The sequence below is a fragment of the Streptomyces sp. NPDC034099 genome, assembly GCF_055575415.1.
This window is the reverse complement of record NZ_JBVISR010000005.1, coordinates 223,403-279,579: the sequence shown is the minus strand read 5'-3', so window position 1 is coordinate 279,579 and position 56,177 is coordinate 223,403. Positions and strand designations below refer to the sequence as shown.

The following is a 56,177-nucleotide window of genomic DNA, read 5'->3' as shown; positions in this document are numbered from 1 at the left end:
GCAGCCGGTTGATCGCGGCCTCCGCCTCGTCGTGGGCCGCGGCGCCGTGCGCGACGTCGAAGGCGACGACGCCCAGCACCGCCACGTCGAGGGTCACCTGCCCCAGTACGCCGTCCGCGAGCGGCCCGATCAGCTCGTACGACTGCGCCCGGGCCACGCCGCCGGTCACCACGATCTTGAACTGCGGCCGGACGGCCAGCTCGTTGGCGATGTTGAGCGCGTTGGTGACCACGGTCAGCGCGGGCGTACCGGAGGCCAGGTCGGCGCGCACGGCCAGCGCCCGCGCCACTTCCGTGGTGGTCGTGCCCCCGGTCAGCCCCACCGCCTCGCCCGGCGCCACCAGGGCGGCGACCGCCTGTGCCACGCGCTGCTTCTCCGAGGCGCGGCGGGCGGTCTTGTAGCGCAGCGGCAGTTCGTACGACACTCCGTGCACGACGGCGCCACCGCGGGTGCGCACCAGCATCTGCTGCTCGGCGAGCCGGTCGAAGTCGCGGCGGATCGTCGCGGCCGAGACCTCCAGCTCGGTCGCCGCCTCCTCGACGTCCAGCCGGCCGCGCTCGACGAGCAGTTCCAGCAGCGCCTTCCAGCGGGCGTCGCGCGACATCCACGCCTCCGTTCCTCGATCCCCGCCGACCCTAGCGCACCGCACTCTTCCGCAGATTGCTTGATTGTGCTCGAAAGCTCGCTATATCTTGCAGGAACAATCAACGTGTTATCGGGGAGTGTTGCGACATGACGTATGTCGAGGACGAGCTCAGCAGCCAGCCCGAGTGCTGGACGCGCGCCGCCGAGGAGGCGGCACGCCACACGGCGGCGCTGCCGGCGGCGGGGGAGCGGGTGGCGATCGTCGGATGCGGCACCTCGTACTTCATGGCGCAGTCGGCGGCGGCGCTGCGCGAGGGCGCGGGCCTGGGTGAGACGGATGCCTTCGCCGCCTCCGAGTTCCCGCGGGGGCGGGCATACGACCGGGTCGTGGCCCTCACCCGCTCCGGTACCACCACCGAAGTGCTGGCCCTGCTCACCGGGTTGAAGGGCCGTACGCGCACCGTCGCCCTCACCGCCGACCCCGCGACGCCCGTCATGACCGCCGCCGACGACGTGGTCGTCCTCGACTTCGCCGACGAACGCTCCGTCGTCCAGACCCGGTTCGCGACCACCGCGCTCACCCTGCTCCGCGCCCACCTGGGCCTGCACACCGACGCCGTCGTCGCCGACGCCCGCGCCGCGCTCGGGGCCGAGCTGCCCGAAGGGCTCGTCGAGTGCGGCCAGTTCACCTTCCTCGGCCGGGGCTGGACCGTCGGACTGGCCAACGAGGCGGGCCTGAAGATGCGCGAGGCCTCCCTGTCCTGGACGGAGGCCTACCCGGCGATGGAGTACCGGCACGGCCCCATCAGCGTCAGCACCGCGGGCACGGCGACCTGGATGTTCGGCGAGGCGCCCGAGGGACTGGCCGACCAGGTCCGCGACACCGGCGCGCTGTGGGTGCCCGGTGAGCTGGACCCGCTGGCCGAACTGGTGCGCGCCCAGCGGCTCGCCGTCGCCGTCGCCGCCGCCCGCGGCCTCGACCCGGACCGTCCGCGCCACCTGACCCGCTCGGTCATCCTCGCGCCCTGACGCCCCTCCCGACGCCCGAGAAGGAACAGACCGTGCCCCTCGCCACCACCGGCGACCTGATCGGCCGTGCCGCGGCCGAGCGCTCCGCCGTCGCCGCCTTCAACGTCATCACCCTGGAGCACGTCGAGGCCGTCGTCGCGGGCGCCGAGTCCGTGCGCGGACCCGTCCTCCTCCAGGTCAGCGAGAATGCCGTGAAGTACCGCTACGGCCGCCTGCTGCCCCTGGCCCGCGCGGCCGTCGCCGCCGCCGAGTCCGCCGCCGTCCCCGTCGCCCTGCACCTCGACCACGTGCAGAGCGACGGCCTGCTCCGCCAGGCCGCGGACGCCGGGTTCAGCTCCGTGATGTACGACGCCGCCCGGCTGCCGTACGCCGAGAACCTCGCGGCGACCCGGGCCGCCGCCGACTGGGCGCACTCCCAAGGGCTGTGGATCGAGGCCGAGTTGGGGGAGGTCGGCGGCAAGGACGGGGCGCCGCCGCTCGACGCGCACGCCCCCGGTGCCCGTACCGACCCCGCCGAGGCGCGCGCCTTCGTCGCCGACTCCGGCGTGGACGCCCTGGCCGTAGCCGTCGGCAGCTCCCACGCCATGACCACCCGCACCGCGGCCCTCGACCACGACCTGCTGAAGGAACTGTCCGGTGCTCTGGACGTGCCCCTCGTCCTGCACGGCTCCTCCGGCGTCCCGGACGCCGAACTCGCCGCGGCCGTCGCAGGAGGCATCGCCAAGGTCAACGTCGGCACCGCGCTCAACATCGCCATGACCGGCGCGATCAGGGAGCACCTCGCCGCCCGTCCCGAGGCGGTCGACTCGCGCGGCTACCTCACCGCGGGCCGGGAGGCCATGGTGCGGACGGTGGCGACACTCATCCAGGTGGTCACCCGGACCGCGCCCGCGCCGGTTCCCCCTCCTTCCGCTACTCCTTGACCGCCCTCAGCACCACGAACTTCCGGTCGCCCGCCACCAGCCGGCTGTTGCCGAACAGGCGCCGCAGCTTCACGTGGTAGCCCAGGTGCCGGTTGCCGACCACCCACAGTTCGCCGCCGGGGCGCAGCACCCGCCGCGCCCCGGTGAACATCCGCCACGCCGTGGCGTCGGTCGTCGCCTGGTGGGAGTGGAACGGCGGGTTGTTGAGCACCAGGTCGACACTGCCGTCCGGCACCCCGGCCAGCCCGTCGCCGACCCGGAACTCCGCCTGGCCCGCGGCGGCCTCGTTGGCCCGGTACGTCGCCCGGGCCGAGGCGACGGCCTGGAACGACTCGTCGGTGAACAGCAGCTCCGCGCCGGGATCGGCCAGCGCCACCGCCGTACCGACCACACCGTTGCCGCAGCCCAGGTCCACCACCCGCCGGAAGACCCCGGGCTCCGGCAGGTGCTGGAGGAAGAAGCGGGTGCCGATGTCGAGGCGGTCGGCGCAGAAGACCCCGGCGTGGTTGACGACGGGCCGGCCGGAGAGCGGTCCGACGTCGTCGGGGAGCCGGTAGCCGAGCGGCCAGGGGTTGGCGGGCCGCTTCAGCGCGGGATCGGGCTCCGCGAAGATCAGCCGGGCCTTCTTCACGGCCAGCGAGGTCCGGGTCGGGCCGACGATCCGCTCGAACAGCCGGAGCGTCGAGGTGTGGATCTCCTTCACCATCCCGGTGCCGACCACGACCGTGCCCCCGTGCAGCGACGGAGCCAGCCGCAGCAGCTGGTCCTCCAGCAGCGCCAGGCTCTTCGGCACCCGCACCAGGAGCACGTCGACGCGGTCCGGCGGCGGGTCCTGCGTGGTGAGCAGGCGCACCGAGCCCGGTTCGGCACCGCCGCGCTCCAGGTTGCGCCGCGTCGCCTCCCGCGTGAGGTGGGAGTCGGTGATCTGCACCGGCCGGTGCGCCGCCAGCGCCGTCACCAGCGCTCCCCAGCGGTCGCCGACGACCACGACCGTGCCGTTCAGGACAACCCCCTGCTCCGCGAGGTGCCCCAGCAGGTACTCGTCTGAGGCGTCCCAGGCGCGGAGCCGGTCGCGCGGGTCCTCGGGGAAGCGGGACAGCACGTGCTCGCCCCAGGGCGTCGTCAGGCGGTCGTCGCGGTCGCTGCGGTCGTTCGTGCTGCGGTCGTTCATCGTGGGTCCAGGCTAGCCGAGCCGCAGCTCAGCACCGGTCGCGCCCGGGGCGCGGGGCGCGGGGGCAGGATGGGGGCATGGACGCCGAGCTGTTCCCCAGGACCCGGGCCGAGACCGCGCCCGGCGCCGTGCACGTGCCGGACTGGCTGGCCCCGGGACGGCAGCGCGAGCTGCTGGCCGCCTGCCGCGAGTGGGCCCGCCCCCCGGCCGGGCTCCGGACGGTGCGCACCCCCGGCGGCGGCACCATGACCGCCCGGCAGGTCTGCCTCGGCCGGCACTGGTACCCGTACGGCTACGCCCCCACCGCCATCGACGGCGACGGCGCTCCGGTCAAGCCCTTCCCGGCCTGGCTCGACGACCTCGCCCGCCGCGCGGTGACCGACGCGCTCGGCGCCGCCGCGGTGGTACGCCGGCCGTACGACATCGCGCTGATCAACTTCTACGACGGCGACGCCCGCATGGGCATGCACCGCGACGCGGACGAGCGCTCCGACGCCCCCGTGGTCTCCCTGAGCCTCGGCGACACCTGCGTCTTCCGCTTCGGCAACCCCGAGACCCGCACCCGCCCCTACACGGACACCGAGCTGCGCAGCGGCGACCTGTTCGTCTTCGGCGGCCCCTCCCGGCTCGCGTACCACGGCGTGCCGAAGGTGCACCCGGGCACCGCGCCGCCCGAGTTGGGACTCGCCGGGCGGCTGAACATCACGCTCCGGCTCAGTGGGCTCTAGACACCCCGTGCGGACGGATCATGGGAGACTCCCCCTCATGAGCGGCAAGGCGGACCCCCGGGCTGCGGGGGAAGGGACCACCTCGAGGACGCGGCTGGACCGGGGGCGCGCCGCGCTCGGGCCCGCGTTGGAGCTCGTGCACACCGGACGCGCCCCCACCCGGGCCGTCCTCACCGCGGAACTGGGCGTGACCCGGGCCACGGCCGGGGCGGTCGCCGCCGAGCTGGAGGCGCTCGGCCTGATCCGGGTGGACGCCAGGCCCGGCGCGGCGGCCGGTTCCCAGGGCCGCCCCTCGCACCGCCTCTCGGTCGCCGAGGACGGGCCCGTCGCCCTCGCCGCCCAGATCCACGCCGACGGTTTCCGCGCGGCCCTGGTCGGACTCGGCGGCCGGATCGTCGCCACCGCGCCCGGCTGCGAGGTCGTCGACGCCGACCCGGCGAAGGTGCTGGGCTCCGTCGTCGAGGCGGGCGCGGAACTCCTGCGGGAGACCGGGCGGCGCTGCGTCGGCGCCGGACTCGCCGTGCCGTCCGCCGTCGCGGAACCGGAGGGCCTGGCCCTGAACCCGCTGCACCTGGCCTGGCCCGCCGGCGCGCCCGTGCGGGAGATCTTCGCGCGGCAGGTGCGGGCCGCCGGCATCGAGGGCCCCGCCTTCGCCGCCAACGACGTCAACCTCGCCGCCCTCGCCGAGCACCGCCACGGCGCCGGACGCGGCGCCCGCGACCTGCTGTGCGTGGCCACCGGCCACCGCGGCGTCGGCGGTGCGCTGGTCCTCGACGGCCGTCTGCACACCGGCAGTTCCGGGCTCGCCCTGGAGGTCGGCCACCTCGCCGTCAACCCGGAGGGCCGCCCCTGCCACTGCGGCAGCCGCGGCTGCCTGGACGTGGAGACCGACCCGCTGGCCTTCCTCACGGCGGCCGGCCGCGAGCCGGGACCCGAGGTGTCCCTGCTCCAGCAGTCCTACGACCTGATCCGCGAGCACTACGCCGACCCGGCCGTCCGCACCGCCACCGAGACCCTCATCGACCGCCTGGGCCTGGGCCTCGCCGGTCTGGTGAACATCCTCAACCCGGACCGCATCATCCTCGGCGGACTGCACCGGGCACTCCTCGACGCCGACCCCGAGCGGCTGCGCGCGGTCGTCGCCGGGCGCAGCCTGTGGGGCCAGAGCGGCGGGGTGCCGATCCTGCCCTGCGGCCTCGACCACAACAGCCTGGTCGGCGCCGCCGAGTTGGCCTGGCAGCCGGTCCTGGACGACCCGCTGGGCGTGCCGGCGTAGGCGACCGAGTCCGGCGGCGCCTCAGGGTGCGGGCCGGTCGCCGCCGCTCGGGGCGTGGCTGAGGTCGACGACGCAGAAGATGTTGTCGTCCGGGTCGGCCAGTACGACGAAGTCGGGGTCGGGCGGGTACAGGTCCCACTCGACGGTCCGCGCACCGAGACCGACCAGCCGCCGCACCTCCGCCTGCTGCTCCTCGGCCGAGTCCGTGAACAGGTCGAGGTGGAGCCGGGGCCGAGGCTCGGGCGGCGAGTCGCTGCGCAGCAGACCGAGGGCCCGCCCGGAGCCGTCCGCGTACTCCAGCGTCCGCCAGGTCTCGCTCTTCCACTCCTCCACGGCGACCAGAGGCAGCGCCGCCGTCCAGAACGCCACCGCCCGGGGGACGTCCGTGACACCGATGACGGGAATTCCGAGTCTCAGCATGATCCCGACCCTACGTACTGCGCCAGGCCGTTGCCCAGCGACCAGTCGGCGGAGGTGTTCTCGGCCAGGGTGACGAAGACGTTGCGGGGGTCGGTCCCCGCGTACTCCTCGGCGAGTCCGGCGATCCGGCGGTACAGCGCCTGCTTCCGTCCGGTCGTCCGCCCCGCCCGCAGGGTGATCGCCACGAAGACGATGCCCTCGTCCCGGCGCACCCCGAGGTAGTCGTCGTAGCGCAGGGTGCCGCGGGCGGCGTCGTGGGCCGTCAGGACCTGGAAGCGGTCGTCGGACGGAATGCCGAGCGTCTCGACCAGGGCGTCGTGGACGGCCCGCCCGAGCGCGTCGAGCCGGTCGTCGTCGGTGCCGCCGCCGTAGGCGTCGATGCGCACGAAGGGCATGAGGGATCTCCTGTCGAGTGGGGCCGGGACGGGGCCGCGGAAGGGGGAGCGGTCAGCGCCAGTCGGCGGCGAACGCCCGCGCGGGGTTCTCGGTGAGGACGCGCCGCACCAGGTCGTCCCCCACCGCGAGGGCCAGCCGGGGAGCCACACGGCGCAGCAGGTACGGCATTCCCGGACCGCCGCTGACCGACCGGGCGGACGCGGTCGTCGTGTCGCCGCCGAGCAGCAGCCGGTCGCCGAACCCCGCCTCGGCGAGGTCCCGCACCGCCTCCGGCATCCGCCAGTCGGTGGCGTGGTTGCCCCGCGACGGTCCGTCGAAGGCCAGCCAGCACCCCGACCCGGCGGCCTGCCGGTGGACCACGGGGTCGGGGGAGCGATTGAGGTGACCGAGGATCACCCGCTGCGGCGGGACACCCAACTCACCGCACAGCAGCTCCAGTACGTCCAGGGCGCCGGTGCCCAGCTCCAGGTGCACGGCGATCGGCGCCCCCGTCGCACGGTGCGCCTCGGCCGCCGCCGACATGGTCCACCGCGCGTGCGCGTCGAGCGCGTGGAAACCGCCCGCCACCTTGATCAGCCCGGCGCGGACGCCCGACGTCCCGATGCCCCGCGTCAGTTCGGCGACGAAGACGTCCGCGGCCCGGCCCCGCAGCGCGGTGAGCGTGGCCTCGTCGTAGTGGACGTCCTGGTGCAGCCCCGTCGCCGCCACCACGTGCACACCGGTCTCCCGGGACAGGCCCGGCAGATCGGCGGCCCGCCGGCCCAGTCCGTACGGCGTCCACTGCACCACCGCGCCGCCGCCCCGCTCCCGGAACGCGGCCAGCTCGGCCCGCGCCGCCGCCGCGTCGCGCAGCTCCTCGCCGGGCAGCCGGGGGCTGGCGAAGAACAGGTGGTCGTGGGCGTCGCACACGCCCAGCTCACCGCCCGGCACGTCCCCGAGGACCGTGCGGACGGCTCCGCTCACCACTGGCGCCCCCTCGGCAGCAGGGCCCGCCCCGGCTCGGACAGGTGCAGCACCTGGAAGGCATCGCCCTCCGCCTCGTCGGACGCGTCGCCCGCGTGGAGCGAGAAGTGCACCAGCTCCCAGCGCCCGGTGTCCACGACCGCCGCCGCGAGCAGCACCCCCTCCCCGGCCGCCAGCCGACCGGTCGCCCGCACCGCGTCCGCCGCCGCCTCCGACAGCGGCACCCCCTCCGGCACCGGCCGCCGCCGCAGGACCGCCACCCGTGCGGGGGCGCCGGCGGCGCCGCCCTCCTCGTACGCCAGGCCCGTCCACTGCCGGACCGCGGGCCGGCCGAAATCGTCGGTGGGCCGCTGGAAGGCGCCCTCCCAGAGGAAGGAGTTCATGCCCTCCACGGTGTGCCACAGGTAGAACGGCGCGTACTGGTTGACCGGCGAGCCGTCCTTCCCGCGCTCGCGGATCAGATACGCCTTGAGTCCGAGCCCGGGCCAGTCGTCCAGCAGATGCCCGCTGCGGGCCACACGCTCCCTGATGGCGTCCATCGGATGGTCGGCGGGCAGGGTGAAGGCGTACTGCATCGCATGCACGGGACGTGGCTCCTCCGGTCTTCTCGGGTGGGTGCGAACCCCGCTACCGGGCGCGGGACTTCGGCTGGGCGAGCAGCGAGAGCAGTCCCCGGACGCCGGCGTCGAAGGCGGCCGGCGAGCCGGACGCGCGGGCCAGCACATAGCCGCCCTGGACGGTCGCGACGACCGTGGCCGCGATCTCCTCGCCGTCCAGCCAGGGAGCGAACTCGCCCTGCTCCCGGCCCTCTTCCACCAGCTGGGCGATCTGTTCGCGCAGCCAGTCGAGGGTCTCGTCCACCGGGGCGCGCAGGGTGTCGTCGGCGATCACGTCCGGGTCCATCGTCAGCCGCCCGACCGGGCACCCGCGCAGCACGTCGCGCTCGCGCCGCAGATACGCCTCGATGCGCTCGTACGGCGTGCCCGGACCGGTGAGCACGGCCTCGGCGGTGGCCCGCATCTCCTGGGCCGTGCGCCGGATCGCGGCGAGTGCGAGGTCGGGCTTGCCCTTGAAGTGGTGGTACATGCTGCCCTGCCCGGCGCCGGCCCGTTCGAGGATCGCCTTGGGGCTGGTGCCCACGTACCCGCGCTCCCACAGCAGCTCGCGGGTGGACTCGACCAGTCGTTCCGAGGTGCTCATGCAACCACTGTACATACTAGTAGTTACAGAAGGCGAGCGGTGCCCGGGAGACCGGGGAAGCAGACGCGGACCGCCGGAGTACTCCCGGCGACGTACGCGCACTGCCGCTGGCCGTACGACGACCCGGACCCCCTCCCGGAGCGAGGCTCGGAAGCGACACAAGGGACATCGCTACCGAGGAGTTGGACGACATGGAGACCCTGGCACAGTTCGGCGACGGCGGGCCCGGCCCGTGGATCCTGCTCTTCCCGCTGATCTGGGCACTCGTCATCGGCGGCGGCATCACCCTGCTGCGCCGCACGGTGTGGCGCGGCCGCCGCGGCCCCGCACGGCCGGGCGCCGTCGAGGACAACTCGCCCATCACCGTGCTCGGCCACCGCTTCGCCTCCGGCGAGATCGACGAGGAAGAGTACTGGCGCCGGCTGTCCGTGCTGGACGAGCAGTTCGGCCGGACCGGCAGGGGCGGTGCGGCATGAGCACGACGACCGTCACCCGGGCCGCCGCCCGGGTCGTGGACGCCGTGAAGGTGTACGGCGGTGGCGACACCGCCGTACACGCCCTGGACGGGGTCAGCGTCGACTTCCCGGCCGGCCGCTTCACCGCCATCATGGGGCCCTCGGGCTCCGGCAAGTCCACCCTGATGCACTGCGCCGCGGGCCTCGACACACTCACGTCGGGCACCGCCCGTATCGGCGACACCGACCTGAGCACCCTCGACGACCGCCGGCTCACCCTGCTGCGCCGCGACCGCGTCGGCTTCGTGTTCCAGGCCTTCAACCTGGTGCCCACGCTGACCGTCGCCGAGAACATCACCCTCCCCCTCGACCTGGCCGGCCGCCGGGGCGACACCGCGTGGGTCGACGCGCTGATCGACGTCGTCGGACTGCGTGACCGCCTCCACCACCGGCCCGCCGAACTCTCCGGCGGTCAGCAGCAGCGGGTCGCCGTCGCCCGCGCCTTCGCCGGACAGCCGGACGTGGTGTTCGCCGACGAGCCCACCGGCAACCTCGACTCCCGCTCCGGCGGCGAGGTGCTCGGCCTTCTCGGCCGGACCGTCCGGCAGACCGGCCGCACGGTCGTCATGGTCACCCACGACCCCGTCGCCGCCGCCCACGCGGACGAGGTCGTCTTCCTCGCGGACGGACGCCTCGTCGACCGCATGGACGCGCCGACCGCCGACAAGGTCCTGGACCGGATGAAAGCCTTCGAGGTGCCCTCATGAACGCCTCCGTCCGCCTGAGCGTCTCCTCGCTCCGGGCCCACAAGCGCCGCTTCGCCGGGACGTTCCTCGCCGTGGTCCTCGGCGTCGCCTTCCTGACCGGCACCCTGGTCATGGGCGACACGCTCCGCGCGAGCTTCGACACCATGTTCGGCAACGCCGCCGGCGGCACCGACGCCGTGGTGCGCAGCGCCGACGCCATCACCACACCCGGAGAGAGCCAGGGCGTACGGCAGCCGGTCGCCACCGACCTGGTGCGGGCCGTCGAACGGGTGCCCGGCGTCGCGGCCGCCGCCCCCAGCATCCAGGGCGCGGGCCAGCTCGTCGGCGCGAACGGCGATCCGATCGGCGGTCAGGGGCCACCCACACTGGCGGGCAACTGGATCACCGACCCGCAGCTGAACCCGTACCGCCTCGCCGAGGGTCGCGCCCCGCAGAAGACCGGCGAGGTCGTCGTCAACCGCGGCGCCGCCGAGAAGGGAGGCCTGGCGATCGGCGACACCACCACCCTGCGCACGCCCGACCCCGTCGAGGTCACCGTCGTGGGTCTCGCCACCTTCGGCGGCGAGGACGGCATGGCCCAGGTGACCTTCACCGGCATGACCCGGGCCGACGCCGAGAAGTACCTCACCGCGCGGCCGGGCGAGGCGGCGAGCATCCAGGTGCGCGCCGGGCCGGGCGTCGGCCAGCGGGAACTCGTCGACCGGCTGGCACCCGTACTGCCCGAGGGCGTCGAGGCCATCACCGGCCAGGAGTCGGCCGCGGAGAACACCGACATGATCTCCAGCCAGTTCCTGACCCTGTTCACGACCTTCCTGCTCGTCTTCTCCGGCATCGCCCTGCTGGTCGCGACCTTCTCGATCCACAACACCTTCGCCATCGTGGTCGCCCAGCGCACCCGCGAGAACGCCCTGCTGCGCGCCCTCGGCGCCTCCCGCCGCCAGGTCACCGCGGCCACCCTCGTCGAGGCGGCCGTCGTGGCCGTGACCGCGTCCGCCGCCGGGCTCGCGGGCGGCATCGGCATCGCCGCCGGACTCCAGGCCCTGTTCCCGGCGATCGGCTTCCCGTTCCCCGAGGGCGCCCTGGTGATCAGCGCGCTGTCGCTGCTGCTCCCGCTCGCCGTCGGCGTCGTGGTCTGCCTCGGCTCCGCCCTGCTGCCCGCCGCCCGGGCCGGCCGCACCGCACCCCTGGCCGCGCTGCGCGAGACGGCCGTCGACACCTCAGGCGCCTCCCGCGTGCGGGCGGTCACCGGCACGGTGCTGCTCGCGCTCGCCCTCGCGGTGACGCTCGTCGGGGTCCTGCTCTTCCCGTCGGTGTGGCTGGCCGGCGCGGGCGCGGTGCTGGCCCTGGCCTCCTTCGTCGTACTCGGCCCGGTCGCCTCCGCCACCGCCGTACGCGTCCTCGGGGCCCCGCTGGACCGGCTCCGCGGCGTCACCGGCGTCCTCGCCCGGCGCAACGCCCTGCGCAGCCCCAAGCGGACGGCGGCCACCGCGGGGGCACTGATGATCGGAGTGGCGGTCGTGTCGCTGTTCACGGTGTTCGGCGCCTCGCTCAAGGCGACCATGGACCAGACCGTCTCCCGGTCCTTCGCGGGCGACGTCGCCGTCAGCGCGCCGTCCTTCGGCGCGGGCGGCAGCGGCCTCAGCCCGCGCCTGGCCGGAGCGGTCCAGGAACTGCCCGAGGTGGACACCGCCGTCGGTCTCGGCCGGGGAGTGGCGGACGTGGACGGCCAGGGACGGGCGCTGACCGTCACCGACCCGGTCGCCCTGAACCGCACCTTCGACCTGGGCGCCGTCCACGGCTCACTGGACGACCTCGGCACCGACGGCATCGCGGTCACCGAGAGCGAGGCCGAGAAGCGGGGACTGACCACCGGTGACACCACGCGCCTCACCTTCACCGACGGGCGCAGCGGAACCTTCACCGTCCGCGCGGTCTACGGACAGTCCGAACTCGCCGGTGACTACGTCATCACCCGCGCCGCCTGGGCCCCGCACCGCACCCAGGACTCCGACACCCTGGTCGCCGTCGCCTTCAAGGACGGTGTGGGCGCGGACGCGGGCAAGGCGGCGGTCGAGCAGGTCGCCGACCGGTACGGCAACCCCGAGGTGCAGACCCGGGACGAGTACGCGCAGTCCTCGGCGGGAGGCATCGACATGATGCTCACCCTCGTCTACGCGCTGCTCGCCCTCGCGGTGCTCATCGCGCTGCTCGGCATCGCCAACACCCTCACCCTGGCGGTCCACGAGCGCACCCGCGAACTCGGCCTGCTGCGGGCCGTCGGGCAGACCCGGGCCCAGCTGCGGGCCATGGTCCGCTGGGAGTCCGTCCTGGTCGCCGCCTTCGGCACGGTCGGCGGGCTCGGTCTCGGCGCCTTCCTCGGCTGGGTCCTGGTGGCCGCCTCCGACGGCGCCTCGGACAGCGCCTTCGCCTTCGCCGTGCCGCCCGCGCAGCTCGCGGTGGTGGCCCTGGTCGGCCTCACGGCCGGCGCCCTGGCGGGCCTGCGCCCGGCCCGCCGCGCCTCCCGCCTGGACGTACTGCGCGCCGTGGCCACGGAGTAGCCCGCGCCCGGCACGCCCCGGGGCCGGTACGGCACCCGCACGTCACCGAAGTGCGGGTGCCGTACCGGCCGGGTCGCGGGAGCGGCAGGGAGGGGCGGACGTGACGTCAGATTCCGCACACACAGCGGCGGTTGTCGACCGCCCGAAGGCGCGACGGGGAGGTCCGGACGCCGGCCGGTACCGTGCCGCACGGCCCGCGGCAGCGGGCGGTCACCGCCCGGTCAGCCGACAACGGCCGACCGGGCGGGAGCGGGTTGGTGGCCGCCGAGGTCGACCGCGTGCTCGACCTCGGCGAACGCGGCGGCCGGCACCTCCTCGACCAGACGGCGCGGCGGGCGCGCCGCCACCGGCGGTGCGGTGACCGGCACGGAGGTGACGGCCGTCGGCAGCGTGAACCAGACGACCTTGCCCGACTCGCCGTCCGGCCGGGCGCCCCAGCTCCCGCTCATCGCGGCCACCATGGCGAGCCCGCGCCCGCACGTCGCGAGGGGCTCGGCGTCGTCCACGACGGGCAGTCGCGGATCGTGGTCGCGCACCGAGACCGTGAGCCGGTCCAGGAGCAGTTCCATCTCCACGGTGCACGTCTTGTCGGGCCTGGCATGCAGGTGGACATTGGTCAACAACTCCGTCACGCCGAGCACCGCCCGGTCGATCAGGAGATCCATATGCCAGTAGCGCAATTGCGCAGATACGATTCTGCGGACCTGGCCGATCCGCGACGGCAGGGCTTGGAGCTCCACCGTGCAGTGTCTGCTTGGGTGAGTGATCACGGCTGCGACTCCCCGACATAGAGGTCCGGAAGAACACGGAGTTCGGATCCAGCGAGGCGCACATGGCGCACGCCGCCCGCTGTCATGGCCGGCGGGCTGGTTCGCAGCGTTATCGCCGGTAAACCCAGAGTGACGTGTGACCAGCGTGACGCAAGGGGTGAGGCACCGCAACTTACGGACATCTCTCAGGCGCGTCGTCCGGCCGCCCTGCGCACCGCCTCGATGAAGCGGCGGGCGGCGGGCGGGCCCGGTTCGCCGGGAGCCGGGTCACGCTCGCCGAGGGTCAGCAGGTACCGCTTGCCGTCGAGGTCGGCCAGCGCCCGGTCCTGCGGGGCGAACCACGGGCGGGAGGCGCGTACCGCCTGCACCGGCGCGCTGTCTATCTCACTGCCGTAGCTGGTCAGCAGCTCCACCCGGCCGCCGCTGATCCGGACCGTCCCGGCCCGGGTGAGCGAACGCAGCCGCTTGCCGATCCGCACCCCCGTGGCCCTGAACTCCGGCTCCGCCATGGCCGTTGCCCCCTCGTGCGCGTCGGTTCCCGCCGCTGGCAGTCTGCCCGCACCGCGCTCCGAGCACCAGTGCGCGCCGGCCGTTTCCGGAGGCGACCGGAGCACTCGCGCGAATGCGCCCCCCGCCCCGCCTCCCTCGCGTCGGCCCCGGCACCCCAGGGGTGCCTTTGAGGCGCCCAAAGGGGTGTTTATGCAGGTGAGAAGCGTGTGGAAGGTGTTTATGATCCAGGTGTCGGCCGCGCTGCCCGCCGTCGGCGCACCGCGTAAGGAGCCCCCGAAGTGAGCACTGACCGGCAGACCGCCACCGGCGCCACCCTCGACGCCGACCACAGCGACACCGCCTACCGGGCCTGGCTGAAAGAAGCCGTCCGCAAGGTCCAGGCCGACGCCAATCGCTCGGCCGACACCCACCTGCTCCTGTTCCCGCTCCCGGAGCACTGGGGCATCGACCTGTACCTGAAGGACGAGTCGACCCACCCGACGGGCAGCCTCAAACACCGCCTCGCCCGCTCCCTGTTCCTCTACGGCCTGTGCAACGGCTGGATCCGGCCGGACCGCCCGGTGATCGAGGCGTCCAGCGGCTCGACGGCCGTCTCCGAGGCGTACTTCGCGAGCCTGATCGGTGTGCCCTTCATCGCCGTCATGCCCCGCACGACGAGCACCGAGAAGATCCGCCTGATCGAGTTCCACGGCGGACGGTGCCACTTCGTGGACGACTCCCGGCGGATGTACGAGGAGTCGGCCCGCCTCGCGGCGGAGACCGGCGGCCACTACATGGACCAGTTCACCTACGCCGAGCGCGCCACCGACTGGCGCGGCAACAACAACATCGCCGAGTCGATCTTCCGTCAGCTGCGGCTGGAACGGTACCCCGAGCCGTCCTGGATCGTCGCCACGGCCGGCACCGGCGGCACCTCGGCGACCCTCGCGCGCTACGTGCACTACATGCAGTACGACACCCGCGTCTGCGTCGCCGACCCGGACAACTCCTGCTTCTTCGAGGGCTGGACCACCGGTGATCCGGACGTGGCCTGCGACCGGGGCTCCCGTATCGAGGGCATCGGCCGCCCCCGGATGGAACCGAGCTTCGTGCCCGGCGCCATCGACCGCATGATGAAGGTGCCGGACGCGGCGAGCGTGGCGGCCGTACGGTCCCTGGAGCGGGTGATCGGCCGCAAGGCGGGCGGCTCCACGGGCACCGGGCTGTGGAGCGCGTTGAAGATCGTCGCCGAGATGGTGGCCGCGGGGGAGCGGGGCAGCGTCGTGACGCTGCTGTGCGATCCGGGGGACCGGTACCTCGACAAGTACTACTCGGACGCCTGGCTCGCCGAACAGGGCCTCGACATCGAGCCGTACACGGCGGCGATCGAGTCCCTGCTGCGCACCGGCAGCCTGCTCGACTGAGCCGGTCGCCGGTCGCCGGTCACCGGTCGCCGGTCGCCGGGCTACGTGCGCCGCAGCCGCCGGTCCAGCGACGTCACGGCGCCCCGGAAGGCCCGCCCCAGCCCCGGACGCGCCCGGTCCAGCACGAAGCGGAACGGCGCCGTACCGTCCGCCGCCAACGTCCACCGCACCCGCGTCCCGGTACCGGCAGGCGTCAGCCGCCACTCCTCGAGCACGGCCCGGGCGCCCGGCGCGTTGGTGACGTCGACGCGACAGGCGTACAGCTCGGGCCGCTCGGCCGCCAGCACCGTCTCCACGAAGCGGGTACCGCCCCTGAGCCGGATCTCGCGCCCCGCGCCCTCACCGATGGGCCGCGCGAACCTCACCGCCGAGAACCAGGCGGTCCAGCCGGGCACGTCCTCGGCCAGGGCGCGGAAGACGGCGTCCGGAGCGGCGGCGATCTCCCGCGCGAAGACCAGGCGTACCGGCGCCGTCTCGACGAAGTCGAGACCCACCGGACGCAGACGGCGAACCATGGTCACAACCCCCTTGTGCGAAGCCGCGCCTGGCGGACGATCGGCCGGGTGGCGCCACGATAGACCCGGGCGCGCCGGGTGTCAGCGGGGCGGGCGCCCTGCGGCGGCCCCCGCCCGGCGCCGCGCGCGGCAGGGGCTCCCGCGCACGCCGGCGCCGGCGTCAGTCCGCCGCGGGCTCCGGCTCGCCCGCCACGACCAGCCCGAGGTGCTCGCCGACCTCCGCGCGGGCCTGCGCCGACAGGCCCGAATCGGTCACGAGCGTGTCCACCTGCTCCAGCGCGGCGAACGAACTCAGTCCCACGACACCCCACTTGGTGTGGTCCGCGACCACCACGACACGCCGTGCCGACTGCACCAGACGCCGGTTCGTCTCGGCCTCGGCGAGGTTCGGCGTGGACAGTCCGGCCTCGGCCGATATCCCGTGCACGCCCAGGAACAGCACGTCGAAGTGGAGCGTCGCGATCGCCTGGTCGGCGACCGGGCCCACCAGCGAGTCGGAGGGTGTGCGCACACCGCCGGTGAGCACCACCGTCGCCCCGCCCTGCCGCGCCCCCGAGGTGCGCTGCGCCACGTGGAACACGTCGGCCACCCGCACCGAGTTGGTGACCACCGTCAGATCCGGCACGTCCACCAGCCGGTGCGCCAGCGCGTACGTCGTCGTACCGCCCGACAGGGCGATCGCGGCGCCGGGCGCGACCAGCTCCGCGGCGGCCCGCGCGATGTCCTCCTTGGCCGTCGGCTCCAGACCCGACTTGGCCTCGAATCCCGGTTCGTGGGTGCTCGCCTCCGCCACCGGGACGGCTCCGCCGTGCACCTTCTCCAGCACACCCTGCCGGGACAGCGCGTCGAGGTCGCGGCGGACCGTCATGTCCGACACGCCGAGCTTCCGGGTCAGCTCGTTGACCCGGACACCGCCCCGGCGGCGCACCTCGTCGAGGATCAGGGCGCGCCGCTGCTCCGCGAGGAGGTTCGGATTCTCACTCACGTACGCTTCGGTCCTTTCGCCGCAAAACCGTCCGACACGCAGCCGCACTCGCTCTGATGAGGACTTCTCCCCGCACCCGTGCGCGGACGTCCCATCCTCGCACGCCCCGCCACGGCCCGCGCCACCGCCCGCCCGGCTCACCGGTCGCACGGATCGGGGAGATTCCGTGCCGAGGGGTGTACGACGCCCGCGGACGGGAGATCCTGTGCCCGCACGGACACAGCCGACGGCACGTCACGGGGGAGTGCGGACAGTGAAGAAGGCACAGGAACGGGCCGGGACGGGCGGGACCGACGCGAGAAGCGGCACCGCCCTGGAGCTCCTGGTCCACGGAGTGGGCGGTACGACACCCGCCGAGATGCTGGACGACCCGCGGACCGTGCGGATCACCGGTGACCACGTCGCGGCCGTCTTCCGGCGCACCGGGGACGCCGACGCCGAGTCCCGGCCCGAGGACTACCGGGGCCGGCCGGTGCCCGAGGCCTACGTCTGGTGCAACCTCACCTCCGGCAACGGCACCCGTGCCCTGTGGCTGCTGCTGCTGCCCTTCATGGTGGTCAACATCGCCCACTGGATGCGGCCCGCCGCCCACGGCCGGATCCGCACGGTCCGCCTCTACGGGCTGCTGCTGCGGCTCGCGGCCCTCACCCTGACGGTGCTCCTCGTCGCCGCCGCCTGCGAGGTCGCCCTCGACCTCGTGGCCTGGCAGTGCGCGGGCACGCGCGCGTGTGCCGAGCGGCACAGCTGGCTGGGCTTCCTGTCGCCGGTGATGTCCGAGGGCGGCTGGTGGAGCATGCCCGGCCGCAGGCTCGCCCTCGCGGCAGCGGTGCCGGCCGCACTCACCGGGCTGCTGTGGTACCTGTCGCTGCGCACCTGGCGGGCGTACGAGTCACAGCAGCCGATGGACCGCGAGGCCGACCCCGAGGAGAACCCCCGCCACGCCGCGCTGGGCCGCCCCGGGTTCTGGTACGGGCGCCGCCTGGTGGCCCGGCTGCGCGGCGCGCACACCGCCGCGGGGCTGCTGACCGTCGCCGTGGGAGCAGCCGTTCCGGCGGCCCGGTTCGACCGCCGGCCGGGTGGCCCCGCGCTGCTCGACACGCTCGGATGGGTGCTGCTGGGGGCCCTGGCCGCGGGGGCCGTCGCCGTGGTCGCGGTGGTGTGCCGCCGGGGCCGCAGCGAATGCCGCCTCGACCGGCGGCTCGACGAGCACCTCGTACGCCTTCTGCCACTCGCCGCCCTCCTCCTGTTCGTCCTCGCCCTGCTGTACGGCGGCTGGACCCGCCCGGAATGGACGTCGGAGGGCCGGCTGGCCGGTGACACGGCCTTCGGCGGCATCGCCCTGGTGCAGGGGCTGCTGGTCATCGCGCTGGCCGTGGTCGCCCACCTGCTCCACCGCAGCCGCCCCGACGCCCGCGCCGCGATCCGGGGCCTGGGCGGTCCCGCCGTCGCCATGCTGGCCTGCGCGCTGGGCGGCGTCATGTCCGGCGGCGTCTCCCAGCGTGTCTCCGACTGGCTGGACGGCACCGGCGCCTTCCTCGACGGGCCGCCCGTCCTGCTGACCTGGCAGGCGTCCGTCATCCCGCCGCTGCTCGTCGTCGTGCTGCTGATGTGCGCGGTGCTCGCCCGGCACACCCTGCGCCTGGCCCGCGCAGAACGGGACGCCGTGGAACGCGACCACCCGGGGGAGACCGGAGACCCGGGGCGCACCCGGCGCATCGCCCTCACCCGCGCCACGGCCACGCTCACCGACCGGGCGCCCCTCCTCGTCGCCATCACCTCCGCCGCCACCCTGCTCCTGGGCGCCGGAGCCCTGGTGGGCGCCCTGACGACCGAGAAGGTGCCGGGGGAGGCCGCGCGGGGGACGTACGCCGTCGTCCAGGGGGCCGCGCAGACCGCGCAGGAGCTGGGCTCCTGGCTGATCGGCCTCGGCTTCATACTGTTCGTCACCTGGGGCAGGCGCGCCTACAAGGACGCCTCCGCGCGGCGCACCATCGGCATCCTGTGGGACGTCGGCACCTTCTGGCCGCGCGCCGCGCACCCCTTCGCACCGCCGTGCTACGCCGAGCGCGCGGTGCCCGACCTGACCTGGCGGATGGCGACCTGGACCCGCGCCACCGGCGGCCGGCTGGTCATCTCCGGGCACTCGCAGGGCAGCGTCCTCGCCGCCGCCGCGTCCTGGCAGCTCGAACCGTCCGCCCGCAAGCGGGTCGCCCTGCTCACCTACGGCTCCCCGCTGGAGCGGCTGTACGGCCGCTGGTTCCCGGCCCACTTCGGTCCCGAAGCGCTCGCCTCGCTGCACGAGGAGGTCGACTGCTGGCGCAACCTCTACCGGCGCACCGATCCCATCGGCGGCCCGATGCGACTGCCCGGCGACGCGGGCCCCGCCGTGGACCGCGCGCCCCTCAAGGACCCGCTGACGTACGGCCGGACCGAACTCCACCCGCTGCCGGCGCCGATCCTCGGCCACTCCGACTACCAGGCGGACCCGGCCTTCGCCGAGGAACGCGGTCGGCTGCTGGGCCGGCTGCGACCGGAGGTACCGGCACCGCGCCACACGGGCGGCGCGGCGGCGTCCGTCCCGGCGGCGGACGACGCGACGGAGGAATGCTGAGGCCCGGGCCCGGGCCCGGGCTCCGCTACGGCAGTTCGGGCAGGTCCTCGGGGTACAGCAGGGTCAGGTCGTCCGTGCTGGGGTCGGACAGCTGGGCGACCCGGCTCGCGTGCCGCTCCACCATCGCCTCGAAGGTCTGGCGGGCGGTGCGGCCGTTGCCGAAGGCCGGGCCCTTAGGAATCTCCGTGAAGTACTTCGTCAGCGCCTCGGCCGTGCCCGGCGCCAGCCGGTACTCGTGCTCGTCCGCCTGCTGTTCCACGATCCGCAGCAGTTCCCCCGGGCCGTAGTCGCCGAAGGTGATGGTCCGTGAGAACCGGGAGGCCACCCCGGGGTTGACGGACAGGAAACGCTCCATCTCCGCCGTGTACCCCGCGACGATCACGACGACGGCCTCCCGCTGGTCCTCCATCAGCTTGACCAGCGTGTCGATGGCCTCCTTGCCGAAGTCCCGGCCCGCGTCCTCGGGAGAGAGCGCGTACGCCTCGTCGATGAACAGCACGCCGCCGTGCGCCCGCTGGAACGCCTCCTGGGTGCGGATCGCCGTGGAGCCGATGTGCTCGCCGACCAGGTCCACCCGGGACACCTCGACCAGGTGGCCCTTGTCCAGCACGCCGAGCGAGGCGAGGATCTCGCCGTACAGCCGGGCGACCGTCGTCTTGCCGGTGCCCGGGGAGCCGGTGAAGACCAGGTGCCGCTTGACCGACGCCGCCTTCAGGCCCGCCCGCTGCCGGCGCCGGCCCACCTCGATCATGTCGGTGAGCGCGCGCACCTCGCGCTTGACGCTGTCCAGGCCGACCAGGGCGTCCAGTTCGCCCAGCACGGCCTTCGAGGTCCGCGCCGGCTCCTGGGGGGCGGTGCCCGCGATCAGCGGCTCCTGCTCCGTGGTGCGCTGCCCGGGGATCGAGCCCAGCAGCCCCGGGGACTGGACCGACGTCTGCACCACCGGCTCGGGCGCGGCGGGTGACGTCAGACCGGTGCTCTCGTCACTGGTGCAGTCCTCGACGAGCGGCCCGGAGTCGTACGCCGTGTCGGGGCCGCCGTCCGCGAACTCGTACCCGCCGCGCGCGCACCGCTCCGTGCGGCACTTCTTCAGCGTCGTACGACAGCCGTCGATCACATGGAAGCCGTAACCGGCGCTGCCGGTGACCCGGCAGTTCAGGAAGCTGCCGCGGCCCCCGGCCGACACGTAGACACCCGCCTCGGAGGGGGAGTCGACGGTGCAGCGCTCGATGGTGGGGTCGGCGCCCTTGGTGACGATCACACCGGTGCGATTGCCGTCCAGGGTGCAGTTGTTCAGGGTGCCGCCGCTGCCGTGGTCGCGGAACCACGCGCCGGTGGCGGCGTCCCGGATGCGGCAGTCGTCGAGCTGCGCGGTGGCGCCGTCGCTCACCGACACCGCGGTGTTGCGCACCTGGGAGAGGTCGCTGTCGACGACGTCCGCGCGCGAGCCGCGGTCCAGGACGAACAGCGCGTCCGGCACGTCGTGCACCCGGCAGGAGTCGAGCACCGCGGTGGCGCCGTCGCTGACCCAGACCGCCGGGTAGTCGCCGGTGCTGTCGAAGATCTCGCACTGGTTGGCGTCCACGCGCGTACCCGGGTCCCACACCGACAGGCCGTTGCGTCCGAACTGCCGCACGCTGGTGCGGGTCAGGGTGAGCACCGAGCGGGACCTGAGGTCGACCGCGTTCTCCGGGATGTCGTGGATACGGCAGTCGGCCAGGGTGAGCACGGCGTCCGTGTCCAGCGTGACGCCGTCGCCGGTGGTGCGGTGCACGTCGCAGTCGGTCAGGTGGGCCGTGGCCCGGCCGGTCACCTGCACGCCGCTGCCGCGGACCTCGTAGACCTCGCAGCCCACGGCCTCGAGGGCGGAGCCCTCGCCGGTCGCCGTCAGTCCGGAACCCGCCGCGTGGTGGACCCGGCAGCGCTCCAGCCGGGGGTGGGCGCCGGAGCGCACCGCGACCCCCGCCTGACCGGCCGCGACGACCTCGCACTCCTCGAACACGCCGCCCCCGCCGTCCAGGACGGCGATGCCGACACCGGCCGGGTTGTCGACGGTGCAGCGCCGCACCGTGGGACGCGCGCTGCCGCGCACCTCTATCCCGGAGGCGGAACGCGCGACGACCCGGAGGCCCAGCAGCTCCGGCGTGCCGTCCTCCACCAGCACCGCGGGCGCCGCCGCGTCCTGGCCCTCGACGTGCAGGTCCTGGATCACCGCCGAGGCGCGCACGGTCAGCGGGACGCCGTCGGCGGGCGCGATCCGGACCGAACCCTGGACACCCTCGGGCCCGCGCAGGGTCACCGCCCGCTGGAGGACGAGGTTCTCCCGGTAGGTCCCGGGGGCGACGGTGAGGACGTCACCGTCGGCCGCGGCCTCCAGGGCGGCGGCGAGCGATGCGTACTCACCCGTGCGGCGCCGCCACCGCGAGGTGCCGGTGTGCGTCACCTGGACCGTGCCCTGTGCCATGGCGTTGCTGTGCCCCCACCTCGTCGTACGCGGGTCGTCGCCGATTCGGTTCGGCCGGTCCACCGTAGCGTGCGCGCAGGTGGTGAGTTGACCGGAGGCCGAAGCCCGTCAACTGCCCGCTCCGGTCCTGCCCCAGTCCGGTCCCGCCCGCTCCCACTCCTGCTCCAGGCGCGCGTACCGGCGGCGGACCAGGCGCCAGACCACGATCCGCCGGGCGGCCTCCACCAGGGCCGCCGCCGCCACCGCGGTGCCGATCCCGGCGAGCACGGCGTGTGTGGCCGCGGTCGCGGAGTCCAGCGGGCGGGCCACCTCGCGGCCCCGCGCGTCCGTCCACATCGCGAACCGGTCGCCGCTGTCCGGGCGGTCGATGCCCACCAGGACGGGCCCCTCGTGCCGCGAGCCGTCCGGCCCGGACCAGGCGGCGAGGACACGGCTGCGCAGCTCTTCGCCGGAGGAGGCACCCTCGGGGTCGACGGTCAGGGGCGAACGCTCCAGGGCCCGGACCACGGTGGCCGTCACCCGGTGCCGCGCCTCGTGCTGTTCGCGCACCGACCGTTGCAGGGCGCTCTGCGCCGCACCGCCCACGAGCACGCCGATCAGGGGTGCCACGAAGACGATCAGCACCAGCGCCGTCAGGGCCACCCATGCCTCGGCCAGGTCACTCGTGCGGCACAGCGGATTGCCACGCCAACGCCACAGACCTCTGATCGCCCGCACGCACGCACCCCCTTCCCGCTCCGCTCCACCCCCCGTCGAGCCGTTCACGTGGGTCCCGGGCGGACCGGACGGCGGGGGCGCCGTCCCCGCTCGGCCCGTCACGGCCGGTTCTCATGAACCTCTCACAAAGCCCAACGCGCGGACCCCGCACCGGGTTCCCGTTACCGGGCCGTTTGTCCGGAACCGGCGCGCGGTCCGGGCGGGCGGCCGCACCTCACTCGATGATCCGCACCGGGTCGCCGACCCGGACCGTGCCGCGGCCGAGGGGGACCAGGTTCTGCCCGAAGACCAGTCTGCCGTCGACGCGTCGGTGCCGGCCGAGGCTGTGCAGGGGCTCGACGCCGCGGTCCGCGGTGCCCTGGTCGGTGGTCGTCACGACACACCGCCCGCACGGCTTGGCGACCCGCAGGACGACCTCGCCGACGGCGACGCGCGACCAGCGGTCCTCGGCCCAGGGCTCGGTGCCGGAGACGACCAGGTTCGGCCGGAAGCGGTTCATGGGAAGCGGGCCCTCGTCCGCGTGCTCGCCGCGTGCGATCAGGGAGTTGAGGGCGTCGAGCGAGGCGGTGGTGGTCAGCAGCAGCGGGAAGCCGTCCGCGAAGGAGACGGTCTCGCCCGGCAGCGCGTACTCCGGGTCCACGGGGCGGCGGCCGGCGGGATCGTCCAGGTGCACCAGCCGGACGTCGGCTCCGAGCAGCGCGCTGCACCAGGCGTGCGCGGCCTCGTCCTCGGCGGGCAGTGCCTCGACCTTGTCCCGGAAGATCCGCACCGTCACGGTGCCCGGCGCGCGCGGGACGGGCACCGTGAGCGGTGGCATGCCGGGCGCGGACAGCCGTACGCCGCCGCCGGGCAGAAGCTCGGCGGCGGCCAGGGCGAGGCGCGGCTGCCCGCGTTGCGTGACGACCTTTCCCCCGTCGTCGATCAGCATCCAGCGTCGGTCTCCGGCCGGCCCCCAGGGCTCCACCTCGGCTTCCTGGAGCGACAGGCTCCGGAACGCCTTGACCGGATGGACGTGGATCGACTGCAGTCGCGCGTACCCCATGGGGTCATCGTGCCAGGTGGCACCGACAACCCCGAGGACGGCTCAGTAGCCGCGGTACTGCTGCTGGTTGTACGGATCCTGGTACGGCGCGGGGGCCGGCCGGGGAGCCGCGGGGCGCATCGCCTCGTACCCCGCGGGGCCGGGCGCGGCCGGGCGGGGCTGCTGCGGCTGATGGGGGCCCGGGTATCCGCGGGGCGCGGACGCCTGGTGCGGGATGTACGCGGCGGGGGCCTGCTGCAGCGGGGCGGGCTGCGGGGCCTGCTGCGCATATCCGTAGGAGGGCTGCGAGGGGCCCGCCGGCAGGGCGGGCATGGCGGACGGCAGCGCGGGCAGGTGGTTGCTGCTCGGCATGTCGTACGCGGCGGGGACCCGGATCGGGGCGATCTGCGGTGTGCCCCGTTCGGCCACGAGCGAGTCGTAGATCGGGGTGTCCGGGAAGGAGGCGGAGTAGTAGCCGCCGCCATAAGTGGAGCGGGGGGAGGTCATGGCCATAAGTTAAGCCCACGATGTGCTGGTTGGGGAGACCGATAAGAGGGTTGTTTTCCGTGTCCGCAGTGACCGGGCATCCCCAATGCGAGCGAACTTGGCAAAATAGGGCGTCAGTCCACGCGATTTTGCGGTAAAGGCCGAGTTCCGGGCGGGTTACCGGCGGTTGACCGAACCTTCCGCGCGGCCTCTTCTTCAAGGGCGGGCGGCCCGGAGAATAAGTTGTGCGTCAGGAACTCGACGATGCGCCGGGATATCACCCGGCCCGGTGACACGTGATGGGGGCGGACATGTCAATGTCGAAAGGATCGAACACCCCGGTGCCGACGACGGCGCTGCGGGTCGAACTGGGCTGGCGGTCCGGACCCGGCGTGCCCGACGCGGACGCCTCCGCCCTCCTGCTGGTGGGCGGCAAGGTCCGTTCCGACGCGGACTTCGTCTTCTACAACCAGTCGGCCCACGCCTCCGGATCAGTCCGTCACGAGGGGAAGCGGGACGCCGGCGGCCGGGTGACCGACAGCCTGCTCGTCGACCTCGCGCGCGTGGAGCCCGCGATCGAGACCGTGATCCTCGCCGCCTCCTCGGACGGCGGATCCTTCGGCCAGGTCCCCGACCTGTACATCGAGGTGCGCGACACCGCGCGGAACACCGTCGTGGCCCGCTTCGACAACCCCGGCGCGACCGTCGAGACGGCCTTCGTGCTCGGCGAGTTCTACCGCCGCCAGGGCGCCTGGAAGTTCCGCGCCGTCGGGCAGGGATACGACAGCGGTCTCGAGGGCCTGGCCACGGACTACGGCATCTCGGTGGACGAACCGCAGCAAGCCCGTCCGGCGCCCGCCCCTCCGGCGCCGGTCCCGCCCGCGCCCGCCCCGTCGGCGCCGATGGCCCCGCCGGTCCCGCCCGCGTTCCCTGCCGCGCCGCCCCCGCAGGCGCCCTCCGCGCCCCCCGCCCAACCGGTCCGGCTGACCAAGGTCACGCTCACCAAGGCGGCGCCCTCCGTCTCGCTGACCAAGCAGGGCGGCACCTCCGGTGCCATGCGCGTCAACCTCAACTGGCAGGTGCGCAAGCAGTTCTCGGGCTGGGCCCGCAAGCTCGGCCGCCCGGTCGCCATGCACGACGACCTCGACCTCGACCTGTGCTGCCTGTACGAACTGAGCGACGGCAGCAAGGGCGTCGTCCAGGCACTCGGCAACGCCTTCGGGGCGCTGCACCAGCCGCCGTTCATCCACCTCGACGGCGACGACCGCACCGGCGCCCTGTCGACCGGCGAGAACCTCACCATCAGTCTCGACCACCAGCGGTACTTCCGGCGCATCCTCGTCTTCGTGACCATCTACGAGGGCGCCCGCTCCTTCGCCGACCTGCACGCCACGGTCACCCTCCAGCCGCAGTACGGCGCGCCGGTCGACTTCTCGCTCGACGAGTGCACCGTGCCCTCGACGGTGTGCGCCCTCGCGCTGATCACCAACACCGGAAGCGACCTCGTCGTCCAGCGCGAGGCCCGCTACCTGGTGCCCGAGCGCGGCGTGAGCCCGCAGCGGACGGTCGACCACGCCTACGGCTGGGGCATGAACTGGACCCCCGGCCGGAAGTAGGCCGCCCCGGGGCGCTCAGCCTGCCCGGCCCTCCTCGGGCACGGCGTCCGGACGGGCGTAGGTGCGGCCCTTCCACGCCGCGCCCCGCCCCCGGTAGTGCTGCACCGCCGAGTCGAGCGTCATCAGCAGATAGAGGAACGCGGTGAACGGCAGCAGCGGCGCGAGCCACAGGGGCTGCCGGTAGTAGCGAAGCATCGGCAGATACGTCCCCGCCATCACCACCCAGGCGGCGGCGCCCAGCACGGCCGTGGCGCCCCGCCCCGCCGCCAGGCCGACGAGGAACGACAGCGGCGGCACCAGATAGACCAGCGCCAGGCCGAGCACCGTTCCGGCCAGCACCAGCGGGTTGTGCCGCAACTGGGCGTACGCGCTGCGCGAGACCATCCGCCACAGGTCGTGCAGCCGCGGATAGGGGCGCACGCTGTCCACCCGCTCGGCCAGGCCCAGCCAGACCCGGCCGCCGATGCCCTTCACCGCGCGGGCGAGGGCCACGTCGTCGATGACGGCGTGCCGGATGGCGTCGGGGATCCGCGCCCGCTCGGCGGCGTCGGCACGCAGCAGCACACAACCGCCCGCCGCGGCCGCCGTCCGCGTCGCCCTTCCCCGCCTGCCCCCGGCGCGGCCACCGCCGATCCACCGGAACGGGTACAGCTGGGCGAAGAAGTAGACGAAGGCCGGCACCACGAGCCGCTCCCAGACGCTCTCCACCCGCAGCCGGGCCATCTGGGAGACGACGTCGAAACCGCCGGTGCCGGCCGCCGACACCAACCCGCGCAGACTGTCCGGGGCATGCGCGATGTCGGCGTCCGTCAGCAGCAGGTACTCGGGCTCACGCGCGCGTGCCAGGCCGATGCCGTGCCGCACCGCCCACAGCTTGCCCGTCCAGCCGGCGGGCGGCTCGCCGGGCGAGGCCACGGTCAGCGGCAGCCCCTCGTGCCGCCGGGCCAGCTCGCACGCCAGCTCACCCGTGCCGTCCGTGCTGCCGTCGTCGATCAGGAAGACCTCGGCCCGCCCCGGATAGTCCTGGGCGAGCAGGGACGGCAGGCTCGCGGGCAGCACCGCCGCCTCGTCGCGCGCGGGGACGACGACGCACACCGAGGGCCAGACCTCGGGCTCCTCCCGGGCCGGAAGTCTGACGTCGGTACGCCAGAAGAGGCCCCGGGCGAGCAGCAGCCACAGCCAGGCGGCGAGGGAGAGGGCTGCCACGACGGTCACGACGGAAGTCCACACATCGGCGCTCACGTGCGCAGTCTGCCCCACGGCACCGGCCGCCGGCGGCGCATCGTCTATGGTGGCCGGGTGAAGATCGCGCTCATGGACTCCGGAATCGGTCTGCTGGCGGCGACCGCCGCGGTACGGCGGCTGCGACCGGACGCGGATCTCATCCTCTCCCTGGACCCCGACGGGATGCCCTGGGGCCCGCGTACCCCTGAGGACCTGACCGGGCGCGCCCTCGCCGTGGCCGAGGCCGCCGCCGCGCACCGTCCGGACGCGCTGATCGTCGGCTGCAACACCGCCACGGTGCACGCGCTGCCCGCGCTGCGTGCCCGGCTCGAGCCCGGGGTGCCCGTCATCGGCACCGTGCCGGCGATCAAGCCCGCGGCGGCCGGCGGCGGCCCCGTGGCCATCTGGGCGACGCCGGCCACTACCGGCAGTCCCTACCAGCGCGGCCTGATCGAGGAGTTCGCCGGCGGGGCGACGGTCACCGAGGTGCCGTGCCCGGGACTCGCCGACGCCGTCGAGCACGCGGACGAGACGGCGATCACCGAGACCGTCGGCGCCGCCGCTGCCCTCACCCCCGGCGACGTGACGACCATCGTCCTGGGCTGCACCCATTACGAACTGGTCGCCGAACGCATCCGCGCCGCCGTGCAGCGCCCCGGCGCCCCGCGCCTCGTCCTGCACGGCTCCGCCGGGGCGGTGGCCGCCCAGGCGCTGCGCCGGATCGGAGCCCGCCCCGACCCCGGCGCCCCGGCGGAGGGCACCCTGACCGTGCTGCTGAGCGGACGCGAGGGCACCCTGCCCGCGCCCGCGCTGGCCTACGACGAGGGCAGGCTCCTGCGCGCGGTCACGCCGGCCGGATGACGCTCCGCTCCGCCCGGTCGGCTCAGTCACCCTGGGCGACGAGGTACCCGCGCAGCGAAACATGAGTAACCTCATCTCCATGAGGCATCGCCACGGCGAGACCGTCCCACAGTCGAATGTCTGGACCGGCCGTGCGACCAACCGGGTCCAGTGGTTCCTGGCGCTCATCGGCGCCGCCTGCCTGGCGCTCGGCATCGCCCTGGCCGTCGAATCGGCCTGGGAGTCCGGCGTCGCCCCGCTCGCCATGGCCGTCGTCGGCTGCATCGCGGCGGGGCTGCTGGTCCTGTTCGGCACGCTCGCGTTCGTACACGTCGCGCTGAGAGTCGACGAGGACTGTCTCGAGGTGCGCTGCGGCCACATCGGCGTTCCCCGCCGCCGCATCCCCCTCTCCCATGTCGCCGGTGCCGAGTTCGCGCCGCACGTCACCCCGCGCCACTGGGGCGGCTGGGGCTACCGCTGGCGGCCGGAGATGGGCACCGCCGTCGTCGTGCGGCGCGGCGAGGGCCTGATCCTGCGGCTGTGGGACGGACACACCTTCACGATCACCGTGGACGACGCGGAGGCGGCCGTCCAGGTCATCAAGGACCGACTGCGCCCGAAGACACCGGGCCCGGCCCACTGAACGCTGCGGGCGCGCCGCTCCGCGGGGTCCGGCGGACCGTCCGTTCCGCCTAGCGGGGGAGAGCAGACCGGGAGTCCCCAGCCTCCCGGGAGGCCGCTTGCGAGCAGGTCGGACCGGCCGACCGTCCTGTCCGCGGCCAGGTCACCCGCCGTACACTCCGGGGGGTGACAGCCACCGCAACCTCCGTCGGCGAGTCGGACCGGACAGAGCCGCAGACCACGCCCGCCTCCCGGGCCGTCGCGCGGCTCGTGCGCCTCGTCCCGGCCGCCGCCGCGGCGCTCTCCGGAGTGCTCCTCTACGTCAGCTTCCCGCCGCGCACCCTGTGGTGGCTCGCGCTGCCCGCCTTCGCCGTCTTCGGCTGGGTGCTGCGCGGCCGCGGCTGGAAGGCGGGCCTCGGTCTCGGCTACGTCTTCGGCCTCGGCTTCCTGCTCCCCCTGCTGGTGTGGACCGGCGTGGAGGTCGGCCCCGGCCCGTGGCTTGCCCTGGCCGCGATCGAGGCGCTCTTCGTGGCGGCCGTCGGTGCCGGTGTCGCCGCGGTGTCGAAGCTGCCGGGATGGCCGGTGTGGGCGGCGGCGCTGTGGGTCGCGGGTGAGGCGGCACGCGCGCGCGTGCCCTTCGAGGGCTTCCCCTGGGGGAAGATCGCGTTCGGTCAGGCGGACGGCGTGTTCCTGCCGCTCGCGGCGGTCGGCGGCACACCGGTACTCGGCCTCGCGGTCGTCCTGTGCGGCTTCGGTCTCTGCGAGGCCGTACGCCTGGCCGTCCGGGCCCGCCGCGGCGACAAGGTGCGACGCGGCGCCGCGGCGGTGGCGCTGCTCGGCGTGGCCGTGCCCGTCGTGGGCGCCGTGGCCGCCCGACCGCTGGTCAGCGACACGGCGGAGGACGGCACCGCGACCGTCGCCGTGATCCAGGGCAACGTGCCACGCGCGGGTCTCGGCTTCAACGCGCAGCGCCGCGCGGTACTCGACTACCACGCGCGCGAGACACGGCGTCTGGCCGCGGAGGTGAAGGCAGGCAAGGTGGCACGCCCGGACTTCGTGCTCTGGCCGGAGAACTCCTCGGACATCGACCCCTTCGCCAACGCCGACGCCCGCCGGATCATCGACCGGGCCGCCCGGGCGATCGGCGCGCCCATCTCGGTCGGCGGCGTCGTGGAACGCGACGGGAAACTGCTCAACGAGCAGATCCTGTGGGACCCGGACAAGGGCCCCGTCGACACCTACGACAAGCGGCAGATCCAGCCCTTCGGCGAGTACCTGCCGCTGCGCTCGCTCATCGGGGCGATCAACGACACCTGGACCAGCATGGTCAGCCGGGACTTCAGCCGGGGAACCGAGCCCGGCGTGTTCACCATGGCCGGCACCAAGGTGGGCCTGGTGACCTGCTACGAGGCGGCCTTCGACTGGGCCGTGCGCTCGGAGGTCACCGACGGCGCCCAGCTGATCTCCGTGCCCAGCAACAACGCGACCTTCGACCGCAGCGAGATGACCTACCAGCAGCTCGCCATGTCCCGGATCCGCGCGGTCGAGCACAGCCGGACCGTCACCGTTCCGGTGACCAGCGGCGTCAGCGCGATCATCATGCCGGACGGCAGGATCACCCGGAAGACCGGCATGTTCGTGGCGGACTCCCTGGTCCAGGAGGTCCCCCTGCGCTCCTCCGAGACGCCCGCCACCCGGCTCGGTGTGGCGCCCGAGATCGCCCTGGTGCTCGTCGCCGTCGGCGGGCTCGGCTGGGCCGTCGGCGCGGGTGTGCGCGGTCGGCGCGCCCACGGCGTGTAGCCGTACGCCCGCCGCACGCCCCGCGAGATCGTCGGGAGCGGCCGGGCCGCCCCGTTAGGGTCGGGCGCATGACTACTCCCGATTTCATCCGCGACCTGCGTGCCTCGGCCGGACACCAGCTCCTGTGGCTCCCCGGAGTCACCGCCGTCGTCTTCGACGACGAGGGCAGAGTGCTGCTCGGCCGACGGTCCGACAACGGGCGCTGGTCGTTGATCGGAGGCATCCCGGAGCCGGGGGAGCAGCCCGCCGCCTGCGCCGTGCGCGAGGTCGAGGAGGAGACCGCCGTCCAGTGCGTCGTCGAGCGACTGGTCCTCGTGCAGGCGCTGAAGCCGGTCACCTACGACAACGGTGACGTCTGCCAGTTCATGGACATCACCTTCCGCTGCCGGGCCGTGGGCGGTGAGGCCCGGGTCAACGACGACGAGTCGCTCGAGGTGGGCTGGTTCGCGGTGGACGCGCTGCCCGACATCAAGGAGTTCGGGCAGACCAGGGTCAAGCAGGCCCTGTCCGACGCCCCCACATGGTTCGAACCCACTGGTTCCCTCTGAAGTATGGGGCGTGCCCACATGGGGGACGGGGTGGAGGCTGCCTAGGGTCGGGACATGACCTCGCCCAGCGTCCTCCAGGCCCCCCACGCCTCCTCGCTCGATCTCCACGGCCGCACCGCCCTCGTCACCGGCGCCGCCGGCGGCATCGGCCGTGCCTGCGCACTGCGGCTGGCCGCCGCCGGGGCCGAGGTCAGAGCGGTCGACCGGGACGCCGCCGGTCTCGAGGCGCTCGCCGGGAGCTGCGGGGACCTCCCGGGCCGTGTCGAGCCGCAGGTCCTGGACCTGACCGACCTGGACGCCGCCGAACGCGCCGCGGCCGGCACCGACGTCCTCGTCAACAACGCCGGGCTGCAACTGGTGCGCCCCCTGGAGGACTTCCCGCCGGACGTCTTCCACACCGTGCTCACCGTGATGCTGGAGGCACCCTTCCGGCTGATCCGCGGCGCCCTGCCCCACATGTACGGGCAGGGCTGGGGCCGCATCGTCAACATCTCCTCCGTCCACGGCCTGCGGGCCTCGGCCTACAAGGCGGCCTACGTGTCCGCCAAGCACGGGCTGGAGGGCCTGTCCAAGACCGCCGCCCTCGAAGGCGCCGCCCACGGTGTCACCTCCAACTGCGTGAACCCCGCCTACGTCCGCACCCCGCTGGTGGAGCGGCAGATCGCCGACCAGGCCCGGGCCCACGGGGTCCCCGAGGAGCAGGTGCTCTCCGACGTACTGCTGCGGGACAGCGCCGTGCGGCGGCTGATCGAACCCGACGAGGTCGCCGAAGCGGTGGCGTACCTGTGCGGGCCGTACGCCTCCAGCCTCACGGGCACCTCACTCGTCCTGGACGGCGGCTGGACCGCGCACTGAGCCGGGGTTTTCCACAGGGCTGCCGGGACGGGCGGGTGATGGGGAATCCTGTGAGCATGTCCCGTGATCAAGCGCAGTCCGCCGAGACGCCGTACCTGGAGCTGTTGGCCCGCGGCGCCTCCGCCGACGCCTACGAGCAGCCGGTGCTGCTGGCCCGTGCCGAGGGCGGACCGGCCGAGCGGATCGACGCGCTCGAACGGGCCAAGCACCTCGCGCTGCGGGTGCGCTCGGAGCTGGAGGGCCGGCGCAGGCGCGAGGCCGAGCTGTCCGCGCTGTTCGAGACCGCCCACGACCTCGCCGGACTGCGCGACCTGGACGCGGTACTGCGGGCGATCGTGCAGCGGGCCCGCTCCCTGCTCGGCACGGACGTCACCTACCTCAGCCTCAACGACCCGGAGCGCGGTGACACCTACATGCGGGTCACCGAGGGCTCGGTCGCCGCCCGCTTCCAGGCCCTGCGGCTCGGCATGGGGGAGGGGCTCGGCGGCCTCGTCGCCCAGACCGCCCGGCCCTACGTCACCGACGACTATTTCAAGGACGCCCGCTTCCAGCACACCGGCACCATCGACGCGGGCGTGCGCGACGAGGGCCTGGTCGCCATCCTCGGCGTCCCCCTCATGCTCGGCCACCACGTCATCGGGGTGCTCTTCGCCGCAGACCGGCGGGCCCGGGTCTTCGAACGCGAGCAGATCGCCCTGCTCGGTTCCTTCGCCGCCCTCGCGGCCGCCGCCATCGACACGGCGAACCTGCTCGCCGAGACCCGCTCCGCCCTCGCCGGTCTGGAACGGGCGAACGAGATCATCAGGGACCGCAGCGGCGTCATCGAACGCGCCTCCGACGTGCACGACCGGCTCGCCGAGCTCGTCCTGCGCGGCGGAGGGGTGCACGACGTGGCCGCCGCCGTCTCGCAGGTGCTGGACGGCACCGTGGAGTTCACCGAGGCCGCCGCGGCGCCGGAGTACGCGCTGGAGGCGTCCCGCGCCGACGGGCACGTGGTGCGGCACAAGGACGACTGGATCGCCGCGGTCGCCGCCGGTGACGAGCTGTTCGGCGCCCTCGTCCTGCGCGGCCACCCCGGCCTCGACCCGGTCGACCAGCTCACCCTCGAACGCGCCGCGATGGTCACCTCCCTGCTGCTGCTCGCCCGCCGCTCCGCCGCCGAGGCCGAACAGCGGGTGCGCGGCGAGCTGCTGGACGACCTGCTCGACGCCCGCGACCGCGATCCCCGCCTGCTGAACGACCGGGCCCGACGGCTGCACGCCGACCTCTCCGCCGCCCACGTCGTCCTCGTCGCCCGCCTCGACGCCACCGCGGCCGACGCCGACCAGGAGGCGGACGCGCGCCGACGCCTGTGGGCCGCGGCCTCCCACCTCGCGGCGACCCGGCACGGCCTGGCCGCCGCCCGGGACGGCGGCACCGTCCTGCTGCTGCCCCTGGCGGAGGGGGACGGGGCCACCGACCTGGCCCGCCGCACCGCCCGGCACCTGGGCCGCGCGGTCCACGAGGCCGTCACCGTCGGCGCCTCCGCCCCCGTGGCGGATCTCGCCGCCCGCCCCGACGCCGTGGCCGCCGCCTACACCGAGGCCGGACGCTGCCTGGACGCCCTGCGCCTGCTGGGCCGGGGCGGGGACGGCGCGGCGGCCGAGGACTTCGGGTTCCTGGGCCTGCTGCTGGCCGGGGACCAGAACGTGCCCGGGTTCGTCGACCGCACCATCGGCCAGGTCGTGGCCTACGACGAGCGGCGCGGCACGGAACTCGTGCGCACCCTCGACGCGTACTTCGCCTGCGGGATGAGCCCCGCCCGCACGAAGGAGGCCCTGCACGTCCATGTGAACACCGTCGCCCAGCGCCTGGAGCGGGTCGGCCGCCTCCTGGGCGAGGACTGGCAGAGCCCCGAGCGCGCGCTGGAGATACAACTGGCCCTCAGACTCCACCGGTTGTCGGCTCCGCAACGGCACTGACCCCCGCACGCACGGGCGTACGGGGGCCGGTGACGGGACGGCTCAGACGGTGCGCGCCCGCTGCGTACCGGAGTCGGACACCGGCTCGGTCCCGTCTCCGTCGCCGGGGACGGCGTCGACCTCCGCGAGGTCCCGGTGCCGGGTCTCCCGGGCGACGCCCACGGCGAACAGCGTCAGCACGGCCGCGGCGATGACGTAGAGGGAGATCGGCGTCGAGCTGTCGTACTCGGACAACAGCGCGGTGGCGATCAGCGGCGCCGGCGCACCCGCCGCCACGGAGGCGAACTGGGCGCCGATCGACGCCCCCGAATAGCGCATCCGGGTCGCGAACATCTCGGAGAAGAAGGCCGCCTGGGGCGCGTACATGGCGCCGTGCAGCACCAGCCCCACGGTCACCGCGAGCAGCAGACTGCCGAAGCGGCCGGAGTCGATCAGCATGAAGAACGGGAACATCCACAGGCCGACACCGGCCGCGCCCAGCAGGTACACGGGGCGCCGGCCGATCCGGTCCGACAGCGCGCCCCAGGCCGGGATGACCGCGAAGTGCACAGCCGAGGCGATCAGCACCGCGTTGAGCGCGGTCTGCTTGGAGACGTCGGCCGCGGACGTGGCGTAGACGAGGATGAAGGCCGTGATGACGTAGTAACTGATGTTCTCCGCCATCCGCGCGCCCATGGCGATCAGCACGTCGCGCCAGTGGTACCGCATCACAGCGACCAGCGGAAGCGGCTCGGCCTTCGCCTTCCGCGACTCCGCCTGCGCCAACGCCTGCTTGAAGACCGGCGATTCGTCGACAGAGAGACGAATCCACAGACCGACCATGACCAGGACCCCGGAAAGCAGGAACGGTACCCGCCAGCCCCAGCTGTTGAACGCCGCGTCCGACAGCACGGCCGTCAGCAGGGACAGCACACCGGTGGCCAGCAGTTGCCCCGCCGGCGCTCCGGTCTGCGGCCACGACGCCCAGAACCCGCGCCGCCGCGCGTCCCCGTGCTCGGACACCAGCAGCACGGCTCCGCCCCACTCGCCGCCGAGGGCGAAACCCTGGACGAGCCGCAGCACGGTCAGCAGCACGGGAGCGGCCGTGCCGACGGTCGCGTGGGTGGGCAGCAGCCCGATCGCGAAGGTTGCCCCGCCCATCATCAGCAGGCTCAGCACCAGCAGCTTCTTGCGCCCGAGCCGGTCTCCGTAGTGCCCGAACACCAGGGCCCCGACCGGCCGCGCGGCGAAGCCGACGGCATAGGTCAGGAACGACAGCAGTGTGCCGACCAGCGGGTCGGAGTCGGGGAAGAACAACTCGTTGAACACGAGCGCGGCGGCCGAGCCGTAGAGGAAGAAGTCGTACCACTCGATGGTGGTGCCGATGAGGCTGGCGGCGACGATGCGCTTGAGGTTGTTCGGAGCGGGTGGAGCGGTTGCGGGCGACGACATCGGCACCACTTCCTGGCGTTCGGTGGGGACGGTTGGGTGTCGCCATACCGTAGGAACACGCAGGTCAGCGTCGTATGTGGTGGGACACCATAGTTCGAGGGCGAGCTATGCGCGCAGTCCCCATGCGTCCTCACCAGGCGGCGCTTCGGCGGCCTGGAAGGAGTCAGTCCGAGCGGTGCCTGTGGCGCGTAATTTGATCTGATTTGACGGTGGCGTGCTGATTCCGAGTTCGTAGACCGTCTTCCGCGGCCGGTCCCGCATGTTTCCAGGAGTGCGTGTTCGGGGCCGACCGTCAGAGCGTCCGGTGGTACTCGTGGGGTGACGATGCAGTGGTTGGCCGAAAGCGTTCGTCGCTCTGTTTCCGCGCGGTTGGGTCCGCGGTGACTGTCAAGGGGTCACTGCCGTACAGCACGCAGGCCGTCCAGGAGCAGCCGTAGCCCGAACTCGAAGTGGGCTGTGAAGTCCGTACTGGTGAGCGTCGGCAGTGTGGCGGCGAGGTGCGGGTAGGCCCCTGCCGCCACCGCATCGTGCAGGGTCCCCGCATCGGCGGACCCGTCGTTCTCCGGTTGCAGGGCGGCCTGTTCCTCCAGCGTGTGGCCCACGGTGAAGTTGGTCACCGCGTAGAGCGCCCGCGCCGCTTCGGCGTCGCTGAGGCCCGCCTCACGCAGCACGCCGGTGAGGCTGTTGGCGAAGCCCAGGGTGTTCGGGCCGGTCGAGTGCGTACCGGCGAAGACGCGCGCACCGTCGCGATGGGCGAGGAGGGCCGCGCGCAGCGCGCGGGCCAGGCACGCCGCTGCCTTGCTCCAATCGCCGTCCCCCGCCCGCCCGGCGGCATCGGCGACGCCGCCGACCATGCGCTCGGCCATGGCGGTGAGCAGGTCCTGTTTGGTCGCGAAGTAACGGTACAGCGCGCCGGCCTGGACATCCATCGCGTCGGCGAGCCTGCGCATGGTCAGCGCGTCGAGCCCGGACTCGTCCAGCAGGTCGAGGGCGGTCTGGACGGTGCGGGCCTGGCTGAGCCTGGCGGGCCGGCCTCTGGTGGGACTTGACGGGATGTTCACGAGCCTCACTATACTGAACATCGTTCACGTGAACGCCGTTCACTAAATAGGGGAGAACCTCATCGATGAACACCGACGTCGTCGTCGTAGGCGCGGGCCCGACCGGGCTGTTGCTCGCCTGCGAGCTGGCACTGGCGGGCGTACGTACCCGGGTCCTGGAGCGCCGCACCGAACTGCAGAGCCATTCGCGGGCGCTGAGCCTGCACCCGCGCAGCCTGGAACTGATGGACCAGCGGGGGCTGCTCGACCGGTTCCTCCCGCTCGGCCGGACCGTGCCGAAATGGCATTTCGCGGGGCTGCGCACCCAGCTGGACTTCAGTGCCCTCGACTCCCGGCACGGCTACACCCTCTTCCTGGCCCAGGCCCGCACCGAGGCGATCCTTGAGGAGCGGGCGCACGAGCTGGGGGTGGAGATCAGCCGGGGATACGAGACCATCGGCGTGAGCCAGGACGGTGGCGGAGTCGAGGTGGAGACGCGCGTTCCCGGCGGCGGCACCGAGACCGTACGTGGCCTTTACGCGGTCGGGTGTGACGGCGGGCGCAGCATCGTGCGGCGGGCCGCGGGGATCGGCTTCCCCGGCACCGACGAGACTCTGACCGGGATGCTCGGGGACTTCGCGGTCGTCGCCCCGCAGCCCGGCGCCCTGGATGCGGCACGGGCCCGTGGCGTCATCGTCGCGCCGCTGGAGGAAGGGCTCACCCGGTTCGTCTGCCTGGATCCGGAGCGGATACGGGTCCCGGCCCGGGAGCCCGTGACCCTGGAGGAGTTCCGTACGTCGCTCACCGGGATCACCGGCTCCGACTGCGGAATCGCCGAACCCCGCTGGCTGTCGCGGTTCGGCAATGCCACGCGCCTCGCGGAGAGCTACCGTTCGGGACGGGTCCTGCTGGCCGGCGACGCCGCCCACATCCACTTCCCCGCGGCGGGTCAGGGGCTCAACACCGGGCTCCAGGACGCCATGAACCTGGGGTGGAAACTGGCCGCCGCGGTGCACGGCTGGGCCCCGCCCGGGCTGCTGGACAGTTACGACGGGGAGCGTCGGCCGGTCGGCGAGTCGGTGACTGAGAACACCGAGGTCCAGACTCTGCTGGCAGAGCTGACGCTGGTCGCGCAGTACGAGCGCCCGGCCGCGGCTCTGCGCAAGCTCCTCGACCAGCTGCTGGGCATGCCGGAGGTCAACCGCCGGCTCGCCGACCAGGTCTCCGCGCTCGGCACTCGCTACCCACCGGCGGACTCGGGCGCCGACCCGCTGGTGGGGCGGCGCATACCCGATGTCGGGCTGACCGCCGCCGGTTCGGAGGCGACGCGGATGTACGAACTGCTCGTCGGGGGCCGCTTCGTGCTGCTCGCTCTGTCCAAGGACCCGGACCTTCGGGAGGCCGTCGACACGGGCTGGGGCCCACGGGTCACGGCCGTCACCGCTGACACGTACGACGAGCACCCTGATCTGGACGGGGTGACCGAGGTTCTCGTGCGCCCCGACGGCCACATCGCGTGGGCCACCCGCACCACCGACGGCGGCACGCGCCGCGCCGAACGGGCCCAGGCGCTGGCCGCCTGGGCCGGTACGCCCTCCGGGAGGAGCTGAAGATGACTGTGAACCGCGTCAGTCCACCGTCCGTGCACAACCCGACCGACCAGATCAGCCAGGTCGTCACCCTCGACGGAATGCGGCTCGTGCATCTTTCCGGCCAGGTCGCGTGGGATCCGCGAGGACGGCCCGTGGGACTCGGCGACCACGAGGCACAGGCAGCACAGATCGCCCGTAACCTCGACGCCGCGCTCGCCGCGGTCGGCGCCACCCGCAACGACATCATTGAAGAGACCGTCTACGTCGTCGACTACACCCCGAACCTGCTGCCCGCGATCTTCGGGCCGCTGCGGGCCGGTGTCACGGAAGCCCCGGCGAGCACGCTGGTGGGCGTGCCCGCACTCTTCGCACCGGAATACCTCCTCGAGGTTCAGGTGGTCGCCGCGCTCCCCGCACGAGGGGGCCATGAACGAGCCGTACCGGCCGACGAGGCCGCGGCCGGCGAGGCCGCGGCGGGTGAAACTGCCAGGGCACACGAGCCCCACAAGATGCGCACGCCATCCCCCGCGGGCGAAGACAAGGATCTCGAAACGGCCCTCACCCGCCGTGCCTGGGAGGACCCGTCCTTCGCCGCACGACTGGAACGCGAGCCCTTCAAGGCCCTGGCGTCGGTGGGCGTGCACGTGCCCCCGGGAGTCAAGGTGCAGGTCAGGCTGCAGAAACGCGACACGCTGTACTACGTCCTCCCACCCGTGAAACGGCCGGACGAGCCGGACCGCCGTGAGCCCGTGAACCTCATGGACCTGTGGCGCAGCGGGGACAACTTCGTCTGGATGCTGCCCGAACGGCTCAAGACCGAACTGCTGGCCATGCGCCGAGGCTTCCTCGAGTCCCGGACCGGCACCGATACGACGTACGACGCGGAGCAACTGTGAAACATGACGCCGGTACCCTCCACACACTGCGGCTCGTCAACGACAGCGCCTACCGGGAGAGGATTGTCGCCGACCCCAAAGCAGTGCTGTGCGAGGAGTCAGGCCACCATCCGCGCGAGGACTTCGCCGTCGAGGCGGTGGAACAGCGAGACGACACCATCGTCATCCTGCTTCCCGCGGAACCGCAGAACGACGAGGACTTCGAGGAGCGGCTCGCCGAGGTGTCCCAGCGTGTGTACGACGTGCTGTTCTCCTCCGGAGTCGGCGGGTTCCTGATCCCCGACGACCGCCTGAAGTGGATTCTGCGGGACATCCGCTCCTCCTGGGCGGCCAAAGCCGGGCAGGAGGGATGACGGCCACCTTCGTTCTCGTGCACGGCTCCTGGCTCGGCGGCTGGGCCTGGGAACGGGTCGCCCCCCGGCTACGGGAGTCCGGTCACACCGTCCTGTGCCCTTCACTCGCCCCGGCCGGGCCCCGCGTCGGACTGCGCACCCACATCGCCGAGATCATCGCCCTGATCGACAGACACGCTCTCACCGATGTGATCCTCGTGGGACACAGCTACGGGGGCATGGTCATCACCGGTGCCGGATACGAACGACCGCAGCACATCCGGCAACTCGCATACCTGGACGCGTTCTTCCCCTCGCCCGGCCAGTCGGCGTTCGACCTGCAACCCGTCCTGCGTGACGCGTGCGACGCCGCTGCCGCTCTGCGGCCGGAGCAGGAAGCATGGCTGATTCCTCCCTTCGGCTTCGAGACCATGGGTCTCACGGCGGCCGACCTGGAGTGGGTGACCGCGCGGGCCCGGCCGCTGAGCCGGGCCACCCACGAGGAACCCCTGCCGGAACCCGCGTCCGGCCCCCCCTCACCCACCGGCGACCTACATACGGTTCGGAGGTTCTCCCTTCTTCGCCGACACGGCGAAGACGGCACTGCGGCGCGGGGCCCGGCTCCTGACAGTCGAAGGCGCCGCCCACCTGGCACCCATCTCCGATCACGAAGGCGTATGCGCGGTGCTCGGCCGGGCGATCTGAGGAGAGGTTGCCGTGCCGGCCGTGCTGAGTGCCTGGGCCATCAGCACGGCGTGCATCACCGGCCCAGAAGGAGTTCGCGGATTTGCACCTGCTGCTGGGCGCCGGTGGAGCGGCAGTGCCGCAGGACGAGCTCGCGCGCACCGTCCGGGACGCTGATGGTCGTCGGTATCGTCCTCAACAGCGGCGTCGGCCTCGCCTACGGCGCGATGCCATGAGTGCCGTCCGGGGCATCCGAGACGGCCGCCGCCAAGGGCTTCAACACCTTGATGCGCTCACTCGACACCCCCGTCGGATCAGCGGTGATCGGTGTCGTCCTGGCGCAGATGACCACCATCCTGGGCGGCCACACCCTCGCCTCCGAGGACGGCTTCCGCACGGGCTGCTGATCGGCTGCGGCGTGGCCGGGTCTCCGCCGCCGTCGCCCTGCTGATCCCCGCCGCGCGCACCGGCACGGACGATGCCACGGCGGGCAAGACCCCGGCCGAGCAGGCGCCGGCCCGCGCCTGGCCTGTACCCGAGTCGGAGCTGACCGGCGAGGCCACGCCCTGACACCACCATCGGGTGACGCGGCTCAACCAGGCGAGTGACGGCGGCCGTCACAGGCCGCTGCCGGGCGGACCGGCCCTCCAGGATCGGAGGCGCCGTCGTCACCGGCGGACAGTGCATCGACCACGTCTGTGCCGTGCGATCGGTTCCCGACCACGGCTGTTCGAGGAGTCACCGCCATGCGTTCACGCTTCCTGTCCGTCCTGGCCGCCCTCGTCGCGGCCGCCGCGGCACTCACTCAACCCGCCCACGCCGCCCCGCTCGTCGACGGCGTCTACCGCTTCGCGGCTCTCCAGGACGGCAAGTGCCTGGTGTGGCCCAAGACGCACGCGAACATCGGCGTGGTGTCCCTGGGCGCCTGCACCGACAACGCGTCGACCTCGGCGAGCTGGCAGGTACGGCAACGCCCCAACGGAACCATGGAAGTCTCCACACCGAGCTCGGACCCGCGCACCTGTCTGATGGTGACGTCGCAGCACACCGTGTCGGTGAGCAGCTGCGGCGACAAGTACGCCGAGTGGACCGTCTCCTACGGCTCCGCCGGGCCCGGCAGCGTGGTGTGGGCCGACATCGAGCACACGCCCGCCGACCGGTCCGGCTCGTACGGGAAGCTGGTGGACGATCCCGGTGTGACCGCCCGGCTCGTGGTGCGGCAGGCCCCCATTGAGCCCCACTACTGGGAACTGCAGCCGGCCGGTTAGAGCCCGGCCGGCTCACACCCTGGCCGGTGCTGAACTCAGCCTCCAGGATGTGGTCTTCCAGAACATCGGGGGAGGGATCGTGGCAGGCCGGGTCCACTGGCACATAGGTTGGGGCGGGGGAGTGCGCGCCCACACCATGGGTGGCGCGACGGAGCCCGGCGAGGCAGCCTCCGTGGCCGCAGGTGCCGGAGCGTCAGCCCGCCAGGTCGGCAGCGCGCTGTCGCAGGGCGTGCACCAGGGACGCGGTCGGTGCCGTGGTCCGGTCCGGCAGCGACACCAGGTCGACGCGTCGTACCTCCTCGGCGACGCCCGTGACATCGACGAAGCGTACGCCGTGCGGGACGACGGGCAGCAGTGCCGGTGAGGCCGTGGTGATGCCCGCCCCCGCCGCCACCAGGTGGAGCTTGGTCAGCCAGTCGCGGGCGGTGTGGGCGATCCGGGGCCGGCCGGGCAGACCCGGCCAGACACCGAGCAGCGGGTCACCCGCCCCACCGGGACCGGCGATCCACGACTCGCGGGCGAGGTCCCCGACATCGGCGGTGCCGCGTTCGGCGAAGCGGCTGTCCGCCGGAACCGCCAGGGCCAGACGGGTTTCCAGCAGGGGCTCGACGTGCAGGGGCGGCGCGTCCGTGTCGGGCGAGCGGTGCGGGGGCCGGGAGGTCAGCAGCGCCAGGTCGAGGGTGCCACTGCGCAGCGCGCGCACCAGCGCGGGCGTGCTCCCCTCCCGCGTCGTCACCCGCACGCGGGGGTCTTCCCGGCGCAGGGCCGTCAGCGCGTCGGCCACGATCACCGCTCCCGCCGCGGCGAAGTACCCCAGCCGGACCCGGCTCGTGGCGTCCTGGACCCCGCGCAGTTCCCGGTCGGCCGCCTCCAGCGCGTCCAGGGCGGCGACGGCGTGGCGCAGCAGGGCGCGGCCCTCGCCGGTCGGCCGTACGCCACCGGGGAAACGGTCGAAGAGCCGGGCGCCCGCCGCCTGTTCCAGCGCGGCCACCTGCCGGGAGACCGCCGACTGCGTGTACCCGAGGCTGTGCGCGGCCGCCGTGAAGGTGCCCCGCTCCGCCACCTCGCGCAGCACCCGCAGCCCGACCAGCGTCACATCGGCCATACCCATGAGGCCGCAGCATATCCAGCATGCCGAACATTCGCTGTCGGAATGGCTCGCGGGCTCCTAGCGTCGACGTCATGCCTCTGATCAGCATCTCCCTGCGCAAGGGAACCACGCCCGAGTACCGTCGTCTCGTCTCCGAGGCGCTCCACGCGTCCATGGTCGACGTCCTGAAGATCCCGCGGGACGACCAGTTCCACGTCTTCCACGAGGTCACGGACGACAACTTCGTCATGCAGCCGGTGGTGTTCGGCATACCGCGCAGCCGGCGCACCCTGTTCATCCAGCTGTCCTTCAACCGGCGCGGCGCCGAACAGAAGGCGGAACTCTTCCGGACGATCGTCGACAACCTCCGGCAGCGCGCGGGCGTCCCCGAGGAGGACGTCATGCTGGTGGCCTTCGAGACGGCGCGGGAGAACTGGTGGGCCGCCGGCCGCGTCATCGACCCCACCACCGGCTACGACGAGCGCATGACCGACGTGCCCGACGTGTCCGACCTGCCCGCCGATCCGGGCCGATAGGCGCCGCGTCAGGTCCTTGCCCGGTCCTTGTCCGGTCCCCGTCCGTCCACGTCCGTCTTCGTCAGGAACGTGCGCCTTCGGGCGCCTGCGCCGTCCCGCCCGGTGGCGCCGTGCTCTGCCGTACGACGAGATGGGTCGCCAGTTCGATACGGCGGCCGGCCCGGCCGGGACCGTCCGGGCGGAACAGCATGCGGGTGGCCTCCTCGGCCATGTGCCGCAGAGGCTGGTGGACGGTGGTCAGCGGCGGGCTCGACCACTGGGCCAGCGGCACGTCGTCGTAGCCCACGACCGAGAGGTCCTGAGGGACCCTCAGGCCGCTGACGCGGGCGGCCTCCAGCACGCCGAGCGCCTGGAGGTCGCTGCCCGCGAAGATCGCCGTCGGCCGCCCGGGACCGGCGAGCAGGTCCCTGCCGTGCTCGAAGCCGCTCTCCATGCTGTAGTCGCCGTAGCGGACCAGGGCCGGGTCGACCGGCAGGCCCGCCATGGTCATCGCCGAGCGGTAGCCGTCGAGCCGGGCCAGTGAGCACAACATGTCCTCGAACCCGGTGATGATCGCGACGCGTTCGTGCCCGTGGTCGGTGAGGTGACGGGTCGCCGCCAGCCCTCCGGCCCAGTTGGCGGAGCCGACCGACGGGACGTCGGGGTCGGGGTCGCCGGCCGGGTCGACGATGACGAAGGGGATGTCCCAGGACCGGAGCCGGTGCTTGACCTCCGTCGGGAGCGAGGAGAAGACCAGCACCACACCCAGCGGCCTGCGCTGGAGCACGCCGTCGATCCAGTCCGGCGCGGGCGCGTGCCGGGTGCCGCTGCGGGTGAGCACGACCTCGGTCCGGTTGGCCTTGGCGACGTCCTCCACGCCCCGGACGAGCTCCATCGCCCAGACGCTGTCCAGCTCGTGGAAGACCAGTTCGACCAGCGGCGAGCGCGGTGGGCCCGCGGTGCGGCGGCGGTAGCCGTGCACTTCGAGGAGCCGCTCCACCCGGGCCCGGGTGGAGCTGGAGACATCCGAACGACCGTTGAGGACCTTCGAAACTGTCGGAGGCGATACCCCCGCCTCTTTCGCCACCTCGGCCAGGGTCACCCTGGCGCTCACCTCAACTTCCTCGTGCATGCAGGAAGGATAGGCCATGCGGTCGATAACGTTTTGAGTCGGCAGCCGCACGGCCATTGACCAGAAATCCGGTCTCACTTTACTGTCCGACCAGCATGGACTTTCGGTGATGGCGCCGAAACTTTCGAAAGGCGAACGATGAAGACACGTGCGCGCTTGCCCAGACTGGTCGCCACCGGTGCGACGCTCGCCCTGGCGCTGAGCCTGTCGGCCTGCGGTGACGGGGACGGCGGGGCGTCGTCGGACGACGGCAAGATCCATGTCCTGGTCTACGGGGACGCCAGCAACAAGGTCGAACAGAGAATCGTCGACACCTTCAACAAGACGTCCGACGTCAAGGCGGTGCTCGACACCATCCCCGGTGCCGACTACCAGACGAAGCTCCAGACGATCATCAACACCCCGCAGGCCCCGGACGTCTTCTTCAACTGGGGCGGCGGCAGCATCAAGCCGTTCGTCAAGGCGGACCTGCTGCTGCCGCTCGACGACTTCATCAAGAAGAACCCGGACCTGGAGAAGAAGTTCCTGCCGTCCGTCTTCGAGAGCGCCGTCGTCGACGGCAAGCCGTACGGCGTCCCGATGCGCGGCACCCAGCCGGTCCTGCTGTTCCACAACAAGAAGGTCCTCGAGGACGCGGGCGTCCAGCCGCCCAAGACCTGGGACGAGCTGCTCGCCGCGGTGGACAAGCTCAAGGACGCGGGCGTCACCCCGATCGCGCTCGGCGGCGGCGACGTCTGGCCCACCCAGATGTGGTTCCAGTACCTCTACGACCGCATAGCCGGTCCGGAGCTGTTCGCCAAGGCCGTCGGCGGCGACAAGAGCGCCTGGGAGAGCGCGGACAGCAAGAAGGCCCTGGACATGATCAAGGAGCTCGTCGACACCGGCGCCTTCGGCAAGAACTACGACTCCGTCAAGTACACCAACGGCGGCTCGGTCCAGCTCGTGGCCTCCGGCAAGGCCGGCTTCGAGCTGATGGGCTCCTGGTACTACTCCCAGCAGCTCACGGACCACAAGGAGTTCGCCGAGAAGGACCTCGGCTACTCCGCCTTCCCGACCGTCGAGGGCGGTAAGGGCGACCCGGCCGACGTGGCCGGCAACACCAACAACTACTACTCGGTGATGAAGAAGACCAAGCACCCCGAGGCGGTCGCCGAGTTCCTGAAGCTCATGTACTCCGACGAGTTCGTCAAGGCGCAGCTGGACATCGGCAACCTGCCGACCACGACCAACACCGACAAGTTCATCGACAGCTCCGGCACCCCCGAGTACTCGCGCTTCCAGTACGACCTCGTGTCCAAGGCCCCGTCCTTCCAGCTGTCCTGGGACCAGGCGTACCCGCAGAAGGCCAGCTCGGACCTGCACAAGGCCATCCAGCAGTTCTTCAACGGACAGCTCGACACGGACGGCTTCATCCAGGCCATGCAGGCCCTCCCGACCGAGTGACGAACGGCTCATGACCACACACCTCACGAGCGCTCGGCCCGCCGCCGGACCCCGAAAGGAGTCCCGGCGGCGGCCGCCCGCCTCGTCCGCGACGACGGTGGGCCGCCCCGGCTTCGGCTGGGCGGTGCCCGCCGCACTGTTCTTCCTCCTCTTCGCGATCGTCCCGCTGATCATGGTGGCGGTGCTGTCCTTCATGAGCTGGGACGGCATCAGCTCGCCCGAGTTCGTCGGCACGGACAACTGGTCGCGACTCATCGACGACCCGGTCATGCTCAAGAGCATCTGGCTGACCCTGCTGCTGACCGCGCTCGGCGTGGTCCTCCAGACCCCGCTGAGCATCCTGCTCGGCGTCTGGGCCGCAGGTCACCAGCGCAACCGTGCCGTCCTGTCCGTCATCTACTTCATCCCGCTGCTGCTGTCCGCGACGGCCGTGTCCGTGCTGTGGCGAGCGCTGCTCGACCCGAACTTCGGCATCCCGGCCGAGGCGGGCTGGCTCTTCGGCGACGGCAACCTCTTCGGTGAACAGAGCACCGCCATCGGGGTGCTGGCCTTCGTCAGCACCTGGCAGTTCACCCCGTTCCACACGCTGATCTACCAGGGCGCCGCCCGCGCGGTCCCACCGGTGCTCTACCAGGCGGCGGAGATCGACGGGGCGGGCCGCTACCGGCAGTTCTTCCACATCACCCTGCCGCAGCTGCGCACCTCCATGATCACCTCGATGATCCTGATGATCGTCGGCGGTCTGACCACCTTCGAGACGGTCCTGATCCTGACCCAGGGCGGCCCCGGCACCGACACCACCATCAGCGCCTACTACATGTACGACAAGGCGTTCAAGGGCTTCGACTACGGCATCGGCTCCGCGATCGCCCTGGCGCTGGTCGTGGCGGCCACGATCATCTCGCTGATCGTCGTCCGGGTCTCCGGCTACGACAAGATGCGCAGCTCCATGGAGGGTGTGTCATGAGGCGCCGACCCAACTACGTGGCCGGCGTCGGCTCGCTCGTCTGGCTCGTCCTGGTCGGGCTTCCGCTGTACGTGATGCTCGCCGCGACCCTGCGCACCCGCCAGGACTACGCCGAGAACGGCCCGGTCTCGCTTCCGGACAGCTTCACGCTGGACAACTTCACCGGTGCCTTCGACTCGGGCTTCGGTCAGTACTTCTTCAACACGCTGGTCGTCACCGCCTGCGTGATCGGCATCGTGCTGCTGCTGGTCCCGCCGCTCGCCTACGCGATCGTCCGCAGCCGCGGCAGGGCCACCTCGGCGATCTTCCGGCTGTTCCTGCTCGGCCTCGCCATCCCGGCCCAGGCCGTGATCGTGCCGATGTTCTACCTGATCAGCGAAGCCGGGCTGTACGACAACCTGCTCGGCGTCATCCTGCCCACGGCCGCGTTCTGCCTGCCGATGTCCGCGCTCATCCTCAGCGGCGCGATGCGCGACATCTCCCCGGAGCTGTACGAGGCCATGGCGATGGACGGCGCCAGCCCGCGGCGCATGTTCTTCCAGCTCGTCGTGCCGCTGTCCCGCGGGGGACTGTCCACGATCGTGGTGTTCTCCGCGCTCCAGGCGTGGAACGGCTTCCTGTTCCCGCTCGTGCTGACCCAGTCCGAGTCCACCAAGGTGGTCACCCTGGGTCTGTACAACTTCCAGACCGCGCACGGCATCGACATCCCCGGTCTGCTGGGAGCCGTGGTGCTGTCCATGGTGCCCATCCTGCTCGTCTACCTGTTCGCCCGTCGTGCCCTGGTCCAGGGGCTGATGGGTGTCGGAGGAAAGTGACTGCCGACGTGGCCGTAGAGACCACCCCCGAAATCCCCCTCTGGAACGACCCCACCCACCCCGTCGCCGCCAGAGTCGAGGCGCTCGTCGCCGCGATGACCCTCGAGGAGAAGATCGCCCAGCTGTACGGCGTGTGGGTCGGCGCCTCCGACCAGGGCGGCGAAGTCGCCCCCCACCAGCACGACATGGAGGAGCCCGTCGACCTCGACGCGCTCGTGCCCGCCGGCCTCGGTCAGCTGACCCGCCCCTTCGGCACCGTCCCCGTCGACCCCGCGCTCGGCGCGCTCTCCCTCATGCGCACCCAGGCCCGCATCACCTCGGCGAACCGCTTCGGCCTTCCCGCCGTGGCGCACGAGGAGTGCCTGGCCGGCTTCGCCGCCTGGGGCGCCACGGCCTACCCCGTCCCGCTGTCCTGGGGCGCCACCTTCGACCCGGACGCGGTGCGCCGGATGGCCGCCGCCATCGGCCGCGACATGCGCTCCCTCGGCATCCACCAGGGCCTCGCCCCCGTCCTCGACGTGGTCCGCGACGCCCGCTGGGGCCGGGTGGAGGAGACCATCGGAGAGGACCCCTACCTCGTCGGCACCATCGGCACCGCGTACGTGCGGGGCCTCGAGTCGTCCGGGATCGTCGCCACCCTCAAGCACTTCGTCGGCTACTCCGCCTCCCGCGCCGGCCGCAACCTCGCCCCCTCCTCCGTGGGCGCCCGCGAGCGGGCCGACGTCCTGCTGCCGCCGTTCGAGATGGCCGTCCGCGAGGGCGGCACCCGCTCGGTCATGCACGCCTACACCGACATCGACGGCGTGCCGGCCGCGGCCGACGAGACGCTGCTGACCGGACTGCTGCGCGACACCTGGGGCTTCGAAGGAACCGTCGTCGCCGACTACTTCGGCATCGCCTTCCTCAAGACCCTGCACGGCATCGCCGCCGACTGGGCCGACGCCGCGGGCGCCGCGCTGAAGGCGGGCGTCGACGTCGAACTGCCCACCGTCAAGACCTTCGGCACCCCGCTCGTCGAGGCGGTCACCGAGGGCCGGGTCCCCGAGGCGCTCATCGACCGGGCGCTGCGCCGCGTCCTCGGTCAGAAGGCGGAGCTCGGACTGCTCGACCCGGACTGGAGCCCGCTGCCGCCCGCGCTCGACGGGGTGGACCTCGCGGACCCGGAAGCGCTGCGCGGAAGCATCGACCTGGACCGGCCCGAGAACCGGGAACTGGCCCGCGAGATCGCCGAGAAGGCGGTCGTCCTGCTCACCAACGACGGCACCCTGCCGCTGGCCCGGCCCCGCCGCATCGCCCTCGTCGGTCCCAACGCGACCGAGGCGACGGCCGTGCTCGGCTGCTACTCCTTCCCGCGGCACGTCGGGGTGCAGCACCCTCAGGTGCCGGTCGGCATCGAGCTGCCCACCCTGCGCGACACCCTGACCGCCGAGTTCCCCGACGCGGACATCACCGTCGTCCGCGGCACCGGTGTCGACGACGGCGACCTGTCCGGCGTCGGCGCGGCGGCGGACGCGGCCCGCGAGGCGGACGTCGTCGTCGCCGTCCTCGGCGACCGCGCGGGCCTGTTCGGCCGCGGAACCAGCGGCGAGGGCTGCGACGCCGAGTCCCTCGCGCTGCCCGGCGCCCAGCAGCAGCTCCTCGACGCGCTGCTCGACTCAGGCACACCGGTGGTCACGGTCCTGCTCTCCGGACGCCCCTACGCGCTGGGCCGCGCCGTCGCGGAGTCCGCCGCGATCGTGCAGTCGTTCTTCCCCGGCGAGGAGGGCACCGCCGCGATCGCCGGTGTGCTGAGCGGGCGCACCAGCCCCTCGGGGAGGCTGCCGGTCAGCGTGCCCGGCGGGGCGGGTGCCCAGCCGACCACCTACCTGGGGGCGCGGCTCGCCCACGCCAGCGAGGTGTCCAACATCGACCCGACACCGGCCTTCGGCTTCGGGCACGGTCTCACCTACACCACGTTCGCCTGGAGCGACCTCGTGGCGCACACCAAGGAGGCGCCGACCGACGGTGAGTTCTCGCTGGAACTGACCGTCCGCAACACCGGCGAACGGCACGGCACCGAGGTGGTGCAGCTCTACCTGCACGACCCGGTCGCCTCCGTCGTCCAGCCGGTGCAGCGCCTCGTCGGCTACACGCGGGTGCCGCTGGCCCCCGGCGAGGCCCGCAGGGTGCGCGTCGAGGTTCCGGCCGACCTCGCCTCCTTCACCGGCCGCGACGGTCGCCGCGTCGTCGAACCGGGCGACCTGGAGCTGCGGTTCGCCGCGTCCAGCACCGAGCCGCGGCTGACGGCGACGGTCGCGCTCACCGGACCGGAACGGTCGGTCGACCACACGCGGCGGCTGCACGCGGTGTTCACACAGGAGGCGCAGGAGGCGCAGGAAGCGCAGGAAGCGCATCAAGCGCAAGAGGCACAGGAGGCCGTCGAGGGCGCCTGAGCCGCCGGCACAGGACGAGCGGTGGTCCCGGGGCTGTGACCTCGGCACCGCCGCTCGCCGCGCGGATCAGCGCACGACGTCGAAGACGTTCTTCTGGATGCCGTTGGCGTAGACCTCGTGCTCGACGAGCCTCAGCTTCTGCGCGTCCTTGTCGGTATCGCTGAACAGCCGCTTGCCCGCACCGAGGAGGAGTGGGAAGACCAGCAGGTGGTAGCGGTCGATCAGGCAGGCGTCCGACAGGCTCCGGTTCAGGGCGGCGCTGCCGTGGACGATGATCGGGCCGCCCTCGGTCTCCTTCAGCGCGGCGACCTCGTCGAGCGAGCGCAGGATCGTCGTCTCGCCCCAGTTCGTCACCAGGTCGTCCTCGGTGAGGGTGGTGGAGACGACGTACTTCGGCATCGTCCGGTACTCGGGGAACTCCGCCATGTCGGGCCACACCGGGCTGAACGCCTCGTAGCTGGCCCGGCCGAGGAGCAGTGCCGTGGCCTCGCCCTGCTCCCGGCCCTTGATCTCGTACGCCTCGGGGAGGAAGTCCACGAGCTCGACGGTCCACCCGGAGTTCCGGTAGCCGGGCTCGCCGCCCGGGGCCTCCACGACACCGTCGAGCGAGACGAAGGCGGTGCTGATCAGAGTACGCATGCGGGGTTCCTCACCATTTCGTGTCCGGTCCGTGCACCCCTACGACCCGGGGCGGGGGAAGAACTCATCGGTCGCCGGTCCGGGGCGAGTGACCGGGCGGGCCCGCAGCGCGTCGACGGCGTGCAGGGCCACGTGCAGCTCGGTGCGCTGCTCGCCGGACTCCAGGTCGCGGCCGAGCAGCCGCTCGATGGTGCGCAGCCGTTGGTAGACGGTCTCCCGGGACAGACCGGCCGATCGGGCGGCCACCGTCTTGTTGCCGGCCGCGTCCAGATAGCCGCGCAGGGTCGCCACGAGGTCGGTGCCGTGCCGGGCGTCGTGGTCGAGTAGCGGGCCCAACCGCCGTTCCGCGTACTCCTGGACGCGCGGGTCGTCGCGCAGTGCGTAGAGCAGGCGACGCAGCCCGATGTCGCCTCGCTCGTGGAAGGAACGGCCGGACGGGAGGGCCCGGCCGGGTTCGGTGGCCTCGGCCACCCGGGCCGCCTCGCGGAACGAGCGCGCCGTGTCGGCGAGGTCCTCGGCGGGCGCGCCCGCGCTCACCGTCGCGCCCGGGGCAGCGTCCAGTGCGGTGCGGCTCAGCCGCTCGACGGCCTCGCGCCACGGCCGGGACGGGCTCAGCGCCAGCAGTACGCCGAGGCGGGTGGGGGACAGGAGCCCGACGAGGGCCCGCGCCCCCGTCGCGGTCAGCTCCTCGGAGAGCCGGGTCTCGGCCGCCCCGCCGTCCTGCTCGGACGGCAGGTCCGCGAGGACGGCGACGAACCGGGTGTGCTCCGCGGGCAGTCCCAGGGCCGCGACGCGGGCCCGGGCGTCCGCGGCGGACCGGTGCCGCTGCTCGACCAGGTCGCGCAGGGCAGTGCGGTGGGCGGTGCGCTCCCAGGGCGTGGGGTGGGTGAGCCGGGCGATGGTGAGCGCCATCGCGGTCCGTTCCAGCACCGTGACGTCCTCGGGCCCGAAGGACCGGCCGGGGAGCGCGGCGGGGAGCATGACCACCCGGCCCCACCGCTCGCCCTGGTACTCCACCGGAGCCGCCAGCCAGCCCTCGGGACCGCACACCCCCGCGCGGTCGGCGGCCGGCGTGGTGCGCGAGCGCCGTTCCCAGTCCGCGAGCGCGGCCCGGACCGTGATCCCGGAGGGCTCGCAGACCAGCGCCAGGTGGACCAGGTTCTCCAGCACGACCGTACGGCCGCTCATCTCCGCCGCGGCCCGCAGCACCTCCTCCGGGCCCGCACCGCGCAGGGTGAGCGCGGTGAACGCCTCGTGGACGCGCTGGGTCCGGTGGATCGCGTCCGCCTGGTGGCCGACGATCAGGGTGTGGACCACCTGGGTGACCTCCAGGAAGTTGACGTCCCTGGCGAGCGTGACGAGCGGCAGCCCGCGCGCACGGCAGGCGCGGACCAGGGCGTCGGGCGGCCGGTGATAGCGGCGGACCAGCTCGATGACGAGGGCGGCGGCACCGACGGCGGCGAGTTCGTCGACGTAGCGGCGGACACCGGCGGGGTCGTCGGGCAGGGGCATGCCGGTGGTGAGGACGAGTTCGCCGCCCTTCAGGAAGGAAGCGGGGTCCGTCAGTTCGGTGACGTGGACCCAGCGGACCGGACGGTCGAGGTGCTCCGCACCGGTCGCCACCCGCGGATCACCGGCGGCCAGGACCGGCAGGGCCAGCACGTCGGCCACGGTGGGCGACCGGCCCGCCGGGCCCGGTTGCCGGTGCTCGCTCACGGTGCCTCCCTGTGCGCTCAGGTTACGCCGAACGCCTGACACATCGTCCGGACACACTGCCCCGTCCGGACAGATCACGCGTTGCCGCGCCCGGCGGGGCGGGAAGGCTCCCGGGACCGCAGGAGACCGACGATCAGGCCGGGAGACGAGCATGACCGCACTGTCGCCGCACCTTCGCCAGGCCACCCCCGTGGTGGCGGTCCGGGGCGAGGGGGTCCACATCGAGGGCGAGGACGGCCGTCGCTATCTGGACTTCACCGCCGGCATCGGCGTCACCAGCACCGGCCACTGCCACCCCAGGGTCGTGGCCGCCGCCCAGGAGCAGGTGGCCACCCTGGTCCACGGCCAGTACACGACCGTTCTGCACCCGCCGCTGCGGCGCCTGGTCGACAAGCTCGGCGAGGTGCTGCCCCAGGGCCTGGACAGTCTGTTCTTCACCAATTCCGGCAGCGAGGCGGTCGAGGCCGCGCTGCGTCTGGCCCGTCAGGCCACCGGACGGCCCAACGTGCTGGTCTGCCACGGCGGCTTCCACGGCCGCACGGTGGCCGCCGCCTCCATGACCACCTCCGGCACCCGCTTCCGGTCCGGGTTCTCGCCGCTGATGAGCGGCGTGGTCGTCACCCCGTTCCCGACGGCCTTCCGCTACGGCTGGGACGAGGAAACGGCCACCCGCTTCGCCCTCAAGGAGCTCGACTACACCCTCCAGACGATCTCCTCGCCCGCCGACACCGCCGCCGTGATCGTCGAACCGGTCCTCGGCGAGGGCGGGTACGTCCCCGCGAACCGCGCCTTCGTCCAGGGCCTGCGCGAGCGCGCCGACCGGCACGGCTTCCTGCTGATCCTCGACGAGGTGCAGACCGGCGTGGGCCGCACCGGCCGGTTCTGGGGCCACGAGCACTTCGGCGTCACCCCCGACATCCTCGTCACCGCCAAGGGACTGGCCAGCGGCTTCCCGCTGTCCGCCATCGCCGCCCCCGAGGAGCTGATGCGCAAGGCCTGGGCCGGCTCGCAGGGCGGGACGTACGGCGCCAACGCGGTCGCGTGCGCGGCGGCCTGCGCCACGCTGGACGTCGTACGAGACGAGAAGCTCGTCGAGAACGCCGGGGCGATGGGCGCCCGGCTTCGCCACGGCCTGGAGGCGGTGGCGTCCCGGACCCCGGCCATCGGCGACGTACGGGGCATGGGACTGATGCTGGCCAGCGAGTTCGTCACCGAGGACGGCGAGCCGGACCCCGAGACCGCCGCCCGGGTGCAGCGGGCCGCCGTCGACGAAGGTCTGCTCCTGCTGCTCTGCGGGGCCTGGAACCAGGTGGTCCGGATGATCCCGGCCCTGGTGATCGACGAGACGGCCGTGGACGAGGGGCTCCGGGCGTGGGCCGCCGCCGTCCGGGCCGGGACGTCGGGGGCGGCGCGATGACGACGGCCGCCGCGCACCGCCGCACGCCTCGCCCCGTACGCGCGACCCGCCCCGTACGCAGGACGCACCGGTGACCAGGAGGGACCCCATGACCGACACCCCCACGCAGCTGTTCCTCGGCGGTGCCTGGGTGGACGCCGCGGACGGCGCCGTCATGCCCGTGGACGACCCCGCGACCGGCGAGATCCTCGCCCACGTCGCCGACGCGGGCCCGGGGGACGCCCGGCTCGCCGAGGAGGCGGCGGTCCAGGCGCAGCGGGAGTGGGCCCGGACGGCGCCCAGGACGCGCAGCGAGATCCTGCGCCGCGCCCACGAGACCGTGCTGGAGCGCACGGACGAACTGGCCCGCCTGATGACCTCCGAGATGGGCAAGCCGCTCGCCGAGGCCCGGGGCGAGGTCGCCTACGCCGCGGAGTTCTTCCGCTGGTTCTCCGAGGAGGCCGTCCGGATCGACGGAGGGCACGGCATCCTGCCCGACGGACGCCACCGCATGCTGCTCTCCCGGCGCCCGGTCGGCCCCTGCCTGCTGATCACCCCGTGGAACTTCCCGCTCGCCATGGGCGCCCGCAAGATCGGTCCCGCGATCGCGGCCGGCTGCACGATGGTGCTCAAACCGGCCCCGCAGACCCCGCTCTCCAGCCTGGCGCTCGCCGCGATCCTCAAGGAGGCGGGGCTGCCGGACGGGGTGCTGAACGTCGTCACCACCTCCAGGGCGGGGGAGGTGTGCGAGCCGCTGCTGCGCGGCGGGCGGATCCGCAAGCTGTCCTTCACCGGTTCGACGGCCGTCGGCCGGCTGCTCCTCGCACAGTGCGCGGACACCGTCGTGCGGACCTCGATGGAGCTGGGCGGCAACGCGCCGTTCGTCGTCTTCGACGACGCGGACCTGGACGCCGCCGTGGACGGCGCGATGGTCGCCAAGATGCGCAACATGGGCGAGGCCTGCACCGCCGCCAACCGCTTCTTCGTGCACCGCTCGGTGGCTCAGGAGTTCGCCGACCGGCTGGCCCGGCGGATGGGCGCGCTCGTCGTGGGCCCCGGGACCGACGACGGCGTGGACGTCGGCCCGCTCATCGACGCCGCAGGGCGCGCCAAGGTCGAGGAGCTGGTCGCCGACGCGGTGGAGCGCGGTGCCCGGGTGCTGGTCGGCGGCCGCACACCCGAGGGGCCCGGCTGCTTCTACCCGCCCACGGTGCTCACCGACGTCGCGCCGGACAGCCGCCTGATGGGCACGGAGATCTTCGGCCCCGTCGCGGCGATCCTCGCCTTCGACGAGGAGGACGAGGTGGTCCGCCGCGCCAACGACACCCCGTGGGGGCTCGTCGGCTACGTCTTCACCGAGGGCCTGGACCGCGCGCTGCGGGTCAGTGAGCGCCTGGAGGCCGGCATGGTCGGGCTCAACACCGGCCTGGTCTCCAACCCGGCCGCGCCCTTCGGCGGCGTCAAGCAGTCGGGCCTCGGAAGGGAGGGCGGCCGGGTCGGGATCGAGGAGTTCCTGGAGTACCAGTACGTGGCGCTGCCGACCCGGTGACGAAGCGGGTCCCGGCCGCCGGGGAAGGGAGGCTTTGCATGGTCATGCGTAATCATGCATACTCTTCCTATGTCCAAGGTCCTCACCTCCCTCCCCACCGGCGAGCGCGTCGGTATCGCCTTCTCGGGCGGCCTCGACACCTCGGTCGCGGTCGCGTGGATGCGTGACAAGGGCGCCGTCCCCTGCACGTACACCGCCGACATCGGCCAGTACGACGAGCCCGACATCGCCTCGGTGCCCGACCGCGCGAAGACCTACGGCGCCGAGGTCGCGCGCCTGGTCGACTGCCGCGCGGCACTGGTCGAGGAGGGGCTGGCCGCGCTCACCTGCGGGGCGTTCCACATCCGCTCGGGCGGGCGTGCCTACTTCAACACCACGCCGCTGGGCCGTGCCGTCACGGGCACGCTCCTCGTCCGGGCGATGCTCGAGGACGACGTCCAGATCTGGGGCGACGGCTCCACGTTCAAGGGCAACGACATCGAGCGGTTCTACCGGTACGGCCTGCTCGCCAACCCGCAGCTCAGGATCTACAAGCCGTGGCTCGACGCGGACTTCGTGACCGAGCTCGGCGGCCGCAAGGAGATGTCGGAGTGGCTGGCCGCCCACGACCTGCCCTACCGGGACTCCACGGAGAAGGCCTACTCCACCGACGCCAACATCTGGGGCGCCACCCACGAGGCCAAGACCCTCGAGCACCTCGACACCGGCGTCGAGACCGTGGAGCCCATCATGGGCGTGCGGTTCTGGGACCCGTCGGTCGAGATCGCGCCCGAGGACGTGACCATCGGCTTCGACCAGGGCCGCCCGGTGACGATCAACGGCAAGGAGTTCGCCTCCGCCGTCGACCTGGTCATGGAGGCCAACGCCATCGGCGGCCGGCACGGCCTGGGGATGTCGGACCAGATCGAGAACCGGATCATCGAGGCCAAGAGCCGCGGCATCTACGAGGCCCCCGCCATGGCCCTGCTGCACGCCGCCTACGAGCGCCTGGTCAACGCCATCCACAACGAGGACACCCTCGCCCAGTACCACACCGAGGGGCGGCGGCTCGGCCGGCTGATGTACGAGGGCCGCTGGCTGGACCCGCAGTCGCTGATGATCCGCGAGTCGCTGCAGCGCTGGGTCGGCTCGGCTGTCACCGGCGAGGTCACCCTCAGGCTGCGGCGCGGCGAGGACTACTCGATCCTCGACACCACGGGTCCGGCGTTCAGCTACCACCCGGACAAGCTGTCCATGGAGCGCACCGAGGACTCCGCGTTCGGCCCGGTGGACCGGATCGGCCAGCTGACCATGCGCAACCTGGACATCGCCGACTCCCGCGCCAAGCTGGAGCAGTACGCCGGCCTTGGCCTCATCGGCACCGCCAACCCGGCCATCGGCGCCGCCCAGGCCGCGGCGACCGGGCTGATCGGCGCCATGCCGGAGGGCGGCGCGCAGGCCATCGCCTCCCGCGGCGAGGTCTCCGCCGACGACGAGCTGCTGGACCGCGCCGCGATGGAGTCCGGCACGGACTGATCCCCGTCGTCCCCACGACCGGGGACCACACACCGGCGAGGGCCGGCCCGACGCCTGAGGGCGTGGGGCCGGCCCTCGTGTTTTGTCACGCCTGTTGCTCCACCTCGTGCACGACTTGCGCGCCTTGCGGGCTTCCAACCGTCCGTCCAGCCATCACTGGGCCTCCGTTGCCAGTTCAAGTGCCACGCAAGATCAATGCAAGCAACGCAAGCCGTTTACGTGTCAATTCCCGCCTCCATCACGACCGTTGACAAACCGGTGACGCGCTAGAAACCTGATGACGCACTTTCCGCAAAGAATCGACTGT

Annotated in this window: 52 protein-coding genes (1 of these 52 cut by a window edge); 30 read left to right on the top strand and 22 right to left on the bottom strand. The window is 73.0% G+C overall.

Translation table 11 applies throughout. The features are described 5' to 3' along the window. Positions 1-604, bottom strand: partial view of a DeoR/GlpR family DNA-binding transcription regulator gene (locus ACZ56V_RS17060; RefSeq protein ID WP_104633691.1) — the 5' portion only. The gene continues 176 nt to the left of window position 1, outside the view; only the first 604 of its 780 coding nucleotides appear in the window; the start codon lies at positions 602-604; the stop codon falls past the left edge of the window. Between the two features lie 128 nt (positions 605-732). Between ACZ56V_RS17060 and ACZ56V_RS17055 the strand changes: the two genes are divergently transcribed. Together ACZ56V_RS17055 and ACZ56V_RS17050 are read left to right on the top strand one after the other, a co-directional pair. Continuing rightward, entirely contained in the window at positions 733-1,614 is an 882-nt protein-coding gene (locus ACZ56V_RS17055; RefSeq protein WP_468943066.1) for an SIS domain-containing protein, read from the top strand. Positions 1,615-1,646: 32 nt separating this feature from the next. After that, complete coding sequence (locus ACZ56V_RS17050) at positions 1,647-2,537, top strand: class II fructose-bisphosphate aldolase (protein ID WP_467381241.1); 891 nt, start codon at positions 1,647-1,649, stop codon at positions 2,535-2,537. Here the strand turns inward: ACZ56V_RS17050 and ACZ56V_RS17045 are convergent. Beyond that, positions 2,527-3,708 (bottom strand): methyltransferase, encoded by a 1,182-nt coding sequence (locus ACZ56V_RS17045; protein WP_467381239.1) that lies wholly within the window; start codon positions 3,706-3,708, stop codon positions 2,527-2,529. The genes ACZ56V_RS17050 and ACZ56V_RS17045 overlap by 11 nt on opposite strands. Positions 3,709-3,785: 77 nt before the next feature. On the opposite strand from ACZ56V_RS17045, the gene ACZ56V_RS17040 reads away from it, so the two are divergent. Together ACZ56V_RS17040 and ACZ56V_RS17035 are read left to right on the top strand one after the other, a co-directional pair. Next, positions 3,786-4,436, top strand: coding sequence for an alpha-ketoglutarate-dependent dioxygenase AlkB family protein (locus ACZ56V_RS17040; protein ID WP_468943062.1), 651 nt, complete (start codon positions 3,786-3,788; stop codon positions 4,434-4,436). 37 nt (positions 4,437-4,473) lie between these two features. Continuing rightward, positions 4,474-5,712 carry an ROK family protein gene (locus ACZ56V_RS17035; RefSeq protein ID WP_356364382.1) on the top strand — a complete coding sequence of 413 codons (1,239 nt, stop codon included), beginning with the start codon at positions 4,474-4,476 and terminating at the stop codon, positions 5,710-5,712. A gap of 21 nt (positions 5,713-5,733) precedes the next feature. Here the strand turns inward: ACZ56V_RS17035 and ACZ56V_RS17030 are convergent, their stop codons facing one another. Genes ACZ56V_RS17030 through ACZ56V_RS17010 form a run of 5 tightly spaced genes read right to left on the bottom strand, consistent with a single transcriptional unit; the run spans position 5,734 to position 8,706 of the window. Next, positions 5,734-6,132: a VOC family protein gene (locus tag ACZ56V_RS17030; RefSeq protein ID WP_356364385.1), complete on the bottom strand. Its 399-nt coding sequence runs from the start codon at positions 6,130-6,132 to the stop codon at positions 5,734-5,736. Next, the gene (locus ACZ56V_RS17025; protein WP_468943057.1) at positions 6,126-6,527 is read right to left on the bottom strand and encodes a tautomerase family protein; all 402 of its coding nucleotides are present in this window, start codon (positions 6,525-6,527) and stop codon (positions 6,126-6,128) included. The genes ACZ56V_RS17030 and ACZ56V_RS17025 overlap by 7 nt, the downstream gene beginning before the upstream one ends. Before the next feature lie 52 nt (positions 6,528-6,579). Next, entirely contained in the window at positions 6,580-7,491 is a 912-nt protein-coding gene (locus ACZ56V_RS17020; RefSeq protein WP_398911845.1) for a phosphotriesterase, read from the bottom strand. Beyond that, positions 7,488-8,075 carry a DUF4865 family protein gene (locus ACZ56V_RS17015; RefSeq protein WP_398911844.1) on the bottom strand — a complete coding sequence of 196 codons (588 nt, stop codon included), beginning with the start codon at positions 8,073-8,075 and terminating at the stop codon, positions 7,488-7,490. Before ACZ56V_RS17015 ends, ACZ56V_RS17020 begins: the two co-directional genes overlap by 4 nt. 43 nt (positions 8,076-8,118) lie before the next feature. Beyond that, positions 8,119-8,706 (bottom strand): TetR/AcrR family transcriptional regulator, encoded by a 588-nt coding sequence (locus ACZ56V_RS17010; RefSeq protein ID WP_398911843.1) that lies wholly within the window; start codon positions 8,704-8,706, stop codon positions 8,119-8,121. 176 nt (positions 8,707-8,882) lie between these two features. Between ACZ56V_RS17010 and ACZ56V_RS17005 the strand changes: the two genes are divergently transcribed. Genes ACZ56V_RS17005 through ACZ56V_RS16995 form a run of 3 tightly spaced genes read left to right on the top strand, consistent with a single transcriptional unit; the run spans position 8,883 to position 12,471 of the window. Next, positions 8,883-9,167, top strand: coding sequence for an SHOCT domain-containing protein (locus tag ACZ56V_RS17005; RefSeq protein ID WP_467381226.1), 285 nt, complete (start codon positions 8,883-8,885; stop codon positions 9,165-9,167). Then, on the top strand, positions 9,164-9,913 hold the full coding sequence (locus ACZ56V_RS17000; protein WP_467381224.1) for an ABC transporter ATP-binding protein: 750 nt from the start codon (positions 9,164-9,166) through the stop codon (positions 9,911-9,913). The genes ACZ56V_RS17005 and ACZ56V_RS17000 overlap by 4 nt, the downstream gene beginning before the upstream one ends. Next, positions 9,910-12,471 carry an ABC transporter permease gene (locus ACZ56V_RS16995; protein ID WP_468943051.1) on the top strand — a complete coding sequence of 854 codons (2,562 nt, stop codon included), beginning with the start codon at positions 9,910-9,912 and terminating at the stop codon, positions 12,469-12,471. Before ACZ56V_RS17000 ends, ACZ56V_RS16995 begins: the two co-directional genes overlap by 4 nt. A 221-nt stretch (positions 12,472-12,692) precedes the next feature. Here ACZ56V_RS16995 and ACZ56V_RS16990 read toward each other — a convergent pair whose 3' ends face one another. Together ACZ56V_RS16990 and ACZ56V_RS16985 are read right to left on the bottom strand one after the other, a co-directional pair. Beyond that, the gene (locus tag ACZ56V_RS16990; RefSeq protein WP_356364402.1) at positions 12,693-13,241 is read right to left on the bottom strand and encodes an ATP-binding protein; all 549 of its coding nucleotides are present in this window, start codon (positions 13,239-13,241) and stop codon (positions 12,693-12,695) included. 185 nt (positions 13,242-13,426) lie between these two features. Further along, a complete protein-coding gene (locus tag ACZ56V_RS16985; RefSeq protein WP_104633681.1) occupies positions 13,427-13,750 on the bottom strand; it encodes a hypothetical protein in 324 nt (107 codons plus the stop codon). 279 nt (positions 13,751-14,029) lie between these two features. Between ACZ56V_RS16985 and ACZ56V_RS16980 the strand changes: the two genes are divergently transcribed. Then, a complete protein-coding gene (locus ACZ56V_RS16980; protein WP_467381219.1) occupies positions 14,030-15,154 on the top strand; it encodes a PLP-dependent cysteine synthase family protein in 1,125 nt (374 codons plus the stop codon). Between the two features lie 41 nt (positions 15,155-15,195). Here the strand turns inward: ACZ56V_RS16980 and ACZ56V_RS16975 are convergent, their stop codons facing one another. Both ACZ56V_RS16975 and ACZ56V_RS16970 read right to left on the bottom strand, forming a co-directional pair. Then, positions 15,196-15,669, bottom strand: a complete 474-nt coding sequence (locus ACZ56V_RS16975; RefSeq protein WP_468943046.1) for an SRPBCC family protein — start codon at positions 15,667-15,669, stop codon at positions 15,196-15,198. A 160-nt stretch (positions 15,670-15,829) separates the two neighbouring features. Then, the gene (locus ACZ56V_RS16970; protein WP_398911836.1) at positions 15,830-16,654 is read right to left on the bottom strand and encodes a DeoR/GlpR family DNA-binding transcription regulator; all 825 of its coding nucleotides are present in this window, start codon (positions 16,652-16,654) and stop codon (positions 15,830-15,832) included. Between the two features lie 253 nt (positions 16,655-16,907). On the opposite strand from ACZ56V_RS16970, the gene ACZ56V_RS16965 reads away from it, so the two are divergent. Further along, positions 16,908-19,265: a hypothetical protein gene (locus ACZ56V_RS16965; RefSeq protein WP_468943043.1), complete on the top strand. Its 2,358-nt coding sequence runs from the start codon at positions 16,908-16,910 to the stop codon at positions 19,263-19,265. A gap of 25 nt (positions 19,266-19,290) precedes the next feature. Here ACZ56V_RS16965 and ACZ56V_RS16960 read toward each other — a convergent pair whose 3' ends face one another. From ACZ56V_RS16960 to ACZ56V_RS16945, 4 genes are all read right to left on the bottom strand, one after another. Continuing rightward, the gene (locus ACZ56V_RS16960) at positions 19,291-21,729 is read right to left on the bottom strand and encodes a right-handed parallel beta-helix repeat-containing protein (RefSeq protein ID WP_467381211.1); all 2,439 of its coding nucleotides are present in this window, start codon (positions 21,727-21,729) and stop codon (positions 19,291-19,293) included. A 108-nt stretch (positions 21,730-21,837) separates the two neighbouring features. Next, positions 21,838-22,446 carry an Rv1733c family protein gene (locus tag ACZ56V_RS16955; RefSeq protein ID WP_398911833.1) on the bottom strand — a complete coding sequence of 203 codons (609 nt, stop codon included), beginning with the start codon at positions 22,444-22,446 and terminating at the stop codon, positions 21,838-21,840. Positions 22,447-22,660: 214 nt separating this feature from the next. Then, on the bottom strand, positions 22,661-23,488 hold the full coding sequence (locus ACZ56V_RS16950) for an MOSC domain-containing protein (RefSeq protein WP_398911832.1): 828 nt from the start codon (positions 23,486-23,488) through the stop codon (positions 22,661-22,663). 42 nt (positions 23,489-23,530) lie between these two features. Next, positions 23,531-23,974 carry a DUF6643 family protein gene (locus ACZ56V_RS16945; protein WP_468943039.1) on the bottom strand — a complete coding sequence of 148 codons (444 nt, stop codon included), beginning with the start codon at positions 23,972-23,974 and terminating at the stop codon, positions 23,531-23,533. A 296-nt stretch (positions 23,975-24,270) separates the two neighbouring features. Here ACZ56V_RS16945 and ACZ56V_RS16940 point away from each other — a divergent pair, with 296 nt between their 5' ends. Further along, positions 24,271-25,569, top strand: a complete 1,299-nt coding sequence (locus ACZ56V_RS16940; protein ID WP_468943036.1) for a TerD family protein — start codon at positions 24,271-24,273, stop codon at positions 25,567-25,569. A 15-nt stretch (positions 25,570-25,584) separates the two neighbouring features. Here the strand turns inward: ACZ56V_RS16940 and ACZ56V_RS16935 are convergent, their stop codons facing one another. Next, positions 25,585-26,829, bottom strand: a complete 1,245-nt coding sequence (locus tag ACZ56V_RS16935; protein ID WP_468943033.1) for a glycosyltransferase — start codon at positions 26,827-26,829, stop codon at positions 25,585-25,587. Positions 26,830-26,868: 39 nt separating this feature from the next. Between ACZ56V_RS16935 and ACZ56V_RS16930 the strand changes: the two genes are divergently transcribed. The 6 genes from ACZ56V_RS16930 (at position 26,869) to ACZ56V_RS16905 (ending at position 33,418) form a co-directional block, all read left to right on the top strand. Continuing rightward, positions 26,869-27,654 carry a glutamate racemase gene (locus tag ACZ56V_RS16930; RefSeq protein ID WP_468943031.1) on the top strand — a complete coding sequence of 262 codons (786 nt, stop codon included), beginning with the start codon at positions 26,869-26,871 and terminating at the stop codon, positions 27,652-27,654. 79 nt (positions 27,655-27,733) lie between these two features. After that, positions 27,734-28,276 (top strand): hypothetical protein, encoded by a 543-nt coding sequence (locus ACZ56V_RS16925; RefSeq protein WP_104633669.1) that lies wholly within the window; start codon positions 27,734-27,736, stop codon positions 28,274-28,276. A 164-nt stretch (positions 28,277-28,440) separates the two neighbouring features. Further along, a complete protein-coding gene (gene lnt / locus ACZ56V_RS16920) occupies positions 28,441-30,054 on the top strand; it encodes an apolipoprotein N-acyltransferase (protein WP_468943029.1) in 1,614 nt (537 codons plus the stop codon). 68 nt (positions 30,055-30,122) lie between these two features. Then, positions 30,123-30,602, top strand: a complete 480-nt coding sequence (locus ACZ56V_RS16915) for an NUDIX hydrolase (RefSeq protein ID WP_398911826.1) — start codon at positions 30,123-30,125, stop codon at positions 30,600-30,602. Positions 30,603-30,656: 54 nt separating this feature from the next. Beyond that, a complete protein-coding gene (locus tag ACZ56V_RS16910; protein ID WP_398911825.1) occupies positions 30,657-31,457 on the top strand; it encodes a 3-hydroxybutyrate dehydrogenase in 801 nt (266 codons plus the stop codon). Between the two features lie 56 nt (positions 31,458-31,513). Further along, positions 31,514-33,418, top strand: a complete 1,905-nt coding sequence (locus ACZ56V_RS16905; RefSeq protein ID WP_468943025.1) for a helix-turn-helix domain-containing protein — start codon at positions 31,514-31,516, stop codon at positions 33,416-33,418. Positions 33,419-33,460: 42 nt separating this feature from the next. Here the strand turns inward: ACZ56V_RS16905 and ACZ56V_RS16900 are convergent, their stop codons facing one another. Further along, positions 33,461-34,849 (bottom strand): MFS transporter, encoded by a 1,389-nt coding sequence (locus ACZ56V_RS16900; protein ID WP_468943022.1) that lies wholly within the window; start codon positions 34,847-34,849, stop codon positions 33,461-33,463. A 395-nt stretch (positions 34,850-35,244) separates the two neighbouring features. Continuing rightward, positions 35,245-35,910, bottom strand: coding sequence for a TetR/AcrR family transcriptional regulator C-terminal domain-containing protein (locus ACZ56V_RS16895; RefSeq protein ID WP_467381195.1), 666 nt, complete (start codon positions 35,908-35,910; stop codon positions 35,245-35,247). A gap of 65 nt (positions 35,911-35,975) precedes the next feature. On the opposite strand from ACZ56V_RS16895, the gene ACZ56V_RS16890 reads away from it, so the two are divergent. The 6 genes from ACZ56V_RS16890 (at position 35,976) to ACZ56V_RS16865 (ending at position 40,661) form a co-directional block, all read left to right on the top strand. After that, a complete protein-coding gene (locus ACZ56V_RS16890) occupies positions 35,976-37,499 on the top strand; it encodes a monooxygenase (RefSeq protein WP_468943019.1) in 1,524 nt (507 codons plus the stop codon). 2 nt (positions 37,500-37,501) lie between these two features. Further along, positions 37,502-38,377, top strand: coding sequence for a RidA family protein (locus tag ACZ56V_RS16885; RefSeq protein WP_468943017.1), 876 nt, complete (start codon positions 37,502-37,504; stop codon positions 38,375-38,377). Next, the gene (locus ACZ56V_RS16880) at positions 38,374-38,730 is read left to right on the top strand and encodes a hypothetical protein (protein WP_398911819.1); all 357 of its coding nucleotides are present in this window, start codon (positions 38,374-38,376) and stop codon (positions 38,728-38,730) included. Before ACZ56V_RS16885 ends, ACZ56V_RS16880 begins: the two co-directional genes overlap by 4 nt. Continuing rightward, the gene (locus ACZ56V_RS16875) at positions 38,727-39,629 is read left to right on the top strand and encodes an alpha/beta fold hydrolase (protein ID WP_468943015.1); all 903 of its coding nucleotides are present in this window, start codon (positions 38,727-38,729) and stop codon (positions 39,627-39,629) included. The genes ACZ56V_RS16880 and ACZ56V_RS16875 overlap by 4 nt, the downstream gene beginning before the upstream one ends. Beyond that, the gene (locus tag ACZ56V_RS16870) at positions 39,630-39,800 is read left to right on the top strand and encodes a hypothetical protein (protein WP_468943013.1); all 171 of its coding nucleotides are present in this window, start codon (positions 39,630-39,632) and stop codon (positions 39,798-39,800) included. It abuts the gene before it with no gap. 339 nt (positions 39,801-40,139) lie between these two features. After that, positions 40,140-40,661 (top strand): hypothetical protein, encoded by a 522-nt coding sequence (locus ACZ56V_RS16865; protein ID WP_468943010.1) that lies wholly within the window; start codon positions 40,140-40,142, stop codon positions 40,659-40,661. Positions 40,662-40,854: 193 nt separating this feature from the next. Here the strand turns inward: ACZ56V_RS16865 and ACZ56V_RS16860 are convergent, their stop codons facing one another. After that, the gene (locus ACZ56V_RS16860) at positions 40,855-41,772 is read right to left on the bottom strand and encodes a LysR family transcriptional regulator (RefSeq protein WP_468943007.1); all 918 of its coding nucleotides are present in this window, start codon (positions 41,770-41,772) and stop codon (positions 40,855-40,857) included. Between the two features lie 71 nt (positions 41,773-41,843). Here ACZ56V_RS16860 and ACZ56V_RS16855 point away from each other — a divergent pair, with 71 nt between their 5' ends. Next, on the top strand, positions 41,844-42,287 hold the full coding sequence (locus ACZ56V_RS16855; protein ID WP_468943004.1) for a tautomerase family protein: 444 nt from the start codon (positions 41,844-41,846) through the stop codon (positions 42,285-42,287). Between the two features lie 61 nt (positions 42,288-42,348). On the opposite strand, the gene ACZ56V_RS16850 is transcribed toward ACZ56V_RS16855, so the two are convergent. Beyond that, a complete protein-coding gene (locus ACZ56V_RS16850) occupies positions 42,349-43,398 on the bottom strand; it encodes a LacI family DNA-binding transcriptional regulator (RefSeq protein ID WP_467381181.1) in 1,050 nt (349 codons plus the stop codon). A 138-nt stretch (positions 43,399-43,536) separates the two neighbouring features. On the opposite strand from ACZ56V_RS16850, the gene ACZ56V_RS16845 reads away from it, so the two are divergent. From ACZ56V_RS16845 to ACZ56V_RS16830, 4 genes are read left to right on the top strand one after another with little or no spacing between them, the layout of a single operon-like run. Beyond that, on the top strand, positions 43,537-44,841 hold the full coding sequence (locus ACZ56V_RS16845) for an ABC transporter substrate-binding protein (protein WP_398911812.1): 1,305 nt from the start codon (positions 43,537-43,539) through the stop codon (positions 44,839-44,841). A gap of 10 nt (positions 44,842-44,851) precedes the next feature. Continuing rightward, a complete protein-coding gene (locus tag ACZ56V_RS16840) occupies positions 44,852-45,808 on the top strand; it encodes a carbohydrate ABC transporter permease (RefSeq protein WP_398911811.1) in 957 nt (318 codons plus the stop codon). Beyond that, positions 45,805-46,623 (top strand): carbohydrate ABC transporter permease, encoded by an 819-nt coding sequence (locus tag ACZ56V_RS16835; RefSeq protein WP_104631423.1) that lies wholly within the window; start codon positions 45,805-45,807, stop codon positions 46,621-46,623. The genes ACZ56V_RS16840 and ACZ56V_RS16835 overlap by 4 nt, the downstream gene beginning before the upstream one ends. Continuing rightward, positions 46,620-49,055 carry a beta-xylosidase/alpha-l-arabinosidase gene (locus ACZ56V_RS16830; RefSeq protein ID WP_468942998.1) on the top strand — a complete coding sequence of 812 codons (2,436 nt, stop codon included), beginning with the start codon at positions 46,620-46,622 and terminating at the stop codon, positions 49,053-49,055. Before ACZ56V_RS16835 ends, ACZ56V_RS16830 begins: the two co-directional genes overlap by 4 nt. 66 nt (positions 49,056-49,121) lie before the next feature. Here ACZ56V_RS16830 and ACZ56V_RS16825 read toward each other — a convergent pair whose 3' ends face one another. Both ACZ56V_RS16825 and ACZ56V_RS16820 read right to left on the bottom strand, forming a co-directional pair. Beyond that, a complete protein-coding gene (locus tag ACZ56V_RS16825) occupies positions 49,122-49,694 on the bottom strand; it encodes a dihydrofolate reductase family protein (RefSeq protein WP_398911809.1) in 573 nt (190 codons plus the stop codon). Between the two features lie 39 nt (positions 49,695-49,733). Further along, positions 49,734-51,410, bottom strand: coding sequence for a PucR family transcriptional regulator (locus tag ACZ56V_RS16820; RefSeq protein WP_468942995.1), 1,677 nt, complete (start codon positions 51,408-51,410; stop codon positions 49,734-49,736). Positions 51,411-51,561: 151 nt separating this feature from the next. Between ACZ56V_RS16820 and ACZ56V_RS16815 the strand changes: the two genes are divergently transcribed. The 3 genes from ACZ56V_RS16815 to argG all read left to right on the top strand — a co-directional run bounded on the left by ACZ56V_RS16815 (position 51,562) and on the right by argG (position 55,870). Then, on the top strand, positions 51,562-52,827 hold the full coding sequence (locus ACZ56V_RS16815) for an aspartate aminotransferase family protein (RefSeq protein ID WP_398911807.1): 1,266 nt from the start codon (positions 51,562-51,564) through the stop codon (positions 52,825-52,827). 88 nt (positions 52,828-52,915) lie between these two features. Next, on the top strand, positions 52,916-54,355 hold the full coding sequence (locus tag ACZ56V_RS16810; RefSeq protein WP_398911806.1) for an NAD-dependent succinate-semialdehyde dehydrogenase: 1,440 nt from the start codon (positions 52,916-52,918) through the stop codon (positions 54,353-54,355). A gap of 69 nt (positions 54,356-54,424) precedes the next feature. Next, positions 54,425-55,870, top strand: a complete 1,446-nt coding sequence (argG, locus tag ACZ56V_RS16805) for an argininosuccinate synthase (protein WP_398911805.1) — start codon at positions 54,425-54,427, stop codon at positions 55,868-55,870. The last annotated feature ends 307 nt before the right edge of the window (positions 55,871-56,177 follow it).

Bases quoted from the DNA above. Each gene is read 5' to 3' on its own strand.
- ACZ56V_RS17025 (WP_468943057.1), bottom strand. From the start codon at position 6,527: ATGCCCTTCGTGCGCATCGACGCCTACGGCGGCGGCACCGACGACGAC.
- ACZ56V_RS16810 (WP_398911806.1), top strand. From the start codon at position 52,916: ATGACCGACACCCCCACGCAGCTGTTCCTCGGCGGTGCCTGGGTGGAC.
- ACZ56V_RS16860 (WP_468943007.1), bottom strand. From the start codon at position 41,772: ATGGGTATGGCCGATGTGACGCTGGTCGGGCTGCGGGTGCTGCGCGAG.
- ACZ56V_RS17055 (WP_468943066.1), top strand. From the start codon at position 733: ATGACGTATGTCGAGGACGAGCTCAGCAGCCAGCCCGAGTGCTGGACG.
- ACZ56V_RS16900 (WP_468943022.1), bottom strand. From the start codon at position 34,849: ATGTCGTCGCCCGCAACCGCTCCACCCGCTCCGAACAACCTCAAGCGC.
- ACZ56V_RS16885 (WP_468943017.1), top strand. From the start codon at position 37,502: ATGACTGTGAACCGCGTCAGTCCACCGTCCGTGCACAACCCGACCGAC.
- ACZ56V_RS16995 (WP_468943051.1), top strand. From the start codon at position 9,910: ATGAACGCCTCCGTCCGCCTGAGCGTCTCCTCGCTCCGGGCCCACAAG.
- ACZ56V_RS16975 (WP_468943046.1), bottom strand. From the start codon at position 15,669: ATGGTTCGCCGTCTGCGTCCGGTGGGTCTCGACTTCGTCGAGACGGCG.
- ACZ56V_RS17000 (WP_467381224.1), top strand. From the start codon at position 9,164: ATGAGCACGACGACCGTCACCCGGGCCGCCGCCCGGGTCGTGGACGCC.
- ACZ56V_RS16945 (WP_468943039.1), bottom strand. From the start codon at position 23,974: ATGACCTCCCCCCGCTCCACTTATGGCGGCGGCTACTACTCCGCCTCC.
- ACZ56V_RS16905 (WP_468943025.1), top strand. From the start codon at position 31,514: ATGTCCCGTGATCAAGCGCAGTCCGCCGAGACGCCGTACCTGGAGCTG.
- ACZ56V_RS16855 (WP_468943004.1), top strand. From the start codon at position 41,844: ATGCCTCTGATCAGCATCTCCCTGCGCAAGGGAACCACGCCCGAGTAC.
- ACZ56V_RS16845 (WP_398911812.1), top strand. From the start codon at position 43,537: ATGAAGACACGTGCGCGCTTGCCCAGACTGGTCGCCACCGGTGCGACG.
- ACZ56V_RS16915 (WP_398911826.1), top strand. From the start codon at position 30,123: ATGACTACTCCCGATTTCATCCGCGACCTGCGTGCCTCGGCCGGACAC.
- ACZ56V_RS16985 (WP_104633681.1), bottom strand. From the start codon at position 13,750: ATGGCGGAGCCGGAGTTCAGGGCCACGGGGGTGCGGATCGGCAAGCGG.
- ACZ56V_RS16925 (WP_104633669.1), top strand. From the start codon at position 27,734: ATGAGGCATCGCCACGGCGAGACCGTCCCACAGTCGAATGTCTGGACC.
- ACZ56V_RS17035 (WP_356364382.1), top strand. From the start codon at position 4,474: ATGAGCGGCAAGGCGGACCCCCGGGCTGCGGGGGAAGGGACCACCTCG.
- ACZ56V_RS16910 (WP_398911825.1), top strand. From the start codon at position 30,657: ATGACCTCGCCCAGCGTCCTCCAGGCCCCCCACGCCTCCTCGCTCGAT.
- ACZ56V_RS16835 (WP_104631423.1), top strand. From the start codon at position 45,805: ATGAGGCGCCGACCCAACTACGTGGCCGGCGTCGGCTCGCTCGTCTGG.
- ACZ56V_RS16840 (WP_398911811.1), top strand. From the start codon at position 44,852: ATGACCACACACCTCACGAGCGCTCGGCCCGCCGCCGGACCCCGAAAG.
- ACZ56V_RS16865 (WP_468943010.1), top strand. From the start codon at position 40,140: ATGCGTTCACGCTTCCTGTCCGTCCTGGCCGCCCTCGTCGCGGCCGCC.
- ACZ56V_RS17010 (WP_398911843.1), bottom strand. From the start codon at position 8,706: ATGTACAGTGGTTGCATGAGCACCTCGGAACGACTGGTCGAGTCCACC.
- ACZ56V_RS17040 (WP_468943062.1), top strand. From the start codon at position 3,786: ATGGACGCCGAGCTGTTCCCCAGGACCCGGGCCGAGACCGCGCCCGGC.
- ACZ56V_RS16875 (WP_468943015.1), top strand. From the start codon at position 38,727: ATGACGGCCACCTTCGTTCTCGTGCACGGCTCCTGGCTCGGCGGCTGG.
- ACZ56V_RS16960 (WP_467381211.1), bottom strand. From the start codon at position 21,729: ATGGCACAGGGCACGGTCCAGGTGACGCACACCGGCACCTCGCGGTGG.
- ACZ56V_RS16890 (WP_468943019.1), top strand. From the start codon at position 35,976: ATGAACACCGACGTCGTCGTCGTAGGCGCGGGCCCGACCGGGCTGTTG.
- ACZ56V_RS16825 (WP_398911809.1), bottom strand. From the start codon at position 49,694: ATGCGTACTCTGATCAGCACCGCCTTCGTCTCGCTCGACGGTGTCGTG.
- argG (WP_398911805.1), top strand. From the start codon at position 54,425: ATGTCCAAGGTCCTCACCTCCCTCCCCACCGGCGAGCGCGTCGGTATC.
- ACZ56V_RS16940 (WP_468943036.1), top strand. From the start codon at position 24,271: ATGTCGAAAGGATCGAACACCCCGGTGCCGACGACGGCGCTGCGGGTC.
- ACZ56V_RS17005 (WP_467381226.1), top strand. From the start codon at position 8,883: ATGGAGACCCTGGCACAGTTCGGCGACGGCGGGCCCGGCCCGTGGATC.
- ACZ56V_RS17030 (WP_356364385.1), bottom strand. From the start codon at position 6,132: ATGCTGAGACTCGGAATTCCCGTCATCGGTGTCACGGACGTCCCCCGG.
- ACZ56V_RS16815 (WP_398911807.1), top strand. From the start codon at position 51,562: ATGACCGCACTGTCGCCGCACCTTCGCCAGGCCACCCCCGTGGTGGCG.
- ACZ56V_RS16950 (WP_398911832.1), bottom strand. From the start codon at position 23,488: ATGGGGTACGCGCGACTGCAGTCGATCCACGTCCATCCGGTCAAGGCG.
- ACZ56V_RS17045 (WP_467381239.1), bottom strand. From the start codon at position 3,708: ATGAACGACCGCAGCACGAACGACCGCAGCGACCGCGACGACCGCCTG.
- ACZ56V_RS16850 (WP_467381181.1), bottom strand. From the start codon at position 43,398: ATGCACGAGGAAGTTGAGGTGAGCGCCAGGGTGACCCTGGCCGAGGTG.